This is a genomic window from Geobacter sp. (assembly GCF_030834625.1).
Classification (GTDB): domain Bacteria; phylum Desulfobacterota; class Desulfuromonadia; order Geobacterales; family Geobacteraceae; genus Geobacter.
This window is the reverse complement of the sequence record NZ_JAUQXO010000031.1, coordinates 1-56,309: the sequence shown is the minus strand read 5'-3', so window position 1 is coordinate 56,309 and position 56,309 is coordinate 1. Positions and strand designations below refer to the sequence as shown.

General features: G+C 61.9%; 55 protein-coding genes, 1 pseudogene and 1 riboswitch (1 of these 57 running past the window's edge). Of the genes and pseudogenes, 21 read left to right on the top strand and 35 right to left on the bottom strand.

Translation table 11 applies throughout. The annotated features are described in order from the left end of the window. Positions 1–3,366, top strand: partial view of a class I SAM-dependent DNA methyltransferase gene (locus RCH91_RS08420; RefSeq protein WP_306534186.1) — the 3' portion only. It extends 135 nt beyond the left edge of the window; only the last 3,366 of its 3,501 coding nucleotides appear in the window; the start codon falls outside the window, past its left edge; its stop codon occupies positions 3,364–3,366. On the opposite strand, the gene RCH91_RS08415 is transcribed toward RCH91_RS08420, so the two are convergent. From RCH91_RS08415 to RCH91_RS08370, 10 genes are all read right to left on the bottom strand, one after another. After that, on the bottom strand, positions 3,367–3,690 hold the full coding sequence (locus tag RCH91_RS08415) for a helix-turn-helix transcriptional regulator (protein WP_306534185.1): 324 nt from the start codon (positions 3,688–3,690) through the stop codon (positions 3,367–3,369). A 4-nt stretch (positions 3,691–3,694) separates the two neighbouring features. Continuing rightward, the gene (locus RCH91_RS08410; RefSeq protein WP_306534184.1) at positions 3,695–3,973 is read right to left on the bottom strand and encodes a cytotoxic translational repressor of toxin-antitoxin stability system; all 279 of its coding nucleotides are present in this window, start codon (positions 3,971–3,973) and stop codon (positions 3,695–3,697) included. A 297-nt stretch (positions 3,974–4,270) separates the two neighbouring features. After that, positions 4,271–4,831, bottom strand: a complete 561-nt coding sequence (locus RCH91_RS08405; RefSeq protein WP_306534183.1) for an outer membrane protein — start codon at positions 4,829–4,831, stop codon at positions 4,271–4,273. Continuing rightward, positions 4,828–4,980 carry a hypothetical protein gene (locus RCH91_RS08400; RefSeq protein WP_306534182.1) on the bottom strand — a complete coding sequence of 51 codons (153 nt, stop codon included), beginning with the start codon at positions 4,978–4,980 and terminating at the stop codon, positions 4,828–4,830. The genes RCH91_RS08405 and RCH91_RS08400 overlap by 4 nt, the downstream gene beginning before the upstream one ends. A gap of 11 nt (positions 4,981–4,991) precedes the next feature. Next, a complete protein-coding gene (locus RCH91_RS08395) occupies positions 4,992–6,407 on the bottom strand; it encodes an FAD-binding oxidoreductase (protein ID WP_306534181.1) in 1,416 nt (471 codons plus the stop codon). A gap of 149 nt (positions 6,408–6,556) precedes the next feature. Further along, entirely contained in the window at positions 6,557–6,790 is a 234-nt protein-coding gene (locus tag RCH91_RS08390) for a hypothetical protein (protein WP_306534180.1), read from the bottom strand. A gap of 49 nt (positions 6,791–6,839) precedes the next feature. Then, a complete protein-coding gene (locus RCH91_RS08385; RefSeq protein WP_306534179.1) occupies positions 6,840–7,232 on the bottom strand; it encodes a response regulator in 393 nt (130 codons plus the stop codon). A gap of 55 nt (positions 7,233–7,287) precedes the next feature. After that, positions 7,288–7,503 (bottom strand): hypothetical protein, encoded by a 216-nt coding sequence (locus RCH91_RS08380; RefSeq protein WP_306534178.1) that lies wholly within the window; start codon positions 7,501–7,503, stop codon positions 7,288–7,290. Positions 7,504–7,796: 293 nt separating this feature from the next. Further along, positions 7,797–9,368 carry a 4Fe-4S binding protein gene (locus RCH91_RS08375; RefSeq protein ID WP_306534177.1) on the bottom strand — a complete coding sequence of 524 codons (1,572 nt, stop codon included), beginning with the start codon at positions 9,366–9,368 and terminating at the stop codon, positions 7,797–7,799. A gap of 42 nt (positions 9,369–9,410) precedes the next feature. Beyond that, a complete protein-coding gene (locus tag RCH91_RS08370; protein ID WP_306534176.1) occupies positions 9,411–10,292 on the bottom strand; it encodes a DUF362 domain-containing protein in 882 nt (293 codons plus the stop codon). Positions 10,293–10,602: 310 nt separating this feature from the next. On the opposite strand from RCH91_RS08370, the gene RCH91_RS08365 reads away from it, so the two are divergent. Next, on the top strand, positions 10,603–11,526 hold the full coding sequence (locus RCH91_RS08365; RefSeq protein ID WP_373694374.1) for a hypothetical protein: 924 nt from the start codon (positions 10,603–10,605) through the stop codon (positions 11,524–11,526). A gap of 16 nt (positions 11,527–11,542) precedes the next feature. Here RCH91_RS08365 and RCH91_RS08360 read toward each other — a convergent pair whose 3' ends face one another. From RCH91_RS08360 to RCH91_RS08335, 6 genes are all read right to left on the bottom strand, one after another. After that, positions 11,543–12,310 carry a zinc-dependent peptidase gene (locus tag RCH91_RS08360; RefSeq protein WP_306534175.1) on the bottom strand — a complete coding sequence of 256 codons (768 nt, stop codon included), beginning with the start codon at positions 12,308–12,310 and terminating at the stop codon, positions 11,543–11,545. Between the two features lie 90 nt (positions 12,311–12,400). Further along, on the bottom strand, positions 12,401–15,853 hold the full coding sequence (locus RCH91_RS08355; protein WP_306534231.1) for an alpha-amylase family glycosyl hydrolase: 3,453 nt from the start codon (positions 15,851–15,853) through the stop codon (positions 12,401–12,403). A 5-nt stretch (positions 15,854–15,858) separates the two neighbouring features. After that, positions 15,859–16,260 (bottom strand): glutaredoxin family protein, encoded by a 402-nt coding sequence (locus RCH91_RS08350; RefSeq protein WP_306534174.1) that lies wholly within the window; start codon positions 16,258–16,260, stop codon positions 15,859–15,861. Positions 16,261–16,312: 52 nt separating this feature from the next. Beyond that, positions 16,313–18,223 carry a DUF4105 domain-containing protein gene (locus tag RCH91_RS08345; protein WP_306534173.1) on the bottom strand — a complete coding sequence of 637 codons (1,911 nt, stop codon included), beginning with the start codon at positions 18,221–18,223 and terminating at the stop codon, positions 16,313–16,315. 156 nt (positions 18,224–18,379) lie between these two features. Continuing rightward, positions 18,380–18,844: a DUF3015 family protein gene (locus tag RCH91_RS08340; protein WP_306534172.1), complete on the bottom strand. Its 465-nt coding sequence runs from the start codon at positions 18,842–18,844 to the stop codon at positions 18,380–18,382. Between the two features lie 61 nt (positions 18,845–18,905). Next, entirely contained in the window at positions 18,906–19,784 is an 879-nt protein-coding gene (locus RCH91_RS08335; RefSeq protein ID WP_306534171.1) for an alpha/beta hydrolase, read from the bottom strand. Positions 19,785–19,971: 187 nt separating this feature from the next. Here RCH91_RS08335 and RCH91_RS08330 point away from each other — a divergent pair, with 187 nt between their 5' ends. Next, positions 19,972–21,597, top strand: a complete 1,626-nt coding sequence (locus tag RCH91_RS08330) for a sensor histidine kinase (RefSeq protein WP_306534170.1) — start codon at positions 19,972–19,974, stop codon at positions 21,595–21,597. Between the two features lie 93 nt (positions 21,598–21,690). Here the strand turns inward: RCH91_RS08330 and RCH91_RS08325 are convergent, their stop codons facing one another. Further along, positions 21,691–23,103 (bottom strand): sigma-54 dependent transcriptional regulator, encoded by a 1,413-nt coding sequence (locus RCH91_RS08325; RefSeq protein ID WP_306534169.1) that lies wholly within the window; start codon positions 23,101–23,103, stop codon positions 21,691–21,693. 476 nt (positions 23,104–23,579) lie between these two features. On the opposite strand from RCH91_RS08325, the gene RCH91_RS08320 reads away from it, so the two are divergent. From RCH91_RS08320 to RCH91_RS08245, 16 genes are all read left to right on the top strand, one after another. Then, positions 23,580–23,819 carry a hypothetical protein gene (locus RCH91_RS08320; protein ID WP_306534168.1) on the top strand — a complete coding sequence of 80 codons (240 nt, stop codon included), beginning with the start codon at positions 23,580–23,582 and terminating at the stop codon, positions 23,817–23,819. Positions 23,820–23,872: 53 nt separating this feature from the next. Beyond that, the gene (locus RCH91_RS08315; RefSeq protein ID WP_306534167.1) at positions 23,873–24,265 is read left to right on the top strand and encodes a response regulator; all 393 of its coding nucleotides are present in this window, start codon (positions 23,873–23,875) and stop codon (positions 24,263–24,265) included. 48 nt (positions 24,266–24,313) lie between these two features. Further along, complete coding sequence (locus RCH91_RS08310) at positions 24,314–24,547, top strand: hypothetical protein (protein WP_306534166.1); 234 nt, start codon at positions 24,314–24,316, stop codon at positions 24,545–24,547. A gap of 68 nt (positions 24,548–24,615) precedes the next feature. Beyond that, positions 24,616–25,668: a cytochrome c3 family protein gene (locus tag RCH91_RS08305; protein WP_306534165.1), complete on the top strand. Its 1,053-nt coding sequence runs from the start codon at positions 24,616–24,618 to the stop codon at positions 25,666–25,668. A gap of 2 nt (positions 25,669–25,670) precedes the next feature. Further along, complete coding sequence (locus RCH91_RS08300) at positions 25,671–26,345, top strand: cytochrome b/b6 domain-containing protein (RefSeq protein ID WP_306534164.1); 675 nt, start codon at positions 25,671–25,673, stop codon at positions 26,343–26,345. 16 nt (positions 26,346–26,361) lie between these two features. Next, complete coding sequence (locus RCH91_RS08295) at positions 26,362–26,529, top strand: hypothetical protein (RefSeq protein WP_306534163.1); 168 nt, start codon at positions 26,362–26,364, stop codon at positions 26,527–26,529. Position 26,530: 1 nt separating this feature from the next. Further along, positions 26,531–27,520: a cytochrome c3 family protein gene (locus tag RCH91_RS08290; RefSeq protein ID WP_306534162.1), complete on the top strand. Its 990-nt coding sequence runs from the start codon at positions 26,531–26,533 to the stop codon at positions 27,518–27,520. 119 nt (positions 27,521–27,639) lie between these two features. Beyond that, positions 27,640–28,488, top strand: coding sequence for a HAMP domain-containing protein (locus tag RCH91_RS08285; RefSeq protein ID WP_306534161.1), 849 nt, complete (start codon positions 27,640–27,642; stop codon positions 28,486–28,488). Between the two features lie 11 nt (positions 28,489–28,499). Beyond that, positions 28,500–29,057, top strand: a complete 558-nt coding sequence (locus RCH91_RS08280) for a menaquinol oxidoreductase (protein ID WP_306534160.1) — start codon at positions 28,500–28,502, stop codon at positions 29,055–29,057. Positions 29,058–29,175: 118 nt separating this feature from the next. Continuing rightward, a riboswitch (TPP riboswitch) is annotated at positions 29,176–29,281 on the top strand. Positions 29,282–29,376: 95 nt separating this feature from the next. Continuing rightward, the gene (thiS, locus tag RCH91_RS08275) at positions 29,377–29,574 is read left to right on the top strand and encodes a sulfur carrier protein ThiS (protein WP_306534159.1); all 198 of its coding nucleotides are present in this window, start codon (positions 29,377–29,379) and stop codon (positions 29,572–29,574) included. Positions 29,575–29,590: 16 nt separating this feature from the next. Beyond that, positions 29,591–30,373, top strand: a complete 783-nt coding sequence (locus RCH91_RS08270; RefSeq protein ID WP_306534158.1) for a thiazole synthase — start codon at positions 29,591–29,593, stop codon at positions 30,371–30,373. After that, complete coding sequence (thiE, locus tag RCH91_RS08265) at positions 30,366–31,007, top strand: thiamine phosphate synthase (RefSeq protein ID WP_306534157.1); 642 nt, start codon at positions 30,366–30,368, stop codon at positions 31,005–31,007. The genes RCH91_RS08270 and thiE overlap by 8 nt, the downstream gene beginning before the upstream one ends. Before the next feature lie 3 nt (positions 31,008–31,010). After that, the gene (locus RCH91_RS08260; protein WP_306534156.1) at positions 31,011–31,970 is read left to right on the top strand and encodes a TIGR01212 family radical SAM protein; all 960 of its coding nucleotides are present in this window, start codon (positions 31,011–31,013) and stop codon (positions 31,968–31,970) included. Positions 31,971–32,013: 43 nt separating this feature from the next. Next, a complete protein-coding gene (locus RCH91_RS08255) occupies positions 32,014–32,670 on the top strand; it encodes a fumarylacetoacetate hydrolase family protein (RefSeq protein ID WP_306534155.1) in 657 nt (218 codons plus the stop codon). 142 nt (positions 32,671–32,812) lie between these two features. Further along, the gene (locus RCH91_RS08250; protein ID WP_306534154.1) at positions 32,813–34,087 is read left to right on the top strand and encodes a hypothetical protein; all 1,275 of its coding nucleotides are present in this window, start codon (positions 32,813–32,815) and stop codon (positions 34,085–34,087) included. A gap of 126 nt (positions 34,088–34,213) precedes the next feature. Next, a complete protein-coding gene (locus RCH91_RS08245; RefSeq protein ID WP_306534153.1) occupies positions 34,214–35,920 on the top strand; it encodes a methyl-accepting chemotaxis protein in 1,707 nt (568 codons plus the stop codon). A 4-nt stretch (positions 35,921–35,924) separates the two neighbouring features. Here RCH91_RS08245 and RCH91_RS08240 read toward each other — a convergent pair. From RCH91_RS08240 to RCH91_RS08180, 12 genes and pseudogenes are all read right to left on the bottom strand, one after another. After that, positions 35,925–38,008: pseudogene (locus tag RCH91_RS08240) on the bottom strand (methyl-accepting chemotaxis protein). Between the two features lie 199 nt (positions 38,009–38,207). Further along, positions 38,208–40,874 (bottom strand): pyruvate, phosphate dikinase, encoded by a 2,667-nt coding sequence (gene ppdK, locus RCH91_RS08230; RefSeq protein WP_306534150.1) that lies wholly within the window; start codon positions 40,872–40,874, stop codon positions 38,208–38,210. Positions 40,875–41,013: 139 nt separating this feature from the next. Beyond that, complete coding sequence (gene glyS / locus RCH91_RS08225) at positions 41,014–43,077, bottom strand: glycine--tRNA ligase subunit beta (RefSeq protein WP_306534149.1); 2,064 nt, start codon at positions 43,075–43,077, stop codon at positions 41,014–41,016. Between the two features lie 104 nt (positions 43,078–43,181). Beyond that, entirely contained in the window at positions 43,182–44,051 is an 870-nt protein-coding gene (gene glyQ, locus RCH91_RS08220; RefSeq protein WP_306534148.1) for a glycine--tRNA ligase subunit alpha, read from the bottom strand. A 134-nt stretch (positions 44,052–44,185) separates the two neighbouring features. After that, on the bottom strand, positions 44,186–44,920 hold the full coding sequence (recO, locus tag RCH91_RS08215; RefSeq protein WP_306534147.1) for a DNA repair protein RecO: 735 nt from the start codon (positions 44,918–44,920) through the stop codon (positions 44,186–44,188). 103 nt (positions 44,921–45,023) lie between these two features. Next, positions 45,024–45,467, bottom strand: coding sequence for a tetratricopeptide repeat protein (locus tag RCH91_RS08210; RefSeq protein WP_306534146.1), 444 nt, complete (start codon positions 45,465–45,467; stop codon positions 45,024–45,026). A 221-nt stretch (positions 45,468–45,688) separates the two neighbouring features. Then, a complete protein-coding gene (locus RCH91_RS08205) occupies positions 45,689–46,678 on the bottom strand; it encodes a zinc-dependent alcohol dehydrogenase family protein (protein WP_306534145.1) in 990 nt (329 codons plus the stop codon). Continuing rightward, on the bottom strand, positions 46,666–47,241 hold the full coding sequence (locus RCH91_RS08200; protein ID WP_306534144.1) for a 2'-5' RNA ligase family protein: 576 nt from the start codon (positions 47,239–47,241) through the stop codon (positions 46,666–46,668). Before RCH91_RS08200 ends, RCH91_RS08205 begins: the two co-directional genes overlap by 13 nt. Then, on the bottom strand, positions 47,238–47,723 hold the full coding sequence (locus tag RCH91_RS08195; protein WP_306534143.1) for a dihydrofolate reductase: 486 nt from the start codon (positions 47,721–47,723) through the stop codon (positions 47,238–47,240). The genes RCH91_RS08200 and RCH91_RS08195 overlap by 4 nt, the downstream gene beginning before the upstream one ends. Beyond that, a complete protein-coding gene (locus tag RCH91_RS08190; protein WP_306534142.1) occupies positions 47,720–49,648 on the bottom strand; it encodes a carbon starvation protein A in 1,929 nt (642 codons plus the stop codon). Before RCH91_RS08190 ends, RCH91_RS08195 begins: the two co-directional genes overlap by 4 nt. A gap of 92 nt (positions 49,649–49,740) precedes the next feature. Then, positions 49,741–50,613, bottom strand: coding sequence for an EamA family transporter (locus RCH91_RS08185; protein ID WP_306534141.1), 873 nt, complete (start codon positions 50,611–50,613; stop codon positions 49,741–49,743). 83 nt (positions 50,614–50,696) lie between these two features. After that, on the bottom strand, positions 50,697–51,575 hold the full coding sequence (locus RCH91_RS08180; RefSeq protein WP_306534140.1) for a GyrI-like domain-containing protein: 879 nt from the start codon (positions 51,573–51,575) through the stop codon (positions 50,697–50,699). A gap of 147 nt (positions 51,576–51,722) precedes the next feature. On the opposite strand from RCH91_RS08180, the gene RCH91_RS08175 reads away from it, so the two are divergent. Both RCH91_RS08175 and RCH91_RS08170 read left to right on the top strand, forming a co-directional pair. After that, positions 51,723–51,968 (top strand): type II toxin-antitoxin system Phd/YefM family antitoxin, encoded by a 246-nt coding sequence (locus tag RCH91_RS08175; protein WP_306534139.1) that lies wholly within the window; start codon positions 51,723–51,725, stop codon positions 51,966–51,968. Continuing rightward, positions 51,958–52,245: a type II toxin-antitoxin system RelE/ParE family toxin gene (locus RCH91_RS08170; RefSeq protein ID WP_306534138.1), complete on the top strand. Its 288-nt coding sequence runs from the start codon at positions 51,958–51,960 to the stop codon at positions 52,243–52,245. The genes RCH91_RS08175 and RCH91_RS08170 overlap by 11 nt, the downstream gene beginning before the upstream one ends. An 89-nt stretch (positions 52,246–52,334) precedes the next feature. Here RCH91_RS08170 and RCH91_RS08165 read toward each other — a convergent pair whose 3' ends face one another. The 6 genes from RCH91_RS08165 to RCH91_RS08140 all read right to left on the bottom strand — a co-directional run. Then, complete coding sequence (locus tag RCH91_RS08165; RefSeq protein ID WP_306534137.1) at positions 52,335–52,889, bottom strand: cysteine hydrolase family protein; 555 nt, start codon at positions 52,887–52,889, stop codon at positions 52,335–52,337. Between the two features lie 18 nt (positions 52,890–52,907). Continuing rightward, positions 52,908–53,435: a menaquinone-dependent protoporphyrinogen IX dehydrogenase gene (gene hemG / locus RCH91_RS08160; RefSeq protein WP_306534136.1), complete on the bottom strand. Its 528-nt coding sequence runs from the start codon at positions 53,433–53,435 to the stop codon at positions 52,908–52,910. Positions 53,436–53,474: 39 nt separating this feature from the next. After that, the gene (locus RCH91_RS08155; RefSeq protein WP_306534135.1) at positions 53,475–54,584 is read right to left on the bottom strand and encodes a SpoIIE family protein phosphatase; all 1,110 of its coding nucleotides are present in this window, start codon (positions 54,582–54,584) and stop codon (positions 53,475–53,477) included. A 145-nt stretch (positions 54,585–54,729) separates the two neighbouring features. Further along, the gene (locus tag RCH91_RS08150) at positions 54,730–55,374 is read right to left on the bottom strand and encodes a hypothetical protein (RefSeq protein ID WP_306534134.1); all 645 of its coding nucleotides are present in this window, start codon (positions 55,372–55,374) and stop codon (positions 54,730–54,732) included. A gap of 82 nt (positions 55,375–55,456) precedes the next feature. Continuing rightward, positions 55,457–55,789: a virulence RhuM family protein gene (locus tag RCH91_RS08145; protein ID WP_306534133.1), complete on the bottom strand. Its 333-nt coding sequence runs from the start codon at positions 55,787–55,789 to the stop codon at positions 55,457–55,459. A 148-nt stretch (positions 55,790–55,937) separates the two neighbouring features. Further along, the coding region (locus RCH91_RS08140) for a VOC family protein (RefSeq protein WP_306534132.1) at positions 55,938–56,309 on the bottom strand (372 nt) is incomplete at its 5' end.

Below are 56,309 nucleotides of genomic sequence, written 5' to 3'. Positions count from 1 at the left end.
GACACTGCAGGCGAAGGGGGGCGCCCCGACGTCACCGCCCGTGCTCCGTCGGGGTTGTACGACGGGAAGGGAAAGCAGGTCAAAATCGACTGGATCGTGGTGGAGGCCAAGGACGAGCGGGGCTGCTTCGTCAACACCAGGAGCCGCGAGGAGATCTTCAGCAAGAAGTCCAAGTACATCGGCACCAACACCGCCTGGTTCGTCATGGTGGAGCCGGCGGCGATCATTGCCCGTCAGGTGACCGGCAACGATTTTGCGGTCACCAACGACATCGAGGTCCGCCTGGAGGGACTTACCAAGCATGATTTCGTGCAGCGCCTGGAGCTCCTCAGACACTCCGCCGCCGGTGTCCCCAATCAGCTCAAGCGGTTCCGGGGGGGCGACACCCGCCTCATCGCGTGCGAGAAGCTCACCAAGCCCGATCCCGCCACGGCGACCCAGCGGGAGCTGAACCGTTACCGGGTCACCCGGAAACGGTTCTTCGACAGTGTGAGGGAGGTGACCGCCCACCTGCAGAACGCGACCCGCAACACCCTGGAGAAGGCGCGTCCGGAAATCGAGCGCTACCGGGCCATGGCCGACGAGTTCGGCGAACGGTACAAGGAACGGGAGCGGGACAAGGGGAAATGGCTCTTCAACCCCCACCTGCTGACCATCGAAGCGAACCCCCAGGGGCCCGACGCCACCCGCCAGCACCACAAGGACGCCCTGGCCCTGCGCAACGAGTTCAAGAAATCGCCCCACATCGCCCGGCTGGCCCTGGACGGCCTCCCCAGCTTCCAGGCGAGGACCGGAGCGGAAGACAAGAACGTCGCCGAGCTCTTCAGCATCGAGACCGCCAACCTGATCCTTGCCCGTATCCTGCTGCTCCGCTTTTTCGAGGACAACGGCTTCTTCGGCGACCTGAAGTACGTCTGCAACGGCGGGGTCGAGGCGTTCCAGAAGATGCGGGAGTATTTCCACGCCAGCTACACCCGGCTGCTGGAGGAGGCCTACCGCCACGCCAGCCGCCTCTACGCCGCCGCCTTCGACGAAACCGAGCTGGACTGGGTCCTCGGCATCAGCGACCAGGCCCTCTCCAACGCCATCGAATGGGCCATGTACCAGCTTTCGCGGTACGATTTCACCACCGTCAGGGGTGACATCCTCACCGGCATCTATGACCGCTTCATGGACCGGACCCAGCGCAAGAAGCTGGGGGAGTTCTACACGCCCCCCTCCATCGCCCGCTACATCATCAAGCGTGTCGACATCGGCCGCGGCAGCCGCGTGCTGGACCCCGCCTGCGGCTCGGGAACGTTTCTGATCGAGGCGTACCGGGCCATGGTGGGGAACGACATCGAGCGGGGTGCCGCCGAATACTGCGACGCCCTGGACACCCTCAGGAGGATCGCCGGCAACGACCTCAACACCTTCTCCTCCATCCTGGCCCAGATCCAGCTCCTGTGGCAGGTGCTCGGCATGCGGCAGGAGGTAGAGCGCCACGGATTCCCCGACATCATGGTCACCGGCAAGGTCAACTCCCTGGTCTCCCTCAACCAGATGACCATGCTGGAGCGGTTCGGCGAGATCTCCCAGCCCGTCTACGACGCCGTCATCGGCAATCCCCCCTACGTGCGGGCCGAGCGGAGCGCCCAGGAGCTGGACGACGTCACCATCGCCGATTTCGAGCGGGGGACCGACACCCACCGGGGGATTTCCGCCAGACGCAACGCCTACACCCTCTTCATCTACAAGGCCCTGAACGACTGGTGCCGACCGGCCGACGGGGAGGGGAACGGCGGGAAACTGGGCTTCATCATCCCGGTCTCCCTCTTTGACGCCAACGAGACCGAGGAACTGCGACGGCTCTTCCGGATCGGCGGCCGGTGGACCATCCGCGAGATCATCGACCTGGAGATCATCTACAAACAGGTATTCGATGCCGATGTCCTTCCCGCCATCATCATCATCGAGAACCGGCCGGCAACGGCGGACGACGTCGTTTCGCTCCGCCTGGCAAGCCACGACTGCGTGCGGCGGGAAGCGGGCGGAGCATTGCCCTCCTTCGACCTTGAGGGACTGCCGGAGCAGCATATCCCCTATGCCGACCTCTTCACCCCCGACGGCCGGATCATGACCCGCCTCACCCCGGAGCGGCTGGCGGTGATCAAGAAGCTGTGGCGGTGCGGCACCATGCGGGATGCCGCCAAGACCTACTGGCAGGGGCGGAGCAAGGGGGCCAAGGGGAAGGTGACCGACGAGCGCCCCCCCGAGGCAGACCTCCACAACTGGGCCGAGCGGCAGATGCTGACCCGGGGCGTTGTTTTCAGGAACCAGAAGAGCTACGTGCCCGGCGGTCACATAGTCTACAAGGGGGAAAACATCATTGCCGCCGAGCTCCAGGGGGACCCGGTGGAGGTGGACGTGGACCTGAACGGCATCAGTGACAACTCCCTCTGGTCGATGCAGGAGTTACTTCCGCCCCATGGGTATGCCGTCGCCCGCGTAGCCCACTGCGTCAACGCCGTGGCCTTCGACCCGGCCCGGGCGGCCTTCACCGACACGGCCACCCTCTTCTTCCCCCGGCCCGACCTGGTGAACTTCCCCTTCGACCTCTACTTCCTCTCCGACATCCATGTCTTCTTCTACGCCATCGCCGCCCGGATGGGGATTCTGCGGACCCTGCGCAGCGACGTCTACCCGACCAACCTGGCGGTGATGCCCTGGAGCGATGCCCTGAAGGATGTGGAGGAGGAGATCGAGGCCCTGCGGCAGCCGCTGACGGAGGCCTGCCACCGGCGCTTCCAGGCCCGGGAGGCGCTGCGGGACGCCCTACGGGACCTGGCGCTCCCCACCCTCAAGGATCATCTGCGCGAGGACACGGACGCCCGCATCTTCTGGGCCGAATGCTTCGACCACCCCGAGTACGAGGTGGAGATCGCCGGACCGCGGGTGGACGAGCGACAGCCGGACGAAGTTCAGGTCTATTTTTCCGGTAGCCTGCTGGAGTGGCTGGAACTGACCCGCCGGGACCTGGCGGAGGGGCTGGCCATGGCCCTTGCCCAGCGCGAAGGGGAGAGCCTCACCAAGGGGAACATCCTCAACCTCCCGATTCCGGTGGCGGAAGCGGAGCGGGACGCCTGGGAGAGGGTCATCGGTGACCATCACGAAACCAGGCTGGAAGCGGAGATGGCCGCCCGCCTGAACGATCTGGACCAGCTGGTCGGCGCGGCCCTGGGCCTCGATGCCGCCGACATCGCCTTCATCCAGAATGAACTCCGCACCGACCCCTTCCTGCGGGGTATCCGCCCCCGCTATCCGGGCACCGTCACCAGAAAGCAGGGCTTCCGGACCGGGCTCGATTCGAGCAGCCGGTATCAATAGTCACAGGAACACCCGGTAATCGACGTTCAGGGCCTTCGCCAGCTTCTTGGCCGCTTCCTTGCCAATGGGCCGCTTGCCGTTTTCCATCTCGGAGATATGGCGCTGAGGGATTCCGGTCATCTCTGCAAGCTGCCGCTGGGTAAGCTCTTCCTTGCCACGGGCGCCACGCAGACTGACGGCGGGTTTCGTCTCTCCGGGGAAATGGCCGGCAAAGAAATCATCCAGAGAAACGGCCCCCTCTTCGTCCGTCGCCTCGATGCTGTCCACATACCGGCGCACCCGCTCCACGTTCTGACGATGAACCCTCAGACGAAGTGTTACCATGTCATCAGTAGGGCGCTTTTTCGTGAGTCCCTGCATAAGTCACCTCAATAAGTCTGATTTCCTTGTCGCGCTCTTCCCAGACCGCAACGTATGTCGGTTTACCCTTCTTTAGGTGGCAATGGTGGCGTCCGTCTGCCAGCTTGCCATAGTTCGGCCAGTTGCCGCGTACCGGGCCGGAAAGCCTGATCTCCTCCATCAGCAGAAAGAGCCGCTCAACAACACTTCGCGGCAGTTTGTGCGTCTGCTTGTTGGCCTTGCCCGTAATTCGGACTATCCATTCCATAAGTCACCTTATACTATTTTTTAGTATCGTGTCAACACAGAGAGGCAGTCAGAGAGGCAGTCAGAGAGGCAGGACAGAAAAAAGGCGCGGGGGAAAACCGCGCAGGGATACGCCAAAACAGAAGCATAGCAAAATCTCAATTTGTTCGAGCAGTTTAACAATCGGTTAGATTGAGGCAGGTCCTGGGGTGACAAGGCTTTATGGTTTTATTGACCATAAAGCCTTTTTTTTCGAATTCGCGGCGAGACAAAGTGTGTCCCGCCGTAATCGTTATTACCGTGTCCCTGGTCTGACGTGCTAAAAGGCGAAGCGGAAACCTACGAAGAAGCTGCTGTTGTCGTAGGAGAGCTCCGACCCGCCCATATCAAAGTCGGAGGCCGTTCCCTGATACCGGTAGTAGATATCCAGGTTGACGTTTTGCGCGATCTTGTTCGATACCCCGGCGGTAAGCTGATAGCCGAACTCTGTGTCGTCGTCGTCGATACCATTATCCAGTTCGCCGTTTATGACTCCGAGGCCGACACCAAGATAGGGTTTAAACGGGAAATTTATATTTTTCATATCGTAATACCCATTGATCATGTACGACATGGTTGTAAAATCAGCGTCTGATGCATTGTCGATCTCTGCATTCCTGTAAGCAAACTCGGCTTCCAACCGGACAGGGTTGAAGTCATACCCCGCGGCCACATTTAAGCCGTATCCAGGATCATACTCAATATCGCCGGAACCGGGGTCGATATCAGAATCATGGTTGATCGACAAGCCGGCGCCAAAGCCGACATAGGGCCCGGCAACCGCCGGAATGGCAGAGGCCAAACATGTACAGAGTGCGAGAATAAATGTTTTCGGTTTCATGGCTTGTTCCTTTCTTGTGGTGGATTTGTGAAGTCAGGGTTAGATTCCCATATTTCTGAAACATGACACTGCTCTTCCTGCTCCTCCTTTCCACTCCTTATTTTCTGCGGCGGCGCAGAATCCAGTTCATGAATTCTGTCCGCTTCCATCCGGCTTCCTTTCAGACCGGTTTGATGTTGCGGTTCGTCCGGAAGAAATTCTCCGGGTCCCACTCCGCTTTCACCCGCGCGAGCCGCTGGATAGCCTTGCCGAGGGCGGCCTCGGTGCGTTCGGGTCCTTCGTCTTGGGTGAGGAAGTTGATGTACGTTCCGCCGGTGGAGAACGGTTTCATTGCGTTCCATGCCTCGCGGGCCCATTGGATGTTCGCCTCGTCGTCCTCCGCCTTTTCCCACGAACCCGCCAGGTTGAGCACGTAGCGGGCGTCGCGGTTACCCATGGGGGAGTGCTCCCCGTCAAGCCGGTTCAGGGCGCCTCCGATCTGGAACAGGATCACGGCCGAGTAAGGCGAACGGATTCGTGCCGCATGCTCCATGACCTTCTCGCACAGGGCAGGTTCAATGCGGGGGAGGTACTCGCTCTTCCAGTAGTAGCGCCGCCCCTTGGGCTGGGTGGCGTCGAGGAGCGTCTGCATCTGGGCGTAGGGCCGGCGCACGAGGATATCGCCCACGGGGCTGCCGAACGCCTTGATGGGTGCGACGGCCTTCTCCCCCTCCTCGGGTGCCCCGCTGTGGCAGGCAAGCAGAGCAACGATCGGTTTCCCGTGCATCTCCTTCGGGAGCCACGGCGCCGGGGGCGCCGGACGCATGATCGCCACGAGGGTGAGTTCGGGCGGAGCCTCCTCGGCCATGGTCCGGTACAGCTCCAGCACCCCGGCCGCCTCGCTTGCGGGCCAGGCCACGATCCCGCCGACGATCTCCGGCCCCACCGGGTAGAGGTGGTAGTCGATGCCGGTCACGACCCCGAAGTTCCCTCCGCCTCCCCGCAGCCCCCAGAAGAGGTCCGGGTTCTCCTCGCTGCTCGCCCGCACCAGCCGCCCGTCGGCGGTCACGACGTCCATCCCCATGACGTTGTCCGCAGTCCACCCCCAACGCCGCGTCAGATAGCCGAACCCACCGCCCAGGGTGAGTCCCGTAACACCGGTGAGCGAGATGAAACCGAGAACAGCCGCCAGGCCGTGGAGCTGCGTTTCGCGGTCCAGGTCGCCGAGAAGGCAGCCCGCCTGGGCGTGGGCCACCTTTCTCCGGGGGTCCACCCAGACGCCGCGCATGGGGGACATGTCGAGCAACATCGCGCCGTCGGCCGTGGCCAACCCCGCGATGTTGTGCCCTCCCCCCTTAATGCAGAGGAGCAGGTCGTGTTCCCGCGCGAACCCCACGGCGGCCAGCACGTCGGCGGTGCCGAGGCAGCGCGCCACCAATGCAGGCCTCCTGTCGATCATGCCGTTCCATACGGTGCGGGACTCCTCGTAGCCGGCGTCGCCGGCCATGAGCACCGGCCCCCGGAGACGCATCCGCAGGCTGTCGAGGGCGTCCTGCATCAGTTCAATCTCGCGACCATCCTTCGTCATTGCTTTCATAAGCGGCCTCCATGCCGATCGTTATACTTAGCGAGTATAGGTCGGCTTTATGATGATGCAAGCATCGGGGGAGGATAGAGAAAAAGAGAGGGGGGTGACTCTGGATCACCCCCCTCTCTTTCATTATGCCCGGACAGTTCTGCCGTTGATCAGTGCGTTGCCTTCTGCTCCTGTGGAGACTCCTTCCGGAGCCCCTTGGCGATCCCCAGCATCATCAGCACTGCCGGCATGAGCTGCATGACCACGATCAGGGCGCAGAACCCGAGAAAAATCCAGGTAAAGATGCCGCTGTTGTCTTCCCGTGCGCCCGATGCGGCAAAGGCCGAAGTGACGGAGCCGATGAACAGTACCAGAGCGTTAACGATGGGGGCCGAGCTTTTCATGACATCCTCCTTTTCTCCGTTCAGCGAACCCCGTGGGGGTGCTTGTCGTCTATCGTGCCGCGTGGCCTTTCATGCCGCTGCCAAAGGCGCATCGTACGGCCTGGCAGATTTCTTCCACATCCTCCGGCCCTGAGGGCTTGAGGGCGTGGTAGAAGATCCCGCTGCTGCGGACCTTGCGCAGAAGCGGGAGGGGAAGTTCATCGGATACCAGGATGATTGCCAGCTTCTGGTTGCACTTTTTCAAGAGATCGATCAGGTCGAAGGTTGGCAGTTCGTCGAATTTCGCCCCCAGCAGTACCACCCGCGTTACCTTTTTCAGGATGCTGGAGAGGGTGTTGGGGAGGGAGTCGGTGACCGTGACCGCATACCCTTCCTTTATGAAGTGTTCCGCCATCTGCTGGCGGGTGGCCGGATCCTTTTCGGCGATGAGCAGTTCTTCCATGACAGGTTCCCCCTTTCTGCGCCAGGTACGGAGATGGTGCGTTTTCGTCGGCTGATCAGTTGCGGGACTCTACATCCTTGCCGGAGAAAAGGCCCCTTACCATCGATCCGAACAGCGCAAGGCCCGGCAGCATCTGGCAGACAACGATCAGGGCGCCGATGCCGAGGAAAAGCGTTACGAGCAGGCCATTACCCTCGGATTCCGCTCCGCTGGCGGCGAAGGCGGTGGAAGCTGCGAGAAGGGTCATCATAGTGGCGAGTGTTGTTTTCATGGCATCCTCCCGGTACTGCATGTGAGGTGAGGTCTTCGGTTCTTACTTGTTTCTATAGCAGCGGACGTGCCAGGAATGAAAAAAATCTAAGCATGCCACGTAACATGTTGTTTAATTGACACTATTTTGCTATACACATCGCGCACTGCCCCGCTTTAAGGGGTTCGAACGTATAAAAAGTATGTACTAGGATGGGGTCAGGAAGGGAGGGGCAAGCGGAGATTATCACGTTCAATACATTGATTTAATGGGCATTTTTCTTTTGCAACGGGGGTGTATAAAAAGATAGGCCCTCAGTTCGACCCTGCATATGGATTATTCACCACAGGGGCTGTTGTCGGCGCTTCCCCCTGGTACTCCCCGAGGGGTGTGCGGTCCGTGACCGTGAAGACCTCGATCCCCGCCTTGCCTTCCAGGGGACAGACATGCTCGCAGATGCCGCAGCCGTTGCAGAGCTTGTCCACCACATAGGGGACCTGGAGCAGCACCTGCCGGCCGTCATCGGCGGTTTCCCGTACCTTCCGGGAGCGGATCGCCTTTTGGGGGATGGGGCAATGCTCTTCGCAGACGATGCAGTTCTCCTTCTTCGCGAAGGGGAGGCAGTGGTTCTTGTCAAAGACCGCCTTGCCGATAACCTCCCGTTTCTTCACGGCCGGCGCCAGGTTCGGGATGGCCCCGGTGGGGCAGACCTGGCCACAGAGGGTACAGTTGTACTCGCAGTAGCCAAGTCGCGGGATCACCTGGGGGGTGTAGATCCCCTCGACCCCGGCCTGGAGGATCGCGGGATAAAGGGCGCTCCGGAGGCAGACCTTCATGCACTCCCCGCAGCGGACGCAGCGGGCGAGAAACTCCTTCTCGTCCCGGACGCCGGGGGGGCGCAGGAGCCGGGCCTGGGCCACCGGGTCCCGGAAGCGGAGAAGACGGGCCACGAAAAAGCCCGACACCAGACCACCCAGGAGGACGCGCCGCTCGGGGAGGAGCGGCCCTTCCTCCGCCGCCACACCGGCGAGCCGGAACCGGACCCGCCCCGAGGGACAGTGGAGCTGGCACTCCATGCAGAGGATGCACTCCTCCTTCTGGAGAATCTCCCGGTCAAAGGAGGTGGGGCAGAGGTCGCGGCAGGCGCCGCAGTCGGCGCAGAGCCGCGCCGGGACCCGGACAAAGGGTGAAAAGCGGGCGGCCAGCCCCAGGAGCGTGCCGAGGGGGCAGAGGTTTCGGCACCAGTTGCGCGTTTCGTACCGTTCCAGCAAAATGATGCCGATGAAGATGAGCGCCGAGAGGAATGCCAGGGGATAGAAGGTCTCCCGGAAGGGGAGGAGGTTGTCGCGGATCACCCCATAGCCGGGAGCCAGGAGGTCGCGCCCTTCCCCCATGATCCGGTAGAGGGCCACCCACCCTCCCCTCACGGCATCGCCAAGCAGCGGGTGGACGACAAAGGCGAGGGCCCGGACGAGGATGGCAATGGGGTCCAGGAGTCCCGCCAGGTTCACGCCAAAGAGGGCTGCGGCCAGGAGAGGGACCAGGAGCCAGTACTTGAGGTTTCCCTTGATGAGCCGGATAGGTGCGGATTTGGCGATTTTCCCGGTCACCAGGTCGAGGACCGTCCCCAGGGGGCAGATCCACCCGCAGAAGAACCGCCCCAGGAGCCCGGTGAGAACCAGGAGGAGGAGCCCCGGAAAGACGAGCCAGGAGAAGGACTTTGCCGCCAGAAGGTAGCTCACGGACACCAGGGGATCGGCCCGGAAAAAGGCGTTCACCGCTCCGTTGATCTCGTCGCTCCCCCGGTACTCGGTCCGGAGGAAGAGAACGAGGAACAGAGCCAGGAAGAGGAACTGGCTCACCCGTGCCGAGGTAATCCTCTTCATGGCCCTGTTTCCGGTATCCGGCTGTTGCCCTTCATGCCTCGATCACCCCCTGAGGATGCGGACCCGGTTCAGGTTCATCTCGCCGAGGCCCCGGCGGTGGGCCGCCACCGTCACGGCAATGTCGGCGGGTTTGAGGCCGAAGAGGGTCGTGGCGTAGGCGTCGGCCGCAACGATGTCGGTGGACGCGATCACCATGTTCAGGACCTTTACGTCCTTCAGGTCGCCCCCCTGGGGACCGTGGTCGGTCAGGATGCGGGTGGCGTCAATGACCGTCAGGTGGCTCTTCACGACGCCGTTGATATCGGCCAGAGCCTCCTCGATGTGCCGATGGGTCCCGCCCCGGTTCCCCCCCATGACCCCCATGACGTTTTTGAGTCCCAGGGTGAGCCGGGTAAGGCCGTGGTGCTTTGCCACGGGAACGTTGATGAAGACGTCGGCGGACAGGGCCTCGCCGTAGAGCTCCCACTCCCTGAGGGCCTTGCCGTTGATGGTGACCTTGCGGAACCGCTCGTTCTCGATAAACTTCAGCTCCACGGCGCGCAGCCCCTTGAGCGCTTCGCTCATGCCGCTCTGCACATAGCAGCGCCGCTCGTCATTGCAGGTCCGGTCAAAAACCTTCACTCGCTTCGCTCCGGCGGCAATGGCCTCCTCCGCCAGGGCCCTGACCACGAGGGGATGGGTGTTGGCCCCCTGGGCCGGGGTCCGGTCCCACCCCATGTTGGGCTTGATGACCACCACGTCCCCCGGCTTCACGAAGCGCCTCATTCCGCCCAGGAGATTCACGGCGTTGCGCGTCGTCCGTCCGTACTCCTTCCCCTCCGCCACGGCCACCGTGGGCTGCTCAACGGCCCAAAGCCCCCTGAACGCCCCCTCGGCAAACACCGATGACAACCCCACCAGTTTAAGAAACGCCCGTCTGTCCATGCGCAACCCCCTTACTCTTACCCGGTCCGAGCCACGAACAACAAGTATACCAGAGCCACTCCCCTTGTTCCGCATGACCTGAAAGTATCGATAAGGCCTTGACGTCCCCCAGCCGCTGAGGGTATCGTTGCTCTCCGCCTCGTCAACCGAGGCACCATAACTCAATGGTTACAAAACGTTGCCGATACCGTTCCTCTCGCCCAACACGAAAAGCTGGAAATTTTCCCCAATCCATGTAATATGAGCACTCTCTCATCCCATCAGCTCTCCCCGGCCAGCCGGGACAGACTGCCCCAAAGGAGATTACCCCGTGTCCATCCGCACGAACCTCATGAATAGAGTGAAACTCGCCCTGATTCTTGCCGTCGGCCTCGCGGCCGTCTCCTCCCCTACCGAGGCCCAGGATTCGCCGGCAGGGCAGGGAAAAGATTACCTGGCGGTTGAAGCACGGGAGATGCCCCCGGAGAGCCGGGAGCTGATTCAGATATTCGCCTCCTCGATCCGCCATCGCGACGTGAAGGTGACAGCGGGAAAGGGAGGCTCGCGGCTCCTCACCTTCACCTCCGACTCCATCCTCAATGGAAGGGCGGTCCGCAAGTTCAACCAGGGCCTTCTTGAGCGCGGCATCAACGTCTACGGCGCCGCCTACTACGGCGACTTCGCATGGGATAGGACCATCGTCGACGCTGCCATCACCATCACCCGCCCGGCAACAGGGGCGCCGGACACCATCGAGATCTCCGAGGGAATCGCCAGGGACCCGCTAACCAATCTCCCCCTCATGCCCCTCACCGTTTCCATCAATGAACTCACCATCCCGCTGAAGGAGGACTTCGGCAAGGCGTGGAAACGGCTCGAGATCATCCCCGCGGTGGAGCCCATCGCCCCCGAACCGAAGACCGGCCGCTATCCCGGCTCGAAGGTGCGCATCGTGCGCCAGAACGACGGCGAGCGCCGTCAGGTGATCTATGCCGTGAAGGGGGATCTGCGTGCGGTGGAGCAGTTCTTCGACGCAAAGCTCAAGGAGATCCACCGGACCGTCATCGTAGCGGGGGACGCCGACAGCGCCGCCTCACCGGCCGAGGTATTCGGTATCAAGACCTCGGCCCAGGTCATCGTCCTCTCGGGGTACAGCTACAACGACAAAAAGCTCGCTTACACGGAAGCGACCCTGCGCCACGCCAGCGATCCGAACCTTTCCCCCTATGTGGAGATCGAGGTAGCGGAGAACTGAGCCGCCCCCTTACCGGTTACCGGTCCCACGACGCCGGGTCCTGCCGGTAGTAGAGGCTGAGGGCCTCATACAGCTCCGGATGCTGGCGGCGCATCTCCCCGGGCATCTCGAAGAAGGTCTCGGTCGCCACCGCAAAAAATTCTGCTGGACTCTCCGCCCCGTAGGGGTCCAGGAGGGTCCAGCGTCCCGCCTCATCGTCGGCGATCAGCCGTTCATACTCCCCCTCGAACACCTCCCGCCACCGCGATCCCTCGGGAAGCCCCGGCAGAAACCCCTCGTTGTCGGTAATCCCGTCTTCATGGTCGAGCTGGTGGGCAAACTCGTGGAACACCACGTTGAATGCGTCGTCGGGGGCCTCGGCGTCCAGCAGAACATCCTTCCACGACAGAACCACCGTCCCCTGCTCCCACGACTCGCCGATGCGGGTTTCCGGCCCCTCGGTGACAACCCCGGCCTCGTCCCAGCGGCGGCGCTCCCCCACGTACTCGTCGGGATAAATGACGATAGAGGAGAGGAGCGGATAGTAGTCGGTTGTGCGGTGAAGGAGAAGGATACAGGCCAGGGCGGCAACGGTCACCCGCACCTCGTCGGTCACCTGGACGCCGCCGCACCCCTCGAAGTATTTCTCGGCGAGAAAAACCTGCACATGCCCCAGCAGTTCCTGCCGGTCCGACGGCGGGAGCATCCGGTAGAAGGGGACGTTCCGCTCGATGAACCCGAGCCAGGCCGGGGGGAATTCCCTCCCGGCGAGCCGTTTTCGTCGAAATCCCGTGAACAGTCCCATAACCGCTCCCCTTCAGGCTACACACATCACATACAAACGGCGCCCCCTTGGGACGCCGTCATCCGTCAATCTCAAACTTCCGGGGCCATCTTACAGGGAAACCTTCTCCTGCACACCAGTGGGTGGAGTCACCAGGGAAAGGAATTTCTTGACCTGGTAACCGGCCTCTTCCGCCAGAGCCGTCAATGCGGCAATATCCCGGCACAAGGATTCGAATTCAGCGCCAAATCCGCCAGACTCCTCCCCCGTCGGAGTGTGAGTCACGGCAGCCAGAAGGATGAACCAGGTGAGGAGTTCCACGAACGGTTCCTTGACGAACCACTCGACGACGCCACTACGGTTGACGCCGAGGAACCGCCTGACCCGGCGGTCGGCGAAGAGGGTCTTGATGGCCTCGGTACGCTTGAGACCACCGAGATGCTCCACAAACCCGGGATAGGCCATGAGGATGTCCGCCAGAAAAACCAGACGGTCGGGGTCGAGGGTGCTGGATTCGTCCCACTCCGCACTGGCCTCACGGAGGATGTCGACCAACGCCCGCCTTAGGCCCAGAGTTGCGAACCACTGGGCCGACCGGACGGGATACTCCGCGTCATCGCCGCCAAGCCTGCCGGCCTCGTGGATGACAAGGAAAAGCGCAAGAAGCCACCGGCCCCCTTCACCTTCCACCCCCTCCGTCCACGTCCAGAGACCGGGGAGACGTTGGAGCCGCTCTGCCATGACATCGGCCGTTGCGACCACATCCCCGGCAGCCCCCGAAGCCAAGTCGAGTTCTTCCAAAAACGTCGCGATCCCCTCCCGGAAGCCTGGGGAAAGCTGCACCGCGGGTGCTGCCTCAAGCTCCCCTTGAAGGAGCACGCAGAGTTCCCTGAACCGCTCGACGAGAGGTGCGAAGCGGATGAGCTGCACCTCCTCGTCGATGCTCGACACCCCCCGCCCCTGGAGCCCGAAGCAGAGTGCCCCCCAGGTGCCGTAGTCGTCGTCGCGGATCTCGCGGAAGTCGAGGAAGGCATGGTATTCGTAGGCCTCCAGTTCCACGAACATCCCCTTCTCGGCAATCTCCCTCCCGTGGCGGATGTACTCCAAGCCAGTGGCGTAGTCCCTGAAGATGTAGTAGTGGCGGCCGTCAGCGTTCACACCCAGGGATTCCCCCAGGTCGGTCTGCCGAAGGACCGTCTCCCCCGAGTCGATCCGAACGGCCCGGGCCGTGGAACTCCTGATCCACCCGGCAGTGCTGGCATACCGGTTGTGGTAGAGGATGAGCGCCCGGTCGGCGCCGTGGCGGTTGGAGTAGACGAAGACATCCTCGTTCACGGTCCCCTCCACGAAAAAGTCGTAGAGGATGAAATTCTCGGAGCCCGAGAAGATGCGCCGCCGCCGCATGAGGGGGAAGATCCGCCGCTCGTGCTCCGCCACCAGGTGCTCGTCCACCGGCTCGTCCCAGTAGGCCCGCTTGTACTCCATGCCGTATTTCTCGTGGAACCCCTCCACCTGGCCGTGGCCGAGCATGGGGAGCCCCGGCATGGTCACCAGCAGCACCGCCGCGCCGAAGTACTTGTTCTCCTTGCCGAACTGCTCCACGGCGGTCTTTTCGTCGGGGTTGTTCATGAAGTTGACGAAGCGCTTCAGGATCTCGTGGTTGAATTCGAGGACGTTCTTGATGGTCTGGCGGTACTTGGCATTCTCCTCCATCTTGAGCATGTTCATGAAGGCGCTGTTGTAGACCCGGTGCATCCCCAGGGTCCGGACGAAGTACCCCTCCATGAGCCAGAAGGCCTCGGCCAGAAGGAGCGTATCGGGCGTCTCCGCGGCGGCCCGGTCCACCACCTGGCGCCAGAACTCCTCGGGCATGGCGGCGTCAAAGGCGGCGCGGGTCATGCCGTGCTCGGCCCGGGAGGGAACGCCGCTCCCCAGCCCCGGCTGGGGGAACCAGAGGCGCTGGTAGTGCTTCTTTGCCAGGGTCATGGCGGCGTCGAAGCGGATGATGGGGAAATTGTGGGCCACGTGGAGGATGGTGCGTGCAACCGCCTCCCGCACCTCGGGGTTCAGGTAGTCCAGCTGGGCCGTGTCGTTCCACGGGGTGCTGGTGCCGTCGTTGCCGTGGTAAATGTAGCGGGTGCGGCCGTTGCGGTGGTCGTAGTGCTTGAAGACCACGGCGGCGTCGCTCTTGTCCCAGTAGCCGTCCTCGATGTGGACGGAAACCTCGGGGGAGGAGGAGAGATCCGGGCCGGTGAAGCGGTAGGTTGGGTACGGCGGGTAGTCCAGCTGCACAAACCAGTCAGGGTGCTCCACGATCCACTTGGAGTAGATGCCGGTGTGGTTCGGCACCATGTCACTGGCAAGCCTGATGCCCCGCTTCAGGGCCCGCTCCCGCAGGTCCGCCAGGGCCTCCCAGCCACCCAGATCGTGGGCGATGGCGTAGTCGTAGAGGGAGTAGGCGGACGCGATCGCCTCGGGGTTGCCGCACATCCGCTTGATGGTCTGGGAGGCGGTGGAGCGCTCCCAGATGCCGATGAGCCACAGCCCCGTGACCCCCCACCGGGCAAGTTTGTCCAGCTCCGCATCGGGAATCTGGTCGAGGCGGTGAATCTCCTTTCCGTACCAGCCAGAGAGCTGGCCGAGCCAGACATAGACCATCTTGGCCATGAGGACCACGTTGGGCATCCAGTCCACGTCGGCGGAGAACTGCTCATGCTCCGGATAGTGGTCATCGGGGGCGGGGAGCCCCACTCCGGGGCCGAATTCCAGGACCGGCGAAGGACCGGCTCCGCCCCCCCAGAAGGGGCGGGTCTCTTCCGCCACGATGCCGAAGGCAACCTCCAGTCCGGCAAAAAGCTCCTTCGGCAACAGGGGGCTCCAGGTGGCCCTCATGTACGCCAGTTGGCCCGCCAGGGAATCGGGGGCGGCCCGCAGCGGCGCGCGGAGAAGTTCCGTCAGTGAGACGCCGAAACCGGCCACGGGGAGCGCATTGGCCAGGGCCTTCTCCAGTCGAGCCACGGCCGCGCGGTAGGGGGTCGTGGCCGCAAGCTCGGAATCGTCCACCAGCTCCCGGAAGCTGTCCAGGGCGCGGTTCTCTGCGGACAGGGCCAGGAGCAGCAGTTCGCTTACCACCTGGAGCCGCCGGCTGGTTCCGCCAACCGCAAGCCAGGCGGCGGGGGATTCGGCCTCGCCGTAAAGAACCGCGGCCGGCGGGAACAGCGTGCCGAACCCCTCCAGAAGAGCCGACAGCTCCGGGGAGTCGGGGGGAAGGCCGGCATCAACCAGGGCCTTCGCCATGACTCCGGCTCCCTGCTCCTGCCAGTACCGGCCAATCAGGTGCCGGAAGATGGTCCCCTGGAGGGAGTAAAGGTTGAGGAGCCCCCCCTGAACCGGCCTCCCAGACCACTCGGGCCGACGGTTAACCCGCGCGGCCAACTCGCGGCAAAACAGTATGGCCGGCCGTCCCAGCCGCTCCAGTTCCCGGGCCGAGGGCGCCAGGTCCAAGAGGGTCCAGTAGCGCCCCGCCAGCTGCAGATTAAAGGGAAAATAGGTGGGATTTTGCATGATAGTCACGGTTTACTCCCTGATTCTGTTTTGCGACCCGCTTCGTCAAGGGCCTTTTCGACCTCTTGCTGGTCGAACCCTCTTACCGCACGGTCGCCGATCACTATCAGCGGTACAATGGGCTCCTCGTCCGGGAACCGGCGGACATGGATATCAAGCATCTCCACCAGGGCGCCCCGGTCGGCCACCACGTTACGCTCATGGACCGGCAGGCCCCGCGCGGCAAAGAACTCCCGGGCCTCCTGGCAGAAGGAGCACCCGGGTCGCACATAGATGACCGCGACCGCATCGGACCCCGCCACCACACCTTGAGATGGCGGCAGGCCGGCAGGCCCCGTCATGGCGCACCCTCCAAGGCAAGCGACCAGCGCCGTTGTTGCCAGCGCCGCTACACTCCGCTTTGTCATAGACGTTTTTCTCATTTTTTAAGAGTATACCGAAATTAGCCGACAGTTCCCGTCAGAAATAGCGATTAACCACCAACCGGGCCTCGACCCTGTTGTGGTCGAAGCTCCGCTCCCAGGATGCCACGAGGCCGAGACCGACGGTGCGGCTCAGGGCCAGATTCTGCTCCAGTGCCAGCCGGTAGTACTCATGATACTCGAGACCGTAGACGAAGGCACTCCCCGAGAGGGCCGCCTTCCAGGGGTCCATGGGGGAGACGATCACCCCCGCCGACAGTCCGGCCCCAAGCACCGCCTTGTCCCGCAGGCGGTCGCTCACGTTCAGGTCCATCTCCGCCATGCCGTAGACGACCCCGTTGCCAGGCACCTGCCAAGCCATGCCGCCACCGGTGTTGAGCTGCAGGAAGAGGCGGTCGCTGCCATCGGGAAAGGGGCGGCGGTTAAGGCCGCCGTTCACCTTCCAAGAGATGGGGGAAAAGAACTCGTCCCGGGGGGCCAGGGAGACGATGTCCACCGCCGTGAACTTCTGGAGCCTGATGGAGTTCCTCTCCGGGTAGTAGCGGCCGCTCACCTCGCTGAAGATGATCTGGGAATGGGCACTGTATCCCGCGTCCGCATCCATGAGGGCGTGGTACGCAGGCCGGAGCGTCAGCTCCACAAAGGGGGTATCGTGACGGTAGCCGGCCCCGAGGCCGATCCGCCCCGGCAGGTGCCCCGTCTCCGGCAGAGGCGGGACCGGAACCCGCCCCGCGTCCGACTCATCGGGCCCCAGGGGGCTGCGGGCCTTGAGCACCTGCAGGAACTGCCGCTGGAATTCCGGCTGCTCCAGCTCCTTGCGGGAATAGCGGTACTGCACATACTCGGCGGCCAGGTCGAGGATCTGGCGGCGCTCCTCCGCCGGGCGGCCCGAGACGGCAACCGCTGCTGCCCCTTGGGGCGCCCGGGCCGTCTCCAGAGCCTCGCGGCGGAGTTCCGGCGAAAGGAGGGACGCCCGCTGCCGGATGCGGGTCGCCTGGGCGGGGCGGTAGGTCACCTTCTCAATGAGCCCCGCCCGCTCAATCACCGCCACCGTGTCGGCCGGCATCACCCAGAAGCTCGGTCGGTCCCAGAACGCTTCGGCAAGCCGCAGTTGCGGCCGCGCCGCCTCCAACAGAAAGAGGAGGTTGAAGGAGCAGTTCTCGTCGAAGAAGTAGTAGTCGGAGGCGATGTCCCGCAACTCCCAGATGTGGCGCACCATCCGCAGCACCTCGTCAGGGGTTAGGGCGAGGGGATATTCCCAGACGTCCCGATGCTCCAGATCGCTGTATTCTTTGACCTTTGCGTAGTAGGGAAGGATCGAGTAATACCCCGAGTACCCTCCGAAAATCCCCTTGACGGCGTAGACGATACCGTTGGTGTCGGTGGTATGGGCGGCGTAATTGACGGCATAGGAGAGGAGGTCACTCTGGTAGGTACTCCCCACCCGCAGCAGGGTGTGGCCGAACATGGAAGCGGGGCCGTTGGGGTGGGAAGAGGGGAAAACCAGCACCGCCGACCGGGGATTGACGGCCTTCATGGCCTCGTCCAGCTGGGGACAGGCCATGGGGGGAAGATGGTCGCCGTCGATGGCAAGCTCTTCCGCGAGCCAGGCGGCGCGGGCCGGAAACCGGCAGCGGGGGTGTTCGTCGCCGCGGGGGTCGGTGGCGAAGAGGCCCCGCAGAGTAGCTGCCAGCTCCGCTGCAGGGTCGCTCTTCCCATCTGGAGCGAGGAAGAAGCGGGGATCGTCCACCAGGCTCTCCCGCTCCTCGCCCCGGGGGCGGTAGTGGAGGAGCACTTCCCAGGTGCGTTCCTGGTGGAGCTGTCGCTCCTCAGCCCGCTTCAGGATCTTCGCCAGGTAAGGGTCGTCGGCTCCGGCACAGACACCGGAAAAACCCGCTAAGGATGCGAAAAGCACCAGCAGCGGCGTCAGCAGGGGATGTAGCCTCATCAGATCGAAACTTTTTCGGTATGGGTAATAGGGCATGGGCATAGTCACAATCAATTGCAGAAGGCCGCTTCACCTCGACGGACGGGTGGCGGCACACATAGAAAGGGGGCGCGCCACGGGACGCACCCCCTTTATTGGTCTGGTCAAAACGGGAAATCAGTTCGCAACGGCAACGGCGTTGTCGATCACCTCGGCTACCACCACGTTCTCGGAGGTGAAGACCGAACCGAAGTTGCTCTGGAGAGCCGCATAGAAGCCGGGACGCTTCTCGGCCGGCACCTGGAGGAGCTCGGCGAAGGTGTCGAGGGACTCGCCACGGCCCTGGGCAATGTCCTTGGCCAGATTGTCCATGTTGGCACGGACGAAGTGGTTCAGGCGCTCGTTCTGCACCACCTTGCCGGGGGTGCCGCACTCCAGGGTGCCGGAGGTGATGCCGAAGGTCTGGTTGCCGAAGGTCCCATTAGTGGTTGCCTGGAGTGCCTGGGATAAAATTGAGTTGTCGGCCTTGCTACCCCACAGGACTGTCCCGAGACCACAACCAGTGTTTGCCTTGCCGCTGGCCGCAAAGGCAGAGCCGGCAGCAACGACGGTGAATACTGCTGCGAGAAGAATTCTTTTCATACGCGCCTCCTGATAGAAGTTTTCTTATTGCTGTCTAACCGTACCATATAACGAGACGTTGTCAACGCCTTATGGCATTTGCGTCTGGTGGATTACTGCCAAACCCGCCGGAGAAGACCCGATCCAGAAAGTCCACAAGGGAGCGCCGCAGTTCGGGGTCGGCAAAGGAGCCCACGTGCCCGCGGCCCGATGTGGTCCAGAGCTGCGCGGACGGCCCGGCGGCCTCGTTCAGGAGCCTGCCGTGGCGGGCCGGCACAATCGGATCCTGCTCGTCGCTGATGATGATGAGCGGAACCGGCGCCACCTCTCCCACGAAACGTAGAGGGCTGTAGTCGTCATTGAAGAGGAGCGAAAGGGGATACTGGAGGGGCCAGGTGAGAAAAAAACCTCCCAGTTTCTCCCGGGCGATGAGGCGGTAGCCGGCAAAGGGGCTGTCGGCGACCAGGGCCCGAACCGCTCCCTTGTGAGGGGTGGTCGCCACCAGGTGGATGGCGATGGCTCCGCCCAGGCTCTGCCCCAGCACAGCGACCCGCGCCGGGTCCACCCCCGGCAGCGTCAGCAGCGTCCCGAGGGCTGCCTCCGCATCCCGATGGATCCCGTCAATGTCCGGCTCCCCCCCGGACAGTCCGTAGCCTCGGTAGTCGACGATAAAAACCGCGAACCCCTCCTGGACCAGCCAGAGCACGCTGTTCACGTGGGTGCTGATGTTTTCGGCGTTGCCGTGGAGAACGAGGATGCTCCCCCGGGGCGGTCCGGCTGGGCGGAAAAGCCAGCCGTGGAGGCGGATGCCGTCGGCGGCACGGAAGGAGACATCCTCTGCGGGAAAGCGGCGCAGCAGCGGGTTGTCCACCAGTTCCCGCTGGGGATAAAACAGGAGCGACGAACAGCCTGCACACAGCAGGAATAGGGTCAGCAGGGCGACAAAGAAGGTTATCCGCATGGTCTCTCCGTAAATAACAATGGCCGATGGTAGCCGATCCCGCCTTCTCCGTCAACGGCACCCGCTCCTTTGTTCCGCACCACATCGGCGCAGGAACCTCGGCCTTGACTAATGTCACGGCAAAGATTAATCTGTATTAAATTTGTTACGCTTCATCACCCTTTACCGTATCAAAACACCCGAGGTCATGCCCTTGCGCCTGTCGCTCATCGCCAAACTCTCCCTCGCCATCAGCCTCATCCTCCTCACCACCATGGGGCTCTTCGCCTACATCAACGTGGAGCAGCTTGAAAAACTCCTCTTCGAGGAGGCGGTCATCGATGCAGACAAGCTGAGCGAAACCATCATCCGCACGACCCACTATCACATGCTCGAGAACAACCTGAAGCGGGCCTACCAGATCATCGACGAGGTAGGATCCCAGCGGGAGACCATCGAGCGAATCAGGATGATCAACAAGTTCGGCCTCGTCACCCACTCCACCGACAACAAGGAAATCGGACTCTTCCTCGACAAGAAGGCCGAGGCATGCAGCATGTGCCATTCGGGGCCATCCCCCCTTGTCCACGCCACTACCATGAACCGCAGCCGACTCTTCACGAGCAAGGAGGGGAGAGAAGTCCTCGGCATCGCCAAGGCCATCTACAATGAAGAGCGCTGCTTCACGGCCCCCTGCCATTTCCACCCCAAGGAGGCCAAGGTCCTCGGCGTCCTGGACGTCATCGTCTCCCTCGACCAGATGCACCAGAAGGTCTACGCCTACCGCAACGAGATCATCGTCCTCACGGTCATGCAGATCGGCCTCATCGCCCTCTGCCTCACCTTCCTGACCCAGCGACTGGTCAACCGGCCGGTCCGCGCGCTGGTCCGGCACGCCCACCTCATCGGCGGCGGCGACCTGGACGCCCGGGTGTCCGTCAAGAACCGCGACGAGCTTGGCGACTTGGCCGAGGCCTTCAACGGGATGACGATCAACCTGAAGAAGGCCCGGGTAGAACTGGAGGACTGGGGAAAGAACCTTGAGGATAAGGTGGAAGAGCGGACCCAGGAGATCAAGAAGATCCAGTCTCAGCTGGTCCATTCGGAGAAGCTCGCCTCCCTGGGGGAGCTCGTGGCGGGGATAGCCCACGAGATCAACAACCCCCTGACCGGCATCCTCGTCTTCGCATCGCTCCTCTCCAGCGATTCAAAGCTCGATCCGTCCCTGAAGGGAGACCTGGACCTGATTGTCAAGGAGACCCAGCGCTGCGCCCGGATCGTGAAGGGGCTCCTTGACTTCTCCCGGGAGTCGATGCCCCAGAAGAAACCCTCATCTCTCAATGCCATCATGGACGCAACCCTGACCCTCATTTGCAATCAGGCGTGCTTCCACGACATCAACGTCATCAAGGAGTACAACCCCGACATCCCCGAGATGCATATGGACCCGAACCAGATCGAACAGGTATTCATAAACCTCCTCCTGAACGCCTGCCACGCCATCGGAGGACCGGGGGAAATACGAATCAGAACCGGTTTCGACCAGGAACGGAAGGAAGCCTACGCGGCCATCACCGACAACGGCTGCGGCATCCCCGAGGATAACCTTTCCAAGATATTCGACCCCTTCTTCTCAACCAAGGAGAACAAGGGGACCGGTCTGGGACTGTCAGTGTCCTACGGGATCATCGAGGGTCATGGGGGAAGCATCGACGTGCAGAGCACCGTCGGGGTGGGTACCACCTTCACCTGTTGGCTGCCGCTGGACCATGAAGGCGCGCTGGAGGCGGCATCGGCAACGGCGGCCAGTCCGGCGCCGCAGGAGCCTGCCTGATCATTCCTGTCATTCGCATCCCGTGTAACGAGAAAGGGGCCCACGATCCGTGTGCCCCTTTCTTCATCCGCATCCCGCATCTGCGGGCTCGGGTCAACTGCTCATCTGGTTCCGCACCGAAATCCGCAGCTTCTTCAGCAGTGCCTGGAAGTTGGGGCGAAGCATCCCCGTTTCCTCGGCGGCGCGGGTGATGTTCCAGTTATTACGCTTGAGGGCCTGGAGGACGAAGGCCTTCTCGATGGGCTCCACGGCCCGCTCCCGGATCTGCCGCTTGGTCTCCTTGAGCTCCTCCACGGTCTGGGGAATGTAGCTGGCGGCTCCACCTCCCTCTCCTCCGGAAAGACGGAGTTCCAGATCATCCTTCTGGATCACATCCTCCTCCGCAAGCACCACGGCCCGCTCGATGATGTTCTCCAGCTCCCGCACGTTGCCCGAAAAATTGTAGTCCTCCAGAAGCGCCATGGCGTCGGGTGCAAGGCCCCGGATCTCCCGCCCCATTTCCTCGGAAAACTTTTTAAGGAAATAGGCGATGAGGATGGGAAGGTCGCCCTTGCGCTGGCGCAGGGGAGGAAGATCGATGGGGATGATGTTAAGCCGGAAGAAGAGGTCCTCCCGGAAGGTCCCCTGGCTCACCAGGGTCCGGAGGTTCTTGTTGGTTGCGGCGACGAGACGGATATCGATGGGGACCGGCTGGGTGCCACCGATGGGGGTGATCTCACGCTCCTGGAGGACCCGCAGCAACTTCGCCTGAGTGGTGAGGCTTATGTTCGATATCTCGTCCAGGAAAAGGGTACCGCCGTCGGCAACCTTGAAAAGGCCGGTCTTGGTCTGGATGGCACCGGTGAAGGACCCCTTCACGTGGCCGAAAAGCTCGCTCTCCAGGAGGTTCTCGGCCAGGGAGGTACAGTCGACGGCAACAAAGGGATTCTCACGGCGGTTGCTGTGGTTGTGTATGGCGCGGGCCACCAGTTCCTTTCCGGTGCCGCTTTCGCCGGTGATGAGGACGGTGCTGTCGGTGGGGGCCACCTGGATGATGCGGCGATAGACCTTCTGCATCTCCTTGCTCTCCCCCACGAAGAGGTCGAAGCCGTGGTGCTCTCCCAGCTCCTTCTTCAGAAAGATATTCTCGATCAGCACGGCGCGCTGATCGAGAGCTTTCCTCACTTTCTCCGTAATCTGCTCCGGGGTAAAGGGTTTGGCGATGTAGTCAAATGCTCCGTTCTTCATGGCCTCGACGGCGGTGTCGACAGTGGAGAATCCTGTGATGATGATGACCGGGACTTCGGGCTGAAGGACCTTGATCGCTTTGAGGACTTCCATGCCGCTCATGCCGGGCATCTTCAGGTCGGTGATCACCAGGCTGAAATTCTCCTCTTGCATCCGTTCGAGGGCAATCTGCCCGCTGGCGGAGGTCTCAACATGGAACCCCTCCTTCTCCAGGATGCGCCGCAGCCCTTCTCGAATGACCGCTTCATCGTCAACTACAAGTACATCGATGTTTTCCATCGCCACCTTCCCTTTTCGCTCGCGAACGCTGGGGTTTCTCAGACATTACAGACCGGCGACAAAACAACAGACAATTAGTAGTTTCTAAATTACATCAACCGGGATAACAAGTCAAACACCTTGTGGGTCGCCGTTCTCGGCCGACGCCCCCCTCTTGAACTATTATTCAGCAATTTCAATGTCATACAGCCTGCACAGAACCGTATATTATTTTATACACCCTCTCCGCAGCCACAATTCGACGCAATTTCAATGTGTTACTAACAACCAGCAATTCAGGCGGCTCCGCGGCGTCCCGGACCCGTATAGCTGATTTATACACATTGCCCCCTCCGTGCGCTGACGCGCCGCGTCATTGGACCGGATTTCTCCCAATTTCCAGCCACTTAAAATTATTTAATCAATCTGGCATAACGGATGCAGTTAAAAAATAACAAAACGACAACATCGTCCCACTCCCTGTCCAGGAGGATGACATGAAAACCACCATCAGATCACTCTTTGCACTTCTTGCAGCATCAGGCACAGCATTGGCGGCAAGCGGCGCCGAATCCGACAGTAACGGGTTCCTGGTAACCCTCTTCCTCGCCTTCGGCGCCCTGGTTATAGCATTCCAGCTGGTCCCCGGCCTGCTCCTGTTCGGCTCCATGATCAGAGGGCTTTTCGCCAAGCCATCCGACGCATCAGCCATGGGTGACTCCGGGGGCAAGAGGTAGTAGCGAACGTCATGGGTACACGAGTTAACAATTCTGACGAAGAGAGGACAACGATGTTAGGACTTCTCATAGCAGATAACGATACCGACGCTCGCAAGGAACTGGCGGATCTCTTCATCGAGGCAGGCTACAACGTTATCGTGACCAACTCCGCGGCCAACGCCCTCTACGGGATACTCAAGAAGACCGCGCAAGTGGTCCTGATCGGGAGCGAGTTCGACGAGTTCAAGGCCGGCGAACTTATTCCGCTCCTCAAGAAATGCGACCGGAACCTGACGATTATCCTCGTCTCCGACGACCCCTCGCTCCCGGTCATCCGCAAGCTCCGCAAGGAAGGAATATTCTACCACGCGCTGAAACCGGTCAAACCGGAGGACAAGGAAGAGATTCGCCAGGTTGTGCGGTGCGCCTTCGAAAACCTCCTCAGCAACCGACCGGCACGGTAACGTAATCAGTTAACCAACCAAGGAATAGAAAGGAAAAAGGAGGACACCATGAAACGCTCGGCATTGGCACAAACAGTCGCAGTATGGCTCGGCACAGCGGCACCGGCGCTGGCCGCATCGGGAGCTCGGGAAGATAACAGCGGAATCTTCGTCTGGATATTCCTTGGTTTCTGCGCCCTCATCGTCGTCGCCCAACTCGTTCCGGCTCTGCTCATGATGCTTGGCTTCGCAAAAGGGCTCAAGAAGGAACAGCCCATGGCCAAGGAATCCTCCCACCACTAGGGAAACTCGCGGAGGCGGTCCCCATGAAGAAACAACGCATTAACTGCACAAAAAAAGGAGGCGACGTAATGGCAACCCTACGATCAGCAGCTCTCGTGCTGTCGATTCTCTCGATCTTCCCGATGGCGGCCCTTGCCGCCGAGAAGTCCGAGGACGCATGCATCGACTGCCACGGCGACAAAAACATCAGCGGCAAAAGCGGGTCTCACCTCTTCATCGACCCGGCCCAGTACAAAAAAACCAGCCACTCGGTCATCGGGTGCACGTCCTGCCACGAATCGGTGACGGTGAATCACCCCAATGACGGCATCAGACCTTCGCGGGCCACCTGCAAGGAATGCCACAGTCCGGTCCATCAGGAGTACGCCGCAAGTCTCCACGCCAACAACGCCGCGTGCGCCGATTGCCACAACCCCCACGCGGTGAAACCGCCGATGCTGACATCGGCCCGCGACATGAACGCCATGTGCGCCAAGTGCCACGAAACCGCCAAGATGGTAACGACCCACGCAAAATGGCTCCCGCAGGCCGACCTCCACATCGACGCACTGCCCTGCATTACCTGTCACACCGGGTCGCAGAATTACGTCATAACCATGTACGTCGAGAAGCGGATGGGGACAAAAGCCCATAGCGACTTCAAGGTGGCAAGCTACGATGAGCTTACCCAGCTCATACCGGGCGACAAGGATGTGAAATCGCTCATCGACACCAATGGCGACAACTTCATCTCCCTCGCGGAACTGCGGTCCTTCAACCGCAATGCAAAAAACGACGACATGAGACTCTGGGGGATGATGACCCCCGAGAAGGTGACCCACAGCTACCAGATCCTTGACAATCGCTGGGACTGCACCTTCTGCCACGCCTCCGGCCCCAGGGCCATGCAGACAAGCTTCGTTGCTTTCCCGGACAAGAGCGGAACCTTCACACGCATGGCCGTCGAAAAAGGAGCCGTCCTCGACGTCCTCTACGGAACACCCGACTTCTACATGATGGGCTCCACCCGCAGCACCGCACTCTCTATAGTCGGCGGCCTCATCATCCTCGGCGGCATGGGCTTCGCCGGAGTGCACGGGACCCTCAGATTCCTCACCAGAAAGAACAGAAAGGAGCACTGATCATGAGCACCCACACTGAAAATACCGTGCATGAGAGCCACGCCGAACACGCAGAGTATATCTATCTTACCCCCATGCCGGTCAGGATCTGGCACTGGATCAACGCCCTCGGGATCGTCACCCTCTGCGTCACCGGCATCCAGATCAGGTTCCCCGAGTATGTGAACATTTTCGGGACCTACAAGGCAGCCATCAGGCTCCACAACACCGCCGGAATCACCGTCGCAATCTTCTACGCCATCTGGCTCGGTTACTACCTGATCGTGAAGGGGAACCTCTTCAAGCTCTACGTCCCCAACACCTATGATATCAAGATGGGGATCTTCCGGCAGGTGCTCTTCTACTTCTACCACTTCTTCAAAGGGGGACCGAGCCCGCACCATGCAACTCCCGACGACAAGTTCAACCCGATGCAGAAGGTGGCCTACATGGGACTCATGCTCGTGCTGATGCCACTGGTCATCCTCACCGGCATCCTGATCCTCAACGTGGCGCCCCTCAGGGAAATGATCATGCTGCTGGGAGGCCTCAAGATCATGGTGAGTGCCCACTTCCTGATCGCCTGCTGCTTCTGCGCCTTCCTCTTCGTCCATATCTACCTGGCAACCATGGGGCACACAATGCTCGCCCACTTCAAACCCATGTGGGACGGCTGGGAAGAGGTCAAGCACCACTAAATTGAGGAGTCTGACCATGAAAAAGGCGAAACGGACAACCCGTTTCGCCTTTTTCATGCACTCTCAACTAGCCGGAAACACGACGGCTATGAAAAACCAGTATTTAAAATTGACTAATCTGGCTGACTTCCCTATAATCCAGCCAGTTTGGCGCATCAGCATTCAATCCTTCAGAGGAGGCTAACATGAGATTCCGCTTCACCCTTCCCCTCGTGGCCTGCACACTCGCCATTGCCGGTCTTGCCTTCGGCATCAGCATCAAGGACGTGGTCTTCAACACGAAGGACGCCGGCAAGATCGTCTTCAGCCACAAGGTCCACATCGGCAAGAAAGGGATCGACAACAACTGCAAGGCCTGCCACCCCGCCATCTTCGACATGAAGAAAAAGGTGACCTACACCATGGCCGACATGGAGAAGGGAAAATCGTGCGGCGCCTGCCATACCGGCAAGGAGGGAGTCTTCCCCCTCAAGGATTGTGCCCGTTGCCACGCGGTAAAGGAAATCACCTACCAGGTGAAGTCCGCTGGCCCCACGCCGTTCAGCCACAAGAAACACCTAGCCATGTATTCCGACTGCAGCTCCTGCCATCCCAAGCTCTTCAAGGCCGGCAAGAACAAACCCGTCACCATGGCCGAAATGGAAAAGGGGAGATCCTGCGGGGCCTGTCATAACGGCAAGTCCGCCTTCAGCGTGGATGAGTGCTCACGCTGCCATTTAGTGAAGGAAGTGGGCCTCACTTCAAAGGAAACTGGCAAGATCATCTTCAGTCACAAGCTCCATGCCGCGAAAAGGAAGTGCGGCGAATGCCACAACAAACTCTACGCACCGGGCCGCAACAAGCCGGTCGGCATGGCCGCCATGGAGAAGGGAAAGTCGTGCGGCGCCTGCCACAACGGAAAGGGGCTCTTCGACGTGAAGCAGTGTGCCAAGTGCCACCCAGTCAAGAATGTTGACTTCAAGGTAAAGGGAGCCGGACCGGTCAGATTTGACCACGGAGTCCACCTGAGCATGTACAGCTGCAACGCCTGCCACACCAAGATCTTCAAGGCGGGCCGCAGCGCCAAGGTCGTAACGATGCTCGAAATGGAGAAGGGCAAATCGTGCGGCGCCTGCCACGACGGCAAAAAGGCCTTTACCGTGCGCGAAAACTGCGTCAAGTGCCACGACATGTAGTCATCCTGACTAGTTATAAGTAGGTCGTCTTCCAAGGGCGGGGGTAAAACTCCCGCCCTTGCATTATCTGCCGACCGGGGTATCCTTTAAATGAAACGAATCGCATCCAGGGAGCGCCCATGCTGAAAAGCTTCGCCGCAAAGGCAACCGTGCCGCCGGCCATCGCCGTGACCGGCTTCGTCGTGGTCTGCTGCATCCTGCTCTACTCGGTCATCAAGACCGACATGCTCAATGACGCCATAGAGCACGAAACCAACCTGGCCGGAACCATCGTCAAATCGGCCCGTTTCGCCATGCTGAAGGACGACCGCGAAACGCTGCGCAATATCATCGACAACATCGGTCAGCAGAAGGGGGTTGAGCACACCCGCATCTTCAACAAAAAAGGGGTAATCATGTTCTCGGCCCACGCCGAGGATGTGAATAAGCTCGTTGACAAAAACGCCGCCGGCTGCATCGCCTGCCATGCCGGTCCGGTGCCGCTCACCAGCATGGGAAGGATGGAACAGGCCCGGCGCTTCATCAACGAGAAGGGGCACAACGTCATCGCTATCACGGTCCCCATCTACAACGAGCCAGACTGCTTCAACGCCGCCTGCCACGTCCACAGCCCCACCCAGAAACTCCTCGGCACCCTCGACATCGGTCTCTCCGAGGCACCGCTCCAGAAGACCCTCGGCACCCTGCGCGGCAGAATGATCGTCTTCTGTCTCATGGTCCTCATCCTGACCGTTGGAGGTGTTTCAGCGCTCCTTCTTCGCAATGTCCTTCTCCCAATCAAAGAACTGGCCAACTACGTTACCGCCATCAACAGGGGGGAACTGAACCGGAAGGCGCCTGCCTATCGGGATGAGATCGGAGAACTGGCCCGCTCGTTCGAAGATATGTCAGCCAGGCTGAAGGCTACGCAGGCTGAAGTGAAACAGCAGAAGGCAGCCGAAGGCGACGGCGCCGACAGCCGCTCCTGACACCGTCGTTCATGACCGACACCCGTGATACACCCCCCATGAAGCAGACCCAGGGAAACCCTCCCCAACCCGACGCGGCCGGCACCCCACCGGACCGGGACACAGTGCGCCAGGAAACCATCCTGCGAATCAAGCAACTGAGGAGCAAGTCCAACCGGGGGCTTTGGGCCCTGGCCCTTTTCATTGCGGTCAGCATCGTGGCCCTCGGGGATTTCAGCATCCTCCCCTCACTCCCCCCGGCGGTTCGCATGACTCTCGGGAAACCTCCCTCGTCCATCATGATCAGTGGGGCACTCGTCCTGTATACCTTCTCGGCCATCATCCTCATCCTTTCGCGCATGATGGGGGGGAAAGAGGAATACAGTGGTTTCGCCCATGTGGGATACCTGACTGCCTTCTACGGCTTTTACCATTTCGCCAAGGCCCTTAACGAGAATTACTGGGCGGTCTTCGTGGCAGGCCTTACCATACTGGCGCTCGAAAGCTACCACATCTGGAACTTCTGCAACGAGGCGATCCGTCGTGAGCAGGAGGTCCTCGATACCATCGAGCGATTCAGAAAATCGTAGTCCACCAACCGTCTCCCTCCTATCCTCCACCACATGCCATCACTTGAAAACGCTTGACGAACCCGGGCATACTTGCTAGCTTTGTTCGGAGGTTACACCGTTTTACAACCATATATCGCCAACTCGCTAGGGGAGTTTCGACTGAGAGTCTGTCGCACCGCGGCGGACAACCCTTTGAACCTGATCCGGATAATGCCGGCGTAGGGAAGCGTCCACCATGGTCACTCCTCGACCACGGGCCGCTTCTGCGGCTTTTTTTGTTTACACGATCATGCATACCATCGGCCGCCGCGGGCGGCACGGGCACCTGGAGACAGCAATGGAAATCATTCTCAATGGCGAAACACGGGCTGCCACCCCCATGTCGATTCAGGAACTCCTCCGTTCCCTCGACATCGACCCCCGGAGGGTGGCCGTGGAACTGAACCACGACATCCTCCCCAAGGGTGCGTACGAATCGACCCAACTCAACGCCGGAGACCGGATCGAGATCGTCCACTTCGTGGGCGGCGGATAACAAAGGAGACTTACCCATGTCCACTACAAACGACAAGCTGATCATCGCCGGCCGGGAGTTCAGCTCCCGCCTCATGGTCGGGACCGGCAAATACGCCAGCAACGAGCAGATGGTGGCGGCCCTGGAGGCCTCGGGTGCCGAGATCATCACCGTGGCGGTGCGGCGGGTGAACATCACCGACCGCTCCAAAGAGTCGCTCCTGGACTTCATCGACACGAAGAAATATACGCTTCTCCCCAACACCGCCGGCTGCTACACGGCCGACGACGCGGTCCGCACCTGCCGATTGGCCCGGGAGGCGGGCATGAGCGACATGGTGAAACTGGAGGTCCTCGGCAACGAGAAGACCCTCTACCCCGACAATGAGGAACTCCTCAAGGCGGCCACGATCCTTGTCAAGGAAGGGTTCACCGTCCTCCCCTATACGAGCGACGACCCCATCGTCTGCAAGAAGCTGGAGGATATCGGCTGCGCAGCGGTCATGCCCCTGGGTGCCCCCATCGGGAGCGGCCTCGGCATCCGCAATCCCTACACCATCCGGATCATCATGGAGACGGTGAAAGTGCCGGTCATCGTGGATGCCGGCGTGGGAACCGCCTCCGACGCGGCAATTGCAATGGAACTGGGCGTTGACGGCGTCCTCATGAACACCGGCATTGCCGGCGCCAAGGACCCCATCGCCATGGCCGAGGCCATGAACCTGGCGGTGCGGGCGGGACGGCTCGCCTACCGGGCGGGACGCATCCCGAAAAAACTCTACGCCACCGCATCGAGCCCCATCGAGGGAATGATTGAGTAAAGTCGATTTTCCCCTCTACCTCATCACCGACCGGCACCAGACGGTTGGCCGGGATCTCCTGGCCGTGGTGGAGGAGGCCCTGGCGGGAGGGGTGCGGGCCATACAGCTTCGGGAAAAGGACCTCTTCCCCCGGGAACTTCTGGAGCTGGCCCGTGCAATGCGGGAGTTGACCGACCGTTACGGGGCGAAACTCCTCATCAATGATCGGGTGGATGTCGCCCTTGCGGTGGGAGCCGACGGCGTACACCTGGGGGAAGCGAGCATCCCCGCCGATGTGGCCCAACGGCTTCTCGGCACGGAGAGACTCGTCGGCGTCTCCTGCCACGGCCTCAAGGGTGCCTTGGCTGCCGAGAGGTTGGGAGCCGACTTCATCACCTTCGGCCCCGTCTACCCTACCCCCTCGAAGGCTGCCTATGGCGACCCGGTGGGGGTAGAACAGCTGGCCGAAGCGGTGGGGCTTCTTCGCATCCCGGTCTTCGCCCTTGGCGGCATCTCCCGGGGCAATACCAGCGAGGTCATGGCTGCAGGCGCCGCCGGCGTCGCCCTCATCTCTGCCATCATCAGCGCCGGCAACCCCACAGAAGAAGCCCGTGCCTTCCTGTCGCTCCTGGCGCCGGAAAACCGCACCGAGTAACCGATGCCCGATTCGCTCATCCATCCCGATCTCCGTTTCCACTCCTACGGCACGTACCTGCGCCGCCGCTTCGGTTGCCGCGTGAGCAAGGTGAACGTGGACGGAGGGTTCACCTGCCCCAACCGCGACGGCACGCGGGGGACGGGGGGGTGCATCTACTGCGACAATGCCTCCTTCTCCCCCGGGGGAACGGTAGCCGAGAAACCGATCGAGCTCCAGATGACCGAGGGGATGGCCTACCACCGGCACCGCCTGGGGAGCGAGAAATTCATTGTCTACTTCCAGAAGTTCACCAACACCTACGCCCCTGTCGACAGGCTCAGGGACCTCTACACCCGTGCCCTGGCCCATCCGGAGGTGGTCGGCATCTCGGTCGGCACCCGCCCCGACTCCCTGTCGGACGAGGCCATGGATCTTCTGGCCGACTTGGCGAAGCGCCACTACGTCTGTATCGAGCTGGGCCTTCAGTCCATGGACGATGCCATCCTCCAGCAGATCGGCCGGGGACACACCCTGGCCGAGTATCTCGATGCCGTGGGGCGGATCGCCGGCCGAGGTATCGATCTCTGCACCCACCTGATCTACGGCTTCCCCGGAGAAACCCGCGAAGGGTTCCTCCGGACCGCCGATTTGATCGCGGGGCTTCCGGTGAACTCGGTGAAGCTCCATCAGCTCCACGCGGTGAAGGGGACACGACTGGCCGAGCTCTACCACCGGGGCGAGTTCGTACCCATCACTCACGAAGAGTACGTGGCCACGGCCTGCGACTTTCTGGAGCTCCTGCCGTCGCGCATCGCCATCCAGCGCCTCTTCGGCTCGGCCCCCCTCGCCATCCGGGTGGCCCCCACCTGGGACCTGAAGAACAACCAGATGTGGTATTCCATCGTGAACGAACTGAAACGCCGCGGCACGTGGCAGGGATGCCGGCTCACCGGCGCCTGCCTTAAAGCGGGCAATCTGTAGGGGCGGATTTCAACCCGCCCTTTTCCCATTCAGGAGGGATATCATGAAATTTGCCACCTTGGCCGAAAGCGGCACGGAGTATCCCATCGGTAAAATCCTCTGCATCGGCCGCAATTACGTGGAGCATATCAGGGAACTGGGAAACGAGACGCCCGACACGCCGGTCATCTTCATGAAGCCCGCCACCTCGGTCATCGAAGACGGCGGCACCATCGTTATTCCCCCCTACTCCAAGGAGTGCCACCACGAAGCGGAGTTGGCGATCCTCATCGGAACCACGGGAAAGGATATCCCGGCCGAACGCGCCCTGGAGCACGTGGCCGGCTACGGCGTCGCCATCGACCTGACGCTCCGTGACGTGCAGGCCGAGCTCAAGAAAAAAGGACTCCCCTGGGAAATAGCCAAGGGATTCGACACCGCCTGCCCCCTCTCCCCCTTCGTCCCCGCCGACCGGATCACCGACCCGCAAAATTTGCGAATCCTTCTCACCGTCAACGGCAAGACGCGCCAGGACGGCTCCACCTCCCTCATGATCCACACGGTTCGCGAGATTATCAGCTACCTCTCGGGAATATTCACCTTGGAACCGGGCGACATCATCCTCACCGGCACCCCCGCCGGCGTCAGCGCCATTGTCCCGGGAGACGAACTCGTGGCCGAGATACCGGGCGTTGCCCGGCTCCAGGTTGCCGTTAAATAAATCTAATTCCTAGGATTAGAAGGGGATGGGAGGTCCATCCCCTTTTGACGTTTTACAGCCGCTATTTCGTCCCCGGCAGTTGTCGCCGGTCTCCCCCGATGCTAGAATGTAAGCCGCCACCCCCACGAACCGGGAGTACCCGATGCCGACAGCAGCCTTCGATGACATTAAGGGAAACATTCAGACCCTCCTCGGCGGGGCCACGGTAAGTCTTATCCCCGGGGAAGAGGCCCCCGGAGGAGAGGGTCCGGCTCTGGTCGAAGCGATCACCATCGACAATCTCCCCTACACATTTACGGCGCGGCGCGGAGCCATCCCCTTCACGCGAACGGAGGAAGTCTTCTGCCGCGAACTCCTGGCCGCGTTCGCCGCCCTGTTCACCGGGTTCAAGCAGGAGGGGTACGCCGCCCATTTCCGCACGGCGCTCCTGGCGTCGATCATGGATATCACCGTGGCCCGCTTCCTGCGAGGGGACCACCGCAAGGCCTTCTGGTCGATCCAGCAACTGATCCAGCTCCTGAAGAATCTCTCCTACCAGCGCTACGAGGGGAAACCGGCCACCACCGGGTTCCTCATTCACCGGACCAAGCTCCCGGAGTTCAGCCGGCGGGTCCGGTCCCAGAAGTACGACTGGACCGATCTCCACCCTCCCCAGACCATCAATGCGGATTTTTTCGCCAACCCGCTCACCTACCGGTTCATCGACGGGGTGAGTTCCCTTTTTGTCGGCAACATCCAGATGCAGGTGAGCGGCATCATCAAGACCAGAGCCACGGCCGAACGGGAGGAGGTTGACCGTCAGACCCACCAGGGGGCCTTCGCGCTGCTGCAGAGCGCCGGCACCGGAGCCTTCGCCGTAAAGGTCAACGAGGCGTCGGAGATCGAAGTCATCATCAGCCCCGACAAGCTCCTGGTACGGCGGCGGGGTCAGTGGGGGATCTTCGACCCGGACATCATCCGCTCCTTTCTGGCCGCAAGCCTCGGAAACGAGGAGATCAACCACCTGCTCTGGACGGTCTACACCCTCTCCAAGACCCGCCACGGCACTGTCGTCCTGATCCACGAGCGGAGCCCCCGGCAGCTTGCCCCCCTGAAACGGGGCTCCGTGGGAGGAGGCGATCCCCTCGGGGCACTCCTCTTCGGCAACGTAAAGGGAAAGACCATCGGCAGGCTCAAAGAGTCGGGAGAACTGCTCCGGCTCCTTTCGTCGGACGGCATGACGGTCTTCAGCACGAAGGGGAGGCTCCTGGAGACGGGGTTTATCATCGACACCTCCCACACGCGCGAAGTGGTGGCCGGGGGAGGACGGACCACGGCAGCCAGCGCCGCCTCCTACTTCGGCCGCGTCATCAAGGTATCGGAGGACGGCCCCATTGAACTTTACCACGGGGGCAAACGGGTCTACCGCTTCGGCTGACCCTGCACCCCGACAGATACGGGTACATCCTTTGCATCTTAATGAAATTGCCCGACACCATGGCCCGCCCCCTGCGCTGGGCATCAGCGAAACCTCCCTGGTACGTCACCGCATAAGGAGACCATAATGGCAAACAACCTGCGCCTCGGCTCAAGGCTGATCCGCTTCTCGCTCCTTGGGGGCTTCGTCATTGCCCTGATCGGAAGCATCTGCGCCTATTCCGCTGGCTCCCACGCCGGCGACACACCGGCGGCCCAGGGATACGCCCACCTCACCCTCGGCCTCTCCCTCGTCAATGCCGCCCTGTTTCTCTTTGTCCTCTGGATGCTCACCGCCAGAAAGCTGGTGACGAGAGTCAATAAATTGGCTGGAGCCATGGACCGGGGAGCCGAGGGGGATCTGACCATCACGATCAGGGACGAGACAGAGGACGAACTGGGGCTGCTCTCCACCAACTTCAACGCTATGCTCCAGCACCTGGCCGGGACGGTCACCAAGGTAAAATCATCGGTGACCGAGTTGCGCGCCATTGCGGCAACGGTCAAGGCTTCGGCCAACCGGGGCGTCGACACGGCAGAGGTCCAGGCCGAGGCGGTCCAGGGGACCACCGAAGGGATCCACGCCATCGACCGGTCGGTTACCGACGTGGCCCTGTCGGTGGAACAGCTTTCCCGCACCGCCGCCGAAAACTCCTCGTCGGTCCTCCAGATGTCGGCCAGCATCGAGGAGGTGGCCAACCATGTGGATTCCCTCGCAAACGCCGTGGAGGAGGTAAGTTCCTCCATTATCCAGATGGCCGCTGCCGAGAAAGAGATCGGCTCCAATGCCTCCACCCTCATGAACGACGCCATGCGGACCGCATCGCTGGTGGCCGAGATGGATACGTCCATCAAGCAGATAGAAAAGAGCGTTGTGGAGACCGCCGCCATCTCCGAAGAGGTACTGCGGGACGCGGAGCAGGGGCGCGAATCGGTGGAGAGCACCATCTCCGGCATCGACGAGATCCGCCGCTCCTCCCGTTCCGTGGGGGAAACCATCGAGACCCTGTCGCAGCGGGTGGGACACATCGGCACGATCATTTCGGTCATCAACGAGATTGCTGAGCAGACCAAACTCCTCGCCTTGAACGCCTCCATCATCGCGGCCCAAGCGGGCGAACACGGCAAGGGGTTTGCGGTGGTGGCCAATGAAATCAAGGAACTCGCCAAGCGGACCACCAGTTCAACCGGTGAGATCGGCACCATCATCACGGGGCTGCGGGAAGAGAGCGAGCGGGCGGTGACGGCCATCAGGCACGCGGAACTGCGGATCACCGAAGGGGAGAAACTGTCGTACCGCTCGGGAGAGGCGCTCCACAAGATTGTCGACGGCGTGAAGATGGCGGCGGGGCAGGTGAACGAGATCGCTCGCACCACCGTGGAGCAGGCCCAGGCCAGCGAACATATGCGGGGCGCCGTGGAGCGAGTGGCCGGCATGGTGGAACAGATCGCGCGGGCCACCGAAGAACAGGCCTACGGCACAGGGCTCATCTCGGACGCCGTGGGCCGGATGAAGAACCTCACCTCACAGGTGCGACACTCCACCCAGGAGCAGCGCAACGCAAGCACCCTCATCGTCAGGTCCAGCGAGGGGATCACCCGAATGATCGCCACGATCCGCCAGGCATGCCAGGTCCAGACCGAGAGCACCGAAAAGATCGTCCAGGCAGTGGATAACATGGTGCGGACGTCCGAAGGAAATGTGGAGACCACCAGGGTCATGGAAGGGGCCGTCACCGGCCTCACCCGCCAGATCGACGAACTGAACGAAGCGATGACCGGATTCCGGGTTTAGAGCCTCAGTCGTCGGCCCGATAGCCGATCCTTACGGCCCCCCACTGCCTGCCGCCGATGGTTATCGGCGTCGACAGGTCGTTCATCACCTCCCCCGTGTCCCTCAGGTAGGTCTGGAGCAGGAAGCTCTGCGTATTGGTGGCGCAGCGGATGCCGGTCCGGTCGTTGAAGATCCGTTTGGTGCGGTTGTGGTCCTTGTCCACGGCGGGGTCGCCGGTAAGGGGACGGGAATAGCGCAGGTTGTGGGAGGGACAGTACCCCTTGCGGTCGACGCAGATGGCGTAGTACATGCCCCCGTCGCGGGCCAGAACCTCCTCCTGGATTGGCGAGATGAGCTCGTCGAAGAACCGGTCGGAGGGGGTGCGGTACTTCTGGGGCGCAGTGTTCGGAATTGGCGTGTAATCGGCGCTGAAGAGGATATCGAGGGTAATCTTACGCTCCGCCAACGCCTTCTCGATGACTGCCGTCACCCGATCGCGCAACTCCGCGGCATACCCCTTGACGGCATCGTGGTAGCATCCCACACTGAATCGGCCCACGGTACCGTAGATCTTCTCGGCCGTTTCCGAAAGCTCGCGGAATATGCGGGCCGTCTCCTCCATCTGGCCGTTCACCGATCCCGCCGTCGTTGACACCTGACCGATCTTCTCCGTAATCTCGACAGTTGTGGCGCTCTGCTCCTCGGTGGCCGTGGCAATCTGGTTGATCATGTCCGTGGACTCCTCAGCCAGCCGGAGAATCCCCTCCAGCTGCTGCCGGGCATGACCCGCCTTCTCGACTCCCTCCTCCACTTTCGCCTTTCCTTCGTCGATGGCGGCAACCACCGCCCCGATCTCTCCCTGGATGCTCCGGACAATGGTGGCAATCTGCCGCGTCGACGCGGCGGTACGGTTCGAGAGGGTCTTCACCTCGTTGGCCACCACCGCGAATCCCCGCCCCGCATCGCCGGCCCTGGCCGCCTCAATGGCAGCGTTGAGGGCCAAAAGGTTAGTCTGATCGGCAATATCCTCGATGATCCCGACGATCTCGCCGATCTGTCCTGAGGAGAGCTCCAGCTTCCCCATGGCGTCAAGGGTGCCGAGGACGCTGGAACGGATCTGGTCTATGCTCAGGGAGGTCTCCTCCACGGTCGTCATCCCCACCTTGGCGGCCTGGTCCACATTCAGAGAGAGCTGGGCCGCCCGCTGGGTGGTTACTGCCACGTCGTTCAGGGTGGCCGACATCTCCTCCGACGCCACCGCCACCGAGGTGGAAAGGTCCTTCTGCTCGGCTGTAGAGGAGACAAGCCCTTCGGTCTCCTTGACGGTGCGGCAGGCCGATATGGCGATGTGCCCCGCCTGACTGTAGAGGGATGTCACAATCTCCCGCAGCTTGGCGATCAGCATGTTGACTCCCTCGGCCAGCTCGCCCAGCTCGTCGCTGGTGCGGACCGGAACCTGGGAGGTGAGATCCCCCTCGCCGTGGGCGATGACCTGGATCCTGCCGGATAGCTCACGGATATTGCGCACAAGGGTCCGCCGGAAGAACAGGTACATGGCGCCGAGCATGGCCAGGAAGAAGATAACGCCCGCTGCGGTGAGGGCAACGGTCAGGTTTCGGGCACTTGTGTATCCTTCCTGAAGGGAGGTATGGCACCGGTGTACCGGGCGCTCTTTTCGTGGCACGACGTGCAGCGCTCCTCGTTCACCAGGGGAACGGCAAAACTCAGCACATGCCTGCCGTCGTCCAAAGTGTGCCGCCGCTCTCCGGCGCGGCCAGCCGCCATGGCCTCCACCACGGCCGGTTCGGGGGGAGCACTCTTGCTCCCTGACGGCTTCCCGCCGGGGCCGAACACTTTCAGGTCGAGCACCGTCCCTTTCCCCTTTACCCTCTGAACATACCGCTCGATCACCGCCATGTCCCCCGCCATCATGTACTCGGCAATTTCCTGAACGATAAGGGTGGAGAGGCCCCGGGTGTTGTTGGTCTGGAGCTTCATCAGGGCGGTGTATTCCAGCCAGATGGCGGTAACGCCGAGGATGGCAAACCCCACAAACAGGGTTGCGCCAATAATTCCCAGCACTTTGAATTCGAGCCTGTTTCTGAACATATCGCGACACCTCCACCGACAAACTTACATCTGATATCTTATCGGCACAGGGTGGGCGACACTTTAATGGATTTAAAACGCGTTTTGATTTTGTGATTAGAGGAAGGGATCGTGAAGAGCGTGACGGGAGCGCGTGTTATGAAAAAAAGCCCCGGATGACCGGGGCTTTTCAAGGCGATACGCTGGTGCTGCGGAAGAATCAGTTCCCTTCGTTCAGAACCGCGTGGGCTGCGGCAAGGCGGGCGATGGGGACCCGGAAGGGGGAGCAGGATACGTAGTCGAGGCCGATCTTGTGGCAGAAGATGACCGACGACGGGTCGCCGCCGTGCTCGCCGCAGATGCCGAGCTTGATGCCGGGCCGGCTGGCGCGCCCTTTCTCCACCGCCATCTTCACGAGGACGCCGACGCCGTTCTGGTCCAGGGAGACGAAGGGGTCCTCCTCAAGGAGCCCGCTCTCCACGTAGAATGGCAGGAACTTGCCGGCATCGTCCCGGGAGAGGCCGAAGGTGGTCTGGGTCAGGTCGTTGGTGCCGAAGGAGAAGAAGTCGGCCTCGCGGGCGATCTCGTCGGCGGTCAGGGCGGCCCGGGGAAGCTCGATCATGGTGCCGATCAGGTACTCCACCTTCACGCCGTAGCGGGCGATGACCTCCTCGCAGACCCGCACGGTGTTCTCCCGCAGCCGCGCCAGCTCGCTCACCACACCCACCAGCGGAATCATGATCTCGGGGACGATGGTGAACCCTTCGTTCTTGTTCAGCTCGCAGGCGGCCTCCATGATGGCCTGAACCTGCATGTCGTAGATCTCCGGGAAGGTGAGCCCCAGGCGGCACCCCCGGTGGCCCAGCATCGGGTTGAACTCGTGGAGGAATTCCACCTTGTTCTTCAGGGTCTGGACCGTGACCCCCATGGTCTTCGCCAGGGCCTCCACGTCCTTCTCCTCCTGGGGGAGGAACTCGTGCAGGGGCGGATCCAGGAGGCGGATGGTGACCGGCAGGTCCTTCATCTCCCGGAAGATGCCGAGAAAATCCCCCTTCTGCATGGGGAGAATCTTGGCCAGGGCTTTTTTGCGCCCTTCCACGTCCTCGGCGAGGATCATCTCGCGGACGGCGGCAATCCGGTCCGCCTCGAAGAACATGTGCTCGGTGCGGCAGAGCCCGATCCCTTCGGCCCCGAACTCGCGGGCCACGCGGGAATCATTGGGGGTGTCGGCGTTGGTCCGGACCTTGAGCTTGCGGTAGCTGTCGACCCATCCCATGAGGATGCCGAAGTCGCCCGTAAGCTGGGGCGCCACGGTGGGAACCTCACCGAGAATCACCTCGCCGGTGGAGCCGTCAAGGGTGACCGTGTCGCCCTTTTTCACCACCTGCCCCTTGGCGGTAACAAACTGGCTGGTGGCATAATCCACCTTGATGTCGCCGCAGCCGGCCACGCAGCACTTCCCCATCCCCCGGGCCACGACCGCCGCGTGGGAGGTCATGCCCCCCCGGGCGGTGAGGATCCCCTGGGCCGCGTGCATGCCGTGGATGTCTTCCGGAGAGGTTTCGACCCGCACGAGAATAACCCTGAGCCCCAGCCGGCCGGCGGCCTCGGCCTCGTCGGCGGTGAAGACCACCTCACCCGATGCAGCGCCCGGCGATGCAGGAAGCCCCTTGGCGATAATCTTCTTCGGGGCCTTGGGATCGAGGGAGGGGTGGAGGAGCTGGTCCAGTTGGGAGGGGGAGACCCGCAGCACAGCGGTCTTCTGGTCGATGAGCCCCTCCTTCACCATGTCAACGGCGATCTTGATGGCGGCCGTGGCGGTCCGCTTGCCGTTGCGGGTCTGGAGCATGAAGAGCTTACCCTTCTCGATGGTAAACTCGATGTCCTGCATATCCTTGTAGTGCTTCTCCAGGACGCCGCGGATATCCGCCAGCTGCCTGTAGCACTCGGGCATAACCTCTTCCATGGCGGGGAGGGTGGTGTCCTTGCTGTTGGCGCGGTTGATGGGCTGCGGGGTCCGGATGCCGGCCACCACGTCCTCCCCCTGGGCGTTCACCAGATACTCGCCGTAGAAGTAGTCCTCGCCGGTGGAGGGGTCCCGGGTGAAGGCGACGCCGGTGGCGCAGTCGTTCCCCATGTTGCCGTAGACCATGGACTGGACGTTGACGGCGGTACCCCAGTCGGCGGGGATGCCGTTGAGCCGGCGGTAGGTGATGGCCCGCTGGTTCATCCAGGAGCCGAATACGGCGCCCACGGCACCCCAGAGCTGCTCCTGTGGATCCTCGGGGAACGCCTTCCCCAGGGTCTCCCTGATCTTCGCCTTGAAGGCGCCGACAAGCTCCTTCCAGTCGGCGGCGGTGAGGTCGGTGTCCAGATGGACCCCCTTCTCCTCCTTCTTCTCTTCCAGCAGGTGCTCAAGGGTTTCCTTGTCCATTCCCATGACCACGTCGGAGTACATCTGCACGAAGCGGCGGTAGGCGTCATAGGCGAAGCGCTCGTCGCCGCTCTGGGCGATGATTCCCTGCACCGTCTCGTCGTTCAGCCCCAGGTTGAGAATCGTATCCATCATCCCCGGCATGGAAGCCCGGGCACCGGAGCGGACCGACACCAGCAGGGGATTCTTCGGGTCGCCGAAGGTCCGCTCCATGATGGCTTCCACCTTCTTCAGGTTCGCGGCCACCTCGGCGGCGAGAACCGGCGGATAGCTCTGGTTGTTGGCGTAGTAGTAGGTGCAGACCTCGGTGGTGATGGTGAAGCCGGGGGGAACCGGCAGTCCGATGGAGGTCATCTCCGCCAGGTTGGCCCCCTTGCCCCCCAGCAGGTTCTTCATGTCGGCCTTTCCCTCTGCCTCGCCGCTACCGAAGAAATAGACATACTTTTCAGCCATTGCACTCCTCCTCTGTGGTTGTGGCGGTGGAACCGCCGTTTACTGAAAGTCAAAACCCTTCAGCTGTATTAAATTTTATTAAGTGTCACTCAATACGATTCAGCCGGGCTAAAACATGAAAAAAGCCGCCTAGCGTGGGCTAGGCGGCTATCTTGGCGAAATCGGCGATGGTACCGAGCATCCGGGCGATCCCTGTCAGGAGCGCCAGGCGGTTGGTCCGCACCCGTTCATCCTCGGCCATGACCATGACCTTGTCGAAGAAGGTGTCGACGGGACCCCGCAGGGCGGCGATCTCCGTGAGGGCGTCCAGATAGGCACGACCGGCGATCTTACCGCGTACCGATGCGGCGACACCCTGGACGGCATCGTGGAGGAGCCCCTCGGCAGGGTCCTGGAAGAGGGCCGGATCCACTGCGACGTCCACCCCTTCCTTCACGATGTTGCCGACCCGCTTGAAGGCCACGGCCAGGGGCTCGAAGTCGGGGTGGGACTTGAACTGGGCCAGGGCAGCGATGCGGGCGGCAGCATCCACCAGGTCGGCGCAGCCAGCGGCCACGGCGGCCTCCACCGCGTCGGCGGCGTAGCGGTCGGCCATGAGGTTCACGAACCGTCCCCGGAAGAACTCCAGCACGTCGGCCTTCACATCGGCGGCCGGGCGGGTGAGCTTGGGGGCCAGGAGCCCCAGGGCCTTGTCCACCTGCTCCTCCAGGGAGAGGCGGTACCCCTTGTCGAGGATGATATTGATGATCCCCAGGGCCGAGCGGCGCAGGGCGTAGGGATCGGCGGAGCCGGTGGGAATGAGCCCCACGCCGAAGCAGCCGCAGATGGTGTCCAGCTTGTCGGCCATGGAGACGAAGGCGCCGATGTCCGACGACGGCAGCTCGCCCCCGGCCTGGGTCGGGAGGTAGTGCTCGGCGATGGCCGCTGCCACCTCGGCGTCCTCACCCTCGATGAGGGCATACTCGCGCCCCATGATCCCCTGCACCTCAGGGAATTCCCCCACCATGCCGGAGACCAGATCAGCCTTGCAGAGGAACGCGGCCCGGGAGGCCTTCCCCTTCACCGCCGGGTTCAGGAGGTCGGCCAGCCCTTCGGCCTGGGCCCGGAACCGCTCCATCTTTTCAAAGGAGGTGCCGAGCTTCTGCTGGTAGACCACGTTCTTCAGGGACTCCACCCGGGTCGAAAGCGCGACCTTCTTATCTTCCTCGAAGAAGAAGCGGGCGTCGGAGAGGCGGGCCCGGAGCACCCGCTCGTTCCCCTTGACCACCACGGTGGGATCCTCGGTGAGGGTGTTATTGATGGTGATGAAGCCGGGGAGAAGTTTCCCGGCGTCGTCGACGATGGAGAAGTAGCGCTGGTGGCTCCGCATGGAGGTGATGAGGACTTCACGGGGAACCTTCAGGAACTCGGCGGAGAAGGTGCCGTGGACCGCGCTCGGGTACTCGCAGAGATAGGAGACTTCTTCGAGGAGCCCCTCGTCGGGGAGGAGGTGACCGCCGGCCGTCTTGGCCACCCGGTGGATCTCCCGGCGGATGATCTCTTTTCTCCGCTCAGGGTCGGGGATGACGAAGTGGCGCTCGCACTCATCCAGGTAATGGGCGAAGTCCCGCACCGGGAACGGCTGGTTGGCCATGAAGCGGTGACCCCGGGAGATGGTGCCGCTCTCGATGTTCCCGAAACCGAAGGGGACCACGATGCCGTCGAACAGGGCCACGATCCAGTGGATGGGCCGTGCGAAGCGGACATCGAGATCGCCCCAGCGCATGGACTTGCGGAACGGAATATTTGCAACGAGCCGTGGCAGGATCTCGGCCAGGAGGTCCGGCACCGGACGGCCGCTCTCCTTGCGGACGGCGGCCACGTACTCACCCTTCTCGGTGGTGACGAGCGTCAGGGAGGCCACGTCCACCCCCTGCCCCCGGGCGAACCCTTCGGCAGCCTTGGTGGGCTTTCCTTCGGCGTCGAAGGCCACGTTCTTCGCCGGCCCCATGGCGGTAATCTCCGCGTCGGGCTGGACCGCCGGCAGTCCCTTCACCGCCAGGGCCAGGCGCCGGGGGGTGCCGAGGGTCCGGATGTCGCCGAAGGCGATGCGGGCGTGCTCCAGCTCCTTCGCCAGGAGGGCCTCCATCTCGGCCATGGCCCGGGGGATGAAGCCCGCCGGGATCTCTTCGGTGCCTATTTCAAGGAAAAGCTCTTTACCCATATCGAAATCTGTCCTTTCAGAAGAGAAAGACTTTTCCCCTCACCCCCAGCCCCTCTCCCCTGGGGAGAGGGTGGCCGAAGGTCGGGTGAGGGGATTCGTGGTGGCTACTTCTTCAGCATCGGGAAGCCGAGGCTTTCGCGCAGTTTCAGGTACCCCTCGGCGCAGAGGCGCGCCACGTTCCGCACCCGGCCGATGTAGGAGGCCCGCTCGGTGACCGAGATGGCCCCCCGGGCGTCCAGGAGGTTGAAGGTGTGGGAGCACTTCATGACGAAATCGTAGGCGGGAAGCACGAGCCCCTTTTCCACGAGCCGGACGCACTCCTTCTCATACATGGTGAAGAGCTGGAGGAGCATCGCCACATCCGCCTCCTCGAAGTTGTAGGTGGAGAACTCCACCTCGCTCCGGTGGTGGATGTCGCCGTAGCTGACCCCCTTGACCCACTCCAGGTCGTAGACGTTGTCCACCCCCTGGAGGTACATGGCGATCCGCTCGCAGCCGTAGGTTATCTCAGAAGATACGGGCTTCAGGTCGATGCCGCCCGCCTGCTGGAAGTAGGTGAACTGGGTGATCTCCATGCCGTCGAGCCACACTTCCCACCCAAGCCCCCAGGCTCCCAGAGTCGGCGACTCCCAGTCGTCCTCCACGAAGCGGATGTCGTGCTTCTGGGGATCGATGCCGAAGGCCCGCAGGGAATCCAGGTAGAGGTCCAGGATGTTCAGGGGGGACGGCTTCATGATGACCTGAAACTGGTAGTAGTGCTGGAGGCGGTTGGGGTTCTCCCCGTAGCGGCCGTCGGTGGGGCGGCGGGAGGGCTCGACGTAGGCAACGTTCCAGGGCTCGGGGCCGAGGACGCGGAGGAAGGTGGCTGGGTTGAAGGTACCGGCGCCCTTTTCGGTGTCGTAGGGCTGCTGAATCACGCACCCCTGCTTGGCCCAGTACCCCTGGAGGGAGAGAATCAGGTCTTGAAAGGTCAAAACAGCTCCTCCATCGGCATGAAATGAGAGTTCTTTACCCGTTGTGAACGGCGTTTGATGAAACTTAAAAAGAGTCCAAGTTACGGGCAATTAGAGTCGGAAAGATTACATTGTCCGGCGGGGCGTGTCAAGGATTAATCGGGTTCAATCTGCTTCAAAAAGGCGAGGGAGTTGAGGGGACGGGTGAGGTGGGTGGCGATGGCGCCGTCCAGGAGCGGCCCAACCTCCTGCAGGAACGCGGGGGGAAAGAGCACCGCCCCGAACCGGCCGGTGGCGACGCACCGGGCCAGGAGCGCCGCGGTATCCGGCCCGATGGGAGCGCCGTACCGGCCGCAGCCTGCGCAGAGGACCGTCCCCGCACCGCCGACGCGCCGCTCGGCGCCGGGCAGGAGGTCCACGCCGCACGAGGAGCAGCGGTCCAGGGAAATCCGGTAGCCGAGGATGTTGAGAAAATTCGCCTCGAAGAAGCGGCGGTCCGACGGAACGGATTCGCCCCCGTCGAGCCGCTCCAGGTAGGCAGTCAGGAGCCGAAAGAGCCGGGGGCTCGGCGCCCCGTCGGGAAGGTAGCGGTCCACGAGCTCCACGGCGTAGCCGGCAAGGCCGATAGAGCGGAGATCCTGCCGGATGCGGGGATAGAGGGTGACGATGTCGGCACTCCGCACCGAGGAGAGCCCCTCCCGCACCACCAGCTCCACGCTCAGGCGGGCGAAGGGCTCCAGGGCCGGGCCGAAGCGCCGCACGCTCCGCTTGGCCCCCTTTGCCACCCCGCGCACCTTGCCGTGCTGGAGGGTAAAGAGGGTGACGATGCGGTCGCTCTCCCGGTAGTCCATGGCGGTAAGGACGATGGCTTCACTGCGGCTCGTTTCCATGGAATGGAAAGTATCACCGGCACCTCGGCCCCGTCAATCCCCGACCGGAAATAGAGAAGGGCGACCGGCCATCCGGACGCCCTTCTCTATTTTTTCCCGCACCTCACCGCAGCCTGAGCCGCGCCAGAAGCTTGCCCACATACTTGTTGAGCGGATGATCGCGATGGAGACGCCGGAAGGGGGGCGGCTTCCGGGTGCCGATACGGTTCAGCTCGGCAACGGCATCTTCCCCTGCCCCGCGCCGCACCCCCTCGCGCAGGACCTCGACCGCTTCGAGCCGCCTGCCGGCCAGGTGGTAGATGCGCCCCAGGTTCTGGTAGAGAAGTGGGTTGTGGGGCTCACGGGCAATGGCCTCCCGGGCCAAGGCGATGGCGTCGCTGAACTTCCCGCGGGTCTTCGCCTGGCAGAGGGCGAGGTACGAACAGGCCGCGGGATGCGACTTCACCCGTGCCGCGTGCTCGAAGCAGGTCCGCGCCAGATAGACATGGCCATGCCCCAGGGCCTCGACTCCACGCTCAAACCACTCCTCGACGTGTGATGCTTCCATGGTGCGCCTCGCGATACCCGTTACGGCACTGCCGTTCACCTGACCCGAGCATTCAAATTCAAGATTCGAGCCAGTGTTATAACGTTATCGCGAAAGCCACCCAACAACCATAATCGGCCTCAATAAGCTGTAAAATAGGAGAAATACTGCTCGTACCCCCTAACGAATTACGACAGTCGTTCAGCCATTTAACATAACGGCTACCCCTCTGCGGAAACCGATCATGGCCCCACCACAAGCACCCCCGCCCCCCGGATCGCCCCCCGCCGAAGGTCGTCCAGTGCCCCGTTGGCGGCCTCCAGGGGATAGGGCTGCACCTCGGTCCGGACCGGCACCCGAGGCGCGAGGGCGAGGAACTCCTCTCCGTCCCGGCGGGTCAGGTTGGCCACCGATTTGATGCTCCGCTCACCCCAGAGGATGTCGTAGGGGAACGGCGGAATGTCGCTCATGTGGATGCCGCCGCAGACCACGACGCCCCCCTTCCCCACGGCCCGGAGCGCCGCCGGCACCAGTTCCCCTGCCGGGGCGAAGATGATGGCGGCGTCCAGCTCCTCCGGCGGCCGCTCCCCGGCGCTCCCCGCCCAGACGGCCCCCATCTCCCGCGCAAAAGCCTGCCCCCCGGCGTCGCCGGACCGGGTGAAGGCAAAGACCTGCCGCCCCTGGAACCGGGCCACCTGGGTGACGATGTGGGCCGCGGCACCGAAGCCGTAGATCCCGAGGCGCTCTCCGTGCCCCGCCATGACCAGGGAGCGGTAGCCGATGAGCCCGGCGCAGAGGAGCGGCGCCGCCTGCAGATCCGGGTACCCTTCGGGGATCGGGAAGCAGAAGCGGGCGTCGGCCACGGCGTACTCGGCAAAACCGCCGTCCCGGTGGTAGCCCGTGAACCGGGCCCCGTCGCAGAGATTCTCGCGCCCCCCACGGCAGTGGCGGCACACGCCGCAGGTGGAACCGAGCCACGGCACCCCCACCCGCGTTCCTTCCGCAAAACGGTCGACTCCCTCGCCGACACGCACCACGCTCCCCACGATCTGGTGCCCCGGGATGAGGGGAAGCTTCGGCTCCGCAAGCTCGCCGTCCACGATGTGGAGGTCGGTGCGGCAGATGCCGCAGGCGCGGACCTTCAGGAGCACCTCCCCGGGACCCGGTTCGGGCACCGGCACATCGGCAAGGCGAAGGGGCCTCGCCGGGCCGTCGAAGATCATCGCGCGCATCGCTCCACCTCCTGGCTGTCTTTCCCGTCAAGCCGCACCCGGAAAAGGGTCTGCCACCGCCTGGCGTCGCTCCAGCCGGTAACCGGGTCCGGGGCGACGATCTTCACCTCGTCGAATCGCATCTCCTCCCGGTCGAGGGAGACGGTGCTGGCCGCCATCTCCTTGGCCGCCAGCGGCATGTCGGCGTAGAGAAGCGAGAGGTGCGGCACGAACACGTAGCCCGAATCGTTCGCCACTGCCCCCTTCACCATTTCGTGGAGTCGGCGCAGGCGGGGTTCCTCCTCGAAAGCGACGAAGAGGGTCCGGAAATACTCCTCCGTCACCTGGAGCCCCGTCACCCGCAGGGTGATGGGCCCCGTCTCCGTTGCCCCATCGGCAAGGGTCCGGCACAGCGGCGCCAGCTCCGACTCCTCGGTGTAACTCCCGCCGTAGACCGTCACGTGGGGCTCGAAGGGAGGGGCGTCGTAGCGGGCGGCCAGCTCCCGGATCACCCCTTCGGCCCAACGGCGGCCGTCGGCGGCAGGGACGAGGAAGACGGAAAAGCGGCGGGACGCGGCGCTCACTGCGTCAACCCCTTCCTCCGCTCGTAGGTGAGAAACTCGTGGGGGGGCTCCCCCTCTCCTTCTTCCCGGGCCGTTTGCACGAAATCGGCGGGAAGCTTGGGGAAGGTCGTGTCACCCTCGTAGGGGCGGTGGACAACGGTGAGATGGATGCGGTTGGCCAAGGGGAGCGCCTCCCGGTAGACCTCACCGCCGCCGCAGACGAAGACCTCCCCGGCAGTACCGGCCAGGGCAAGGGCCTCGTCAAGGGTTCGGGCAACTGCCACCCCTTCGGGGCTGTATCCCTTCCGCCGGGTGAGGACGATATTCAGCCTCCCGGGGAGCGGTCGACCGATGGACGCGAAGGTTTTCCTCCCCATGATGACCGGATGCCCCATGGTGATTGACTTGAAGCGTGCCAGGTCGTCGGGGAGGTGCCACGGCATGGCCCCCTCCTTCCCGATGACCCGGTTCTCGTCCATGGCTGCGATGAGGGTGATGATCATGCGGTTTCCTCGAACTCCAGCACCTCGCTCGTGGTCATGGCCCTCCGCTCGGTGAGGTAGCCGTACCACTTGAGGAGCATGTCAATGAGGGTCACCACCGCCAGGACGGCCATGACCACCACCAGCCCGGCGTTCATCCTGAAGGTGAAGGCCTCGGCAGCCGTGGCAGCCGCGGCGGCCTTGCCGAGGAAACTCCCGGTCAGTTGCCACGCGGCAGTGAAGGTGGTGGCGTACATGAACGCCATGGGGAGGACGGTGGTCCAGGCGTAGCGGGCCTTGCCGCTCTTGATGAGGATCGTGGTGCCGACCCCCAGGGCAATGGCCGCCAGGAGCTGGTTGGAGACCCCGAACATGGGCCAGATGGTGGAGACGTTCCCCGACCAGATCAGGTACGACCAGGCGACCACCACGAGAAGGCTGGTGAGGATGATGCCGGGAAGCCAGTTCTGGCGGCCGAGGGGGGCGTAGACCCGGCTTCCCAGCTCCTGGAGGAGGAACCGCGCCACCCGGGTGCCGGTGTCGACGGTGGTGAGGATGAAGAGGGCCTCGAACATGAGGGCGAAGTTGTACCAGTAGGGCATCAGCCCCTTCATGCCGGGAAGGGACGAAAGAATGGATGCCATCCCCACTGCCAGTGACACGGCACCGCCAGGGCGGCCGGCCACGTCGGTCCCCACCATGGCCGACAGCTCCCGCACCCGATCCACCGGATAGCCCAGGGCCCCGATGGCGTCAAAGGAAAGCTTCGTGTTGATGGCGAAGTAGTCGCCGGGAATGAGGATCGTGGCCGCCACCAGAGCCATGACCGCCACGAACCCCTCGGCCAGCATGGCGCCGAAGCCGATCATGGGGATCTCCCGCTCGCTCATGATCATCTTCGGCGTAGTGCCCGAGGAGATGAGGGAATGGAACCCGGAGACCGCGCCGCAGGCGATGGTGATGAACATGAAGGGAAAGAGCTTCCCCGGAATGATGGGGCCACCGCCGGCCACGAACTCCGTCACCGCCGGCATCTGGATGGTGGGGGCCATGAAGATGACACCGAAGGCCAGGAGGATTACGGTGCCGATCTTCATGTAGGTGGAGAGGTAGTCCCGGGGGCAGAGGAGCATCCAGACCGGGAGGATGGAGGCGATGAGGCCGTAGGCGGCCATGGCGATGGTCAGGCCTCCCTTCCCCAGGCTGAAGAAGGGCTCCAGGGGGGAGCCGGGGATGTAGTGGCCGCTGAAGACCGCCGCCAGCAGGAGCACGAAGCCGATGGCGCTCACCTCCCCCACCCGGCCGGGGCGGATCCTGTAGAGGTAGAGCCCCATGAAGAGGGCGATGGGGATCGTGAGGAAAATGGTAAAGGTCCCCCAGGGGCTCTTGGCCAGGGAGTTCACCACGGCAAGCCCGAGCCCTGCCAGGGCCACGATCAGGATGAAGAGGATAGCCAGGGAGGCCGCCAGCCCCCCCACCGGACCGATCTCGTCCTTGGCGATCCGGGCCAGGGAACGGCCGTTGCGCCGCACCGACGCCGCCAGGATCACCATGTCGTGCACCGCCCCCACCATGACGGCCCCGATGAGGAGCCAGAGGAAACCGGGGAGGTAGCCGAACTGGGCCGCCAGCATGGGGCCGATGAGGGGACCTGCCCCGGCGATTGCCGCGAAGTGGTGGCCAAAGAGGACCCAGCGGTTGGTGGGGTGGTAGTCCATGCCGTCGGCCAGGCGCCGGGCCGGCGTTTTCAGGAGGGGATTGAGAGAGAGGACCTTGGCGGCAAGGAACGCGCCGTAGAACCGGTAGGCGACCAGATAGAAACAGGCGGCGGCCGTCACGAGCCAGAGGGCGTTCACCTTCTCCCCCGGGTTCACCACGCCGGTCACCACGGCAAGAGAACCCGCCGCAACCACCGAAATTACCAACCAGACGAGCTTGCCAATCATCTATGCGCCTCCTTTCCTGCAGAGCATCTCCGTGAGACACAACTAACAGTGCCGGAAGCTACACAAAAAATCAAGCGGTTCGGGAGGTTGGACTATCCTAGCCTGATCATTATGGCGCCAGCGAGAATCACCAGCGCCGCGCCGAGACGGATCCGGCCGCACGATTCGCCGAGGAAGAGGATGCCGATCAGCACCCCCATCAGGATGCTCACCTGGCGGACCGGCACGGCATAGCTCATGGGGGAGAGGTTCAACCCATAGCGGAAGGTGAGAAACGACGCCATCATCACCGGCCCGCTCACAAGGATAAGCGGCCAGTGCTCCCGCAGCTCGGCAACGATCAGGGGGCGGTAGCAGGGGCGGAGCAGGTTCACCGACATGAGCCCCAGCATGATCAGGACGAGGAAGTAGGTGAAGTAGAGGGGGGAATAGTCCCGGACGCCCACCTTCTCGGCGATGGAGCCGAGGGAGTAGATGAACCCCGCCGTAAGGGCGCTGCGCACCGTGGAGGAGCCGAGATTGCGGAAGGGGCGGAGGAACTCGTCCAGGGAGAGGCGCTCCATCTGCACCGAGAAGGCCCCCAGGATCACCAGCAGGATGCCGGCGAGCCCTGGCGTCGTCAGCCGCTCCCCCAGGATGCTCATCCCCCAGACCGGCACGTAGACCATGGAGGTCTGGGAGAGGGGGTAGACCACCGACAGGTCGCCCCCCCGGTAGGCGCGGCCGTTGAAGAGGTGGTAGAGGACAAAGCAGACCGCCCCCGCCGTCACCAGCAGGAGGGTCATGGGGTCGGGCCACCGGAACCGCTCCGGCAGAAGCGGCAGGGAGAGGGTGAAGAGGGAGCTGGAGGCCACGAACATCCACCAGATGAAGACGGTCTTGTGCCGGCTCCGTTTCACCAGCAGGTTCCAGAGGGCGTGCATCACGGCGGAGATGACGATGAGGGTAAAGGCGAGAGTGCTCACGGGGGGAGTATAGCGAAACTAAAATTTTAGTGATACTAAAAAATCTGCAGACAGATGCAATCTACGTAAATGCTCTATACAAATCACCCAACCGGCACCCAGATCTCGGTGCGAAGATTTTCGGGCTTGGTGCGGCGCGGGTCGCGGTTGAGATAAATCTCGAAACAGGGGGCATCCCGCAGCTTTTCGCTGCTTTCCGGGAGCCAGCGGGAGAAAATCGACCGGTAGGTCTGGGCGAACCGCTCGTAAGGCCCCTTGTGGAGAAAGACGGCATAGCGCCCTCCGGCGATGGTCTTCACCCCCACTTCCCCTTCCGGCTTCACGTCGCCGGTGAAGGTCATGCAGGCGTCGTAGCGGATGCTCTCCTCGGGAGTGACGGACGGGTCATCGTGGGATATGCCGATGAGGAGGGTATCTTTGGCCATGAGTCGCCGGGAGTAGGCGAACTTCATGAGCGCCTCCCACGCCCCGGCGGCAACCGTGCCGTAGGGCCCTGTGCGCCGTGCGAACAGCACCCTCGTTTCCGGGAACTTCCGCATATCAGCCTCGATCGGCATCGTCTCCTCCACCGCCGTCATCCCTTCCGTTCCTTCCCGCTCCAGGCATCTTTCCATGGTCCTCTCCTTTCGGTAGTCGGTGGGGCTCACGCCGAAGCGCTCGCGAAACGCCCTCGTGAAGGCGGCAGGCGTCTCGTAGCCGGCCTGCAGGGCAACCCCGGTGACGTTCTCCTCCCCGTGGGCGAGCCGCATCGCCCCGCGCTCCAGGCGAAGCCGCCGCACGTATCCATGGAGGGTCTCCCCCACATGGGCTGCGAAGAGCCGGTGGAAGTGGAACGGCGAGAAGCAGGCGATCGCGGCCAGGGTCTCCAGGGAGAGTGGTTCGTCCAGGTGCTGTTCGATGTGGAGCAGGACCCGCCTGATCCGCTGCCGGTGGTCGTCGAGGGTTATATCGCGTGGTGGCATGGCGTGACCTCCGAGAGAGAAGCTACCATCAAGTCAGGAACCGTCGCTATTCCGATCTTGCGTATTTTCTGCCGATAAAATAGTTGGCGCACGCAGGAAAAAGACCTATATTTATAGCCAAGCCAATATCTCAAAAGAGGTCTTTTTATGGAACGACTCTATGCCAAAGCATCAGTCAGCATCAGCGACCTGAAAAAAAATCCTTCACGCATCATCAATCAGGCCGAAGGCTCACCGGTGGCAATCCTCAACCACAACAAGCCCAGCGCCTACCTTATTCCGGCCGAAGCATTCGAAGCACTCATGGAAAAGCTGGAAGATTACGAACTGACGCGCGTCGTCAAGGAGCGGGAGAACGAGCCAACCGTCAAGGTTTCCCTCCATGAGCTATAAGCTCGAATTCAAGGAATCGGCCCTGAAGGAGTGGCGAAAGCTCGACGGCGCAATCCGTGAACAGTTCAAGAAAAAACTCGCCGAGAGACTGGATCGGCCCCGAGTTGATTCGGCCAGACTCTCCGGCATGGCGGACTGCTACAAGATCAAACTGAGGAATGCCGGCTACCGCCTTGTCTATCAGGTTGACGACAACCGTATCGTAGTCATCGTGGTAGCCGTCGGGAAGCGGGAAAACCTTGCCGTTTATCGGTCAGCCGAGAAGAGGGTGAAATAACGCGGCAACAAGGAATCACCGCTTTTGCCGACAGCAGCCCTTGGTATTCGACTGCTTCCCCGTATCTAGAAGGGGCATGTCGTCAACACCTATCCCTTTTCTAAAACGCTTATCCACGCCGCCGTGGTCATCACCGTGGCGAACATAAGTTGCTGGGTCACCAGCACCGCCCGGTGAAGCTCCTCGGCAGTGACGGAGCCGGCGCTGTTGGTAAACGCCAGCGTCCCCGTGGCGTCGGAGAGGAACTCCACGCCGAAACCCCGGTGAAACGCCTGACGGGCCGTGGTGTCGCAGCACATCTGGGTCATATAGCCGCTGATGACAATGGTGTCGATCCCCCTCTCCCGGAGCCAGGCCTCCAGGCCAGTGTTCGTGAAGCTCCCCGGCAACTGCTTTTCCAGCAGCAGGTCATGGGGACGCCGGGCCACCTCGGGGTGCAGGTCCCAGGCCGGCGTTCCCGGCTGGAAACTCCCCGCACCGGGGCGGTCGGACGAATGCCTGACGACCACCACCGGAATCCCGTTCGCCGTAGCGGCATCCATCGCCGCGAGAATGTTGGCAAAGCTCCCGGCCGGATGGGTTACCGGCAATGCGCCGGTGAAGTATTCGTTTTGCACGTCGATGACCAGCAATGCCTTTTTCATGGCTCCTCTTCCTTTCTTCTACATATCGCTTACCACTCTCCCGAACGACTCAACCTGGTCCCAGTCGGTGAATTCCACAACGGCCTTGGGGTCGGTCGGCCCCTTGGTCATCCACATGATGAGCCGAATCATCAGGCGGTCGAAAAACCGGTAGCTCGGATAATCGATCTTACCGGCAATAACTGCCAGCTCTCGTGGTTTCCACGCTATTTGTCTGAGGAATTTCTGCAGGTAGGGGTTGTGCTCAGGCTTGCTCTTTTCGGGTTTTCGCGCGACGACATTTACCGAAAAAAACGCGTTCGGTCTGCTATCCAGGAATGACCGGTTCTTCTCGATGAAGTCGACGATCAGCGAGCTGTGCTTTCCGTAGCGGATGCTGGCTCCGATGACGATCTTATCGAAGGCTGTCAAGTCAATGCGCGGTGCATCCTGAATGGGGACAACCGTTACATGGTGTGCCTTCTGTTCGATAACCTGTTGCAGTCTTTGGCATATTTTTCTGGTTTGCCCGTCTGTGGTTGAATAGATGATGAGAATATTTGCCATGATCAGAAAGAATTTCCTCTCGAGATATATTCACAACAGTCAGGAAAAACGGACCTCCAGCAGGGTCAGGTCGTCATCCAGGCGCATCCCGTTGGAATACTTCAGCAGCGCCTCGTGTAGCCGCGTGAGCACGATCTGTTCCTCCGGATATCCCTGTGAGCGCAGGATGCCGAGCAATCCTTCCGTTCCCAGCATACGCCCGTCGGCATTGCAGATTTCGACGGCCCCGTCGGTGAACATCAGCAGACGGTCCCCGGCTGCACACGAAAATTCGATTTCATCGTAATCGACGTTTTCGATCATGCCGAAGGGCAGCCCGTGAGCAGTCACCGGTTCTGCCCGGCCATCGGCTCGCACCAGAAGGAGAGGAGGTCCGCCGGCAGATACGATCCGCATGCTCCTTTCCGCCGCGTTCAGGATGCCGCAGACAGCAGTGGCAAAGGACTCGTCCTTGACAACCATGCCCAGTTCACCGTTCAGGACACTGGCAAACTCTGCCGGCTGCCCGAGGAGATGGTAGTAACGGCTCCAGAGCGAGCTCAGGTGCATGGTGTAAAGGGCGGCAGCAACGCCGTGCCCCATCACGTCGGCGAGCAGAAAGCCGTAGTGGTCGTCATCCAGCCGGCGGATGGCGAAATAGTCACCGCCGATCATGTCATAAGGAAGGTAAAAGGGGGAAAAGCTGAACCGGCTGTCCTGCGGCAGATTGTGATCCAGGGAGAGGGTCTGAATCCGCTTGGCCCGCTCCAGATCCGAAAACGTTTCCGAGAAATCGAGGAAAGTTTCTATTCCCCCGATCACCCGTCCGCTGTCATCATGAATCGGGGCAACGTACACAGCCATCGGTTTGCGCTCGCCGGTCTTGGTGTGGCCGATGACGATAACGGGAGCACTGCTCGCCTTGTCGGTGACCATGCAGCGATACAGGGGGCAGAACTCCTCGCCGCACAGGCTCCGGCCGTCCTTGTCCACATGGCTCAGGATGTTGTCCATGCATTTTCGGCCAACCACCTGCTCTGCGCTCCAACTGGTGATCCGCTCGGCGGACTTGCTCCAGTAAACAATCCGGCGGTCGGTATCACAGACGTAGAGCCCTTCGTTCACTGAGTCCAGGATCGAAACCCCGATCTGAAAACCAGTCGTTAACATGGGTAACCTCGGCTTAGAGTGCTACATACGAAGGAAGGGAAGCGAGTTCCTGGGTTCGATACCATCCTCAAAATCGTTTCAATGCTGGATCTTGAGCTGCATGCAGAAGCCGCCCGCCAGGCTGGGGCCGCTTAGGGCCATTCCCCTAGAACTTGCTCCGGTCATCGCCGGATGAACGCTCCAGTTTTTTCTCGCGGACTCGCCGGTCTTCAACCGCTGCCTTTTCTGCCAGTTTGTCGTCTACGTACAGTACGACCACCTCTCCGTTGATCATTTTCCAGTGCGATTCCATTGTTACCGTGTCGCCGCCACCCTTCCAACTGCGGCGCTTGACATCACGCACCTTGTCGACCAGTCCTCCGATCATGTTTTCAGCAGGGGGCTCGCCCTGATCCGCATATTTAGTGTCAAGTTGCCGGGCAATGGCGTCAGCCAGAACATCCATGTCCGCCTTTTCCGAAGAGAGGGAGAGCATTACCGTCACACGCAGCGTGTGGAGTACCCGAGTCAAGGGGGAAAAGGAAAACAGTATCTTCGCATCATACCCCATGAGTTTGGTGTCACATTGGTATTCAACCCTGACGGCCAAATCTTCAGGTTCCTTTTTCGAAAACAACCCGCCACCCGCCGGCTTGACGGAAAGATCCTTCCGTTTCCCCGCTTCAATGACCCGGTCGGTTTTCATGCCTGATTTCCACACGTCGAAGACGAATGCATCCGCCGATGCAGAAGCAATCAGCAGGAGCGCTAACGCTGAGAGTATGTGTTTCGTTGCTGCCTTGTGAATCATATGGTTCCTCCTGATTCGGTGATATCAATCATTCAGCCGGTTAATTAAATTCACAATCACTTTGACGATTGTGTCCTTTTCATCACTGGCGGAACTGGGTCCCTTGTCTGGATTTGACCCGATAACCTACGGAGATAATGACGTCGAGATTATAAAAACGGATATTTCTGCGAACCTTGCGGGTACCTTCGTTTTGAACTACCGAGGAATCCTCGGCAGTTCCATCTGGTTGCAACTCCCCCTCTTTGTAAGCATTACGGATATGCAAGCCGATAGTATCGCTGTCCTTATCAAACAGCTCCGCCATCTGCTTTTGAGTCAGCCAGACGGTTTCATGGTCAAGGCGAACGTCGAGTGAGGTGGTGCCATCGGGACTCTGGTAGATAATAATGTCGTTGGCGTTATCGGTTGTCATGGGATTCCCAGTGGATACTGCTTGTTACCTGTTTTTCTACGAAGACGGGTCCCTCAGAGCCCAAATCGAAGAAATCATCATTCCGACTATCAACGCAGAGCCAGAACATCCATGTCCGCCTTTTCCGAAGACAGGGGCAGCATTACCGTCACACGCAGCGTGTGGAGTAACCGCGGCGCGCCGCCTCGATGGCAGCGATGTCGATCTTTTTCATCTCCATCATCGCATCGAACGCGCGCTTGGCGGCAGCGGTGTCGGGATCGGTTATCGCCTCGGTCAGAGCGATCGGCGTAATCTGCCACGACAGGCCCCATTTGTCCTGGCACCAGCCGCAGACATTCTCTTCGCCGCCGTTGCCGACGATTGCGTTCCAGTAACGATCCGTTTCGGCCTGGTCAGCGGTTGCGACCTGAAACGAGAATGCCCAGTTGTGCTTGACCTCGGGTCCGCCATTGAGCCCGAGGCAGGGAATTCCCATCACCGTAAACTCGACCGTCAACACATCTCCTTTTTTCCCGGA

What these genes read in the sequence shown, in the direction of transcription:
- RCH91_RS08250 (WP_306534154.1), top strand. Translation starts at nt 32,813, where the DNA reads ATGCCGACAGCAGCCTTCGATGACATTAAGGGAAACATTCAGACCCTC.
- RCH91_RS08170 (WP_306534138.1), top strand. Translation starts at nt 51,958, where the DNA reads ATGAGCTATAAGCTCGAATTCAAGGAATCGGCCCTGAAGGAGTGGCGA.
- RCH91_RS08320 (WP_306534168.1), top strand. Translation starts at nt 23,580, where the DNA reads ATGAAAACCACCATCAGATCACTCTTTGCACTTCTTGCAGCATCAGGC.
- RCH91_RS08190 (WP_306534142.1), bottom strand. Translation starts at nt 49,648, where the DNA reads ATGATTGGCAAGCTCGTCTGGTTGGTAATTTCGGTGGTTGCGGCGGGT.
- hemG (WP_306534136.1), bottom strand. Translation starts at nt 53,435, where the DNA reads ATGGCAAATATTCTCATCATCTATTCAACCACAGACGGGCAAACCAGA.
- RCH91_RS08305 (WP_306534165.1), top strand. Translation starts at nt 24,616, where the DNA reads ATGGCAACCCTACGATCAGCAGCTCTCGTGCTGTCGATTCTCTCGATC.
- RCH91_RS08325 (WP_306534169.1), bottom strand. Translation starts at nt 23,103, where the DNA reads ATGGAAAACATCGATGTACTTGTAGTTGACGATGAAGCGGTCATTCGA.
- RCH91_RS08310 (WP_306534166.1), top strand. Translation starts at nt 24,314, where the DNA reads ATGAAACGCTCGGCATTGGCACAAACAGTCGCAGTATGGCTCGGCACA.
- RCH91_RS08390 (WP_306534180.1), bottom strand. Translation starts at nt 6,790, where the DNA reads ATGAAAAGCTCGGCCCCCATCGTTAACGCTCTGGTACTGTTCATCGGC.
- RCH91_RS08385 (WP_306534179.1), bottom strand. Translation starts at nt 7,232, where the DNA reads ATGGAAGAACTGCTCATCGCCGAAAAGGATCCGGCCACCCGCCAGCAG.
- RCH91_RS08375 (WP_306534177.1), bottom strand. Translation starts at nt 9,368, where the DNA reads ATGAAGAGGATTACCTCGGCACGGGTGAGCCAGTTCCTCTTCCTGGCT.
- RCH91_RS08245 (WP_306534153.1), top strand. Translation starts at nt 34,214, where the DNA reads ATGGCAAACAACCTGCGCCTCGGCTCAAGGCTGATCCGCTTCTCGCTC.
- glyS (WP_306534149.1), bottom strand. Translation starts at nt 43,077, where the DNA reads ATGGGTAAAGAGCTTTTCCTTGAAATAGGCACCGAAGAGATCCCGGCG.
- RCH91_RS08290 (WP_306534162.1), top strand. Translation starts at nt 26,531, where the DNA reads ATGAGATTCCGCTTCACCCTTCCCCTCGTGGCCTGCACACTCGCCATT.
- RCH91_RS08195 (WP_306534143.1), bottom strand. Translation starts at nt 47,723, where the DNA reads ATGATCATCACCCTCATCGCAGCCATGGACGAGAACCGGGTCATCGGG.
- RCH91_RS08255 (WP_306534155.1), top strand. Translation starts at nt 32,014, where the DNA reads ATGAAATTTGCCACCTTGGCCGAAAGCGGCACGGAGTATCCCATCGGT.
- RCH91_RS08145 (WP_306534133.1), bottom strand. Translation starts at nt 55,789, where the DNA reads ATGACAACCGATAACGCCAACGACATTATTATCTACCAGAGTCCCGAT.
- RCH91_RS08410 (WP_306534184.1), bottom strand. Translation starts at nt 3,973, where the DNA reads ATGGAATGGATAGTCCGAATTACGGGCAAGGCCAACAAGCAGACGCAC.
- RCH91_RS08335 (WP_306534171.1), bottom strand. Translation starts at nt 19,784, where the DNA reads ATGCGGATAACCTTCTTTGTCGCCCTGCTGACCCTATTCCTGCTGTGT.
- RCH91_RS08370 (WP_306534176.1), bottom strand. Translation starts at nt 10,292, where the DNA reads ATGGACAGACGGGCGTTTCTTAAACTGGTGGGGTTGTCATCGGTGTTT.
- RCH91_RS08150 (WP_306534134.1), bottom strand. Translation starts at nt 55,374, where the DNA reads ATGATTCACAAGGCAGCAACGAAACACATACTCTCAGCGTTAGCGCTC.
- RCH91_RS08270 (WP_306534158.1), top strand. Translation starts at nt 29,591, where the DNA reads ATGTCCACTACAAACGACAAGCTGATCATCGCCGGCCGGGAGTTCAGC.
- RCH91_RS08330 (WP_306534170.1), top strand. Translation starts at nt 19,972, where the DNA reads ATGCCCTTGCGCCTGTCGCTCATCGCCAAACTCTCCCTCGCCATCAGC.
- RCH91_RS08295 (WP_306534163.1), top strand. Translation starts at nt 26,362, where the DNA reads ATGAAAAAGGCGAAACGGACAACCCGTTTCGCCTTTTTCATGCACTCT.
- RCH91_RS08415 (WP_306534185.1), bottom strand. Translation starts at nt 3,690, where the DNA reads ATGGTAACACTTCGTCTGAGGGTTCATCGTCAGAACGTGGAGCGGGTG.
- RCH91_RS08210 (WP_306534146.1), bottom strand. Translation starts at nt 45,467, where the DNA reads ATGGAAGCATCACACGTCGAGGAGTGGTTTGAGCGTGGAGTCGAGGCC.
- RCH91_RS08345 (WP_306534173.1), bottom strand. Translation starts at nt 18,223, where the DNA reads ATGAGGCTACATCCCCTGCTGACGCCGCTGCTGGTGCTTTTCGCATCC.
- RCH91_RS08205 (WP_306534145.1), bottom strand. Translation starts at nt 46,678, where the DNA reads ATGCGCGCGATGATCTTCGACGGCCCGGCGAGGCCCCTTCGCCTTGCC.
- RCH91_RS08360 (WP_306534175.1), bottom strand. Translation starts at nt 12,310, where the DNA reads ATGGGACTGTTCACGGGATTTCGACGAAAACGGCTCGCCGGGAGGGAA.
- RCH91_RS08300 (WP_306534164.1), top strand. Translation starts at nt 25,671, where the DNA reads ATGAGCACCCACACTGAAAATACCGTGCATGAGAGCCACGCCGAACAC.
- RCH91_RS08260 (WP_306534156.1), top strand. Translation starts at nt 31,011, where the DNA reads ATGCCCGATTCGCTCATCCATCCCGATCTCCGTTTCCACTCCTACGGC.
- RCH91_RS08400 (WP_306534182.1), bottom strand. Translation starts at nt 4,980, where the DNA reads ATGGAAGCGGACAGAATTCATGAACTGGATTCTGCGCCGCCGCAGAAA.
- RCH91_RS08380 (WP_306534178.1), bottom strand. Translation starts at nt 7,503, where the DNA reads ATGAAAACAACACTCGCCACTATGATGACCCTTCTCGCAGCTTCCACC.
- RCH91_RS08280 (WP_306534160.1), top strand. Translation starts at nt 28,500, where the DNA reads ATGACCGACACCCGTGATACACCCCCCATGAAGCAGACCCAGGGAAAC.
- ppdK (WP_306534150.1), bottom strand. Translation starts at nt 40,874, where the DNA reads ATGGCTGAAAAGTATGTCTATTTCTTCGGTAGCGGCGAGGCAGAGGGA.
- RCH91_RS08315 (WP_306534167.1), top strand. Translation starts at nt 23,873, where the DNA reads ATGTTAGGACTTCTCATAGCAGATAACGATACCGACGCTCGCAAGGAA.
- RCH91_RS08155 (WP_306534135.1), bottom strand. Translation starts at nt 54,584, where the DNA reads ATGTTAACGACTGGTTTTCAGATCGGGGTTTCGATCCTGGACTCAGTG.
- RCH91_RS08180 (WP_306534140.1), bottom strand. Translation starts at nt 51,575, where the DNA reads ATGCCACCACGCGATATAACCCTCGACGACCACCGGCAGCGGATCAGG.
- RCH91_RS08350 (WP_306534174.1), bottom strand. Translation starts at nt 16,260, where the DNA reads ATGACAAAGCGGAGTGTAGCGGCGCTGGCAACAACGGCGCTGGTCGCT.
- RCH91_RS08395 (WP_306534181.1), bottom strand. Translation starts at nt 6,407, where the DNA reads ATGAAAGCAATGACGAAGGATGGTCGCGAGATTGAACTGATGCAGGAC.
- recO (WP_306534147.1), bottom strand. Translation starts at nt 44,920, where the DNA reads ATGGAAACGAGCCGCAGTGAAGCCATCGTCCTTACCGCCATGGACTAC.
- RCH91_RS08175 (WP_306534139.1), top strand. Translation starts at nt 51,723, where the DNA reads ATGGAACGACTCTATGCCAAAGCATCAGTCAGCATCAGCGACCTGAAA.
- RCH91_RS08405 (WP_306534183.1), bottom strand. Translation starts at nt 4,831, where the DNA reads ATGAAACCGAAAACATTTATTCTCGCACTCTGTACATGTTTGGCCTCT.
- RCH91_RS08340 (WP_306534172.1), bottom strand. Translation starts at nt 18,844, where the DNA reads ATGAAAAGAATTCTTCTCGCAGCAGTATTCACCGTCGTTGCTGCCGGC.
- RCH91_RS08285 (WP_306534161.1), top strand. Translation starts at nt 27,640, where the DNA reads ATGCTGAAAAGCTTCGCCGCAAAGGCAACCGTGCCGCCGGCCATCGCC.
- RCH91_RS08355 (WP_306534231.1), bottom strand. Translation starts at nt 15,853, where the DNA reads ATGCAAAATCCCACCTATTTTCCCTTTAATCTGCAGCTGGCGGGGCGC.
- thiS (WP_306534159.1), top strand. Translation starts at nt 29,377, where the DNA reads ATGGAAATCATTCTCAATGGCGAAACACGGGCTGCCACCCCCATGTCG.
- RCH91_RS08165 (WP_306534137.1), bottom strand. Translation starts at nt 52,889, where the DNA reads ATGAAAAAGGCATTGCTGGTCATCGACGTGCAAAACGAATACTTCACC.